Genomic DNA, 56,557 nt, shown 5'->3' on the forward strand with positions numbered 1-56,557 from the left:
CCGTCTGCTACCCGCCGGCCGAGCCGGACAAGGTGCTGGAGCCGCTGTATCCGGACCGGCTCGGCGAGGACTTCATCGCGCTACGGCTTCCCGGCCACGGGGTGGCCGGCTCCCCGACCGATCCATGGTCCAGTGGGGCGATCACCCGGCTGGTCACCGGCACCGACCCGGATGGCGCTGGTGAGCCACCCTGGTCGGCAGCGGCGTTGACGGTGCTGGTCGAGGCAGCGATCCGCTGGCCGCACGTCGCGTCCCGGGTTCTCTCCCCGCTGCTGCGTCAGCGCCCCGAGTTGGCGGTCGCCGCCGGCGGCACCGTCCTGGCCCGGGTCGCCGAAGTCGAGACGCTCGACCTCGCCGCGCTGGAAGCGATCGAGCCGCATCTGCCGCAACAACTGCATGTCGGCCTAGCCGTCGCTAAAGCAGCCATCACGATGCGACTTACGTCGCATCGGCTCGCTACCGCAGACGAGCTGACGCGGGCGCGGTTGCTCGTCACGCTCGGTAACCGGTTTTCGGAGGCAGGCCGGCGCGACGAGGCCCTGACCGCCACCGACGAAGCCGTCACGATCCGACGCCGGCTCGCCCAAGTGAACCCCGCCTCCTACGAACCCGACCTCGCCGCGTCGCTGAACAACCTCTCCGTGATGCTGTCGAGCCTGGGGCGGCGTGACGAAGCCCTGACCGCCACCGTCGAAGCCGCCGACATCTACCGCCGGCTCGCCACGGTCAACCCCGCCGCCTACGAACCCGACCTCGCCATGTCGCTGAACAACCTCGGCATGATGCTGTCGAGCCTGGGGCGGCGCGACGAAGCCCTGACCGCCACCACCGAAGCCGTCACGATCCGACGCCGGCTCGCCCAAGTGAACCCCGCCGCCTACGAACCCGACCTCGCCGCGTCGCTGAACAACCTCTCCGTCGATCTGTCGAACCTGGGGCGGCGCGACGAAGCCCTGACCGCCACCACCGAAGCAGCAGACATCTACCGCCGGCTCGCGCAGGTCAACCCCGCCGCCTACGAACCCGACCTCGCCATGTCGCTGAACAACCTCTCCGTGATGCTGTCGAACCTGGGGCGGCGCGACGAAGCCCTGACCGCCACCACCGAAGCCGTCACGATCCGCCGCCGGCTCGCCACGGTCAACCCCGCCGCCTACGAACCCGACCTCGCCATGTCGCTGAACAACCTCGGCATCCGACTGTCGAACCTCGGCCGGCGCGACGAAGCCCTGACCGCCACCACCGAAGCCGTCACGATCCGCCGCCGGCTCGCCACGGTCAACCCCGCCGCCTACGAACCCGACCTCGCCATGTCGCTGAACAACCTCTCCGTGATGCTGTCGAGCCTGGGGCGGCGTGACGAAGCCCTGACCGCCACCGTCGAAGCCGCCGACATCTACCGCCGGCTCGCCACGGTCAACCCCGCCGCCTACGAACCCGACCTCGCCGCGTCGCTGAACAACCTCGGCATCCGACTGTCGAACCTGGGCCGGCGCGACGAAGCCCTGACCGCCACCACCGAAGCCGTCACGATCCGCCGCCGGCTCGCCACGGTCAACCCCGCCGCCTACGAACCCGACCTCGCCGCGTCGCTGAACAACCTCGGCATCCGACTGTCGAACCTGGGCCGGCGCGACGAAGCCCTGACCGCCACCCTCGAAGCCGCCGACATCTACCGCCGGCTCGCCACGGTCAACCCCGCCGCCTACGAACCCGACCTCGCCATGTCGCTGAACAACCTCGGCATCCGACTGTCGAACCTCGGCCGGCGCGACGAAGCCCTGACCGCCACCACCGAAGCAGCAGACATCTACCGCCGGCTCGCGCAGGTCAACCCCGCCGCCTACGAACCCGACCTCGCCATGTCGCTGAACAACCTCTCCGTGATGCTGTCGAACCTCGGCCGGCGCGACGAAGCCCTGACCGCCACCCTCGAAGCAGCAGACATCTACCGCCGGCTCGCGCAGGTCAACCCCGCCGCCTACGAACCCGACCTCGCCATGTCGCTGAACAACCTCGGCATCCGACTGTCGAACCTGGGCCGGCGCGACGAAGCCCTGACCGCCACCCTCGAAGCCGCCGACATCTACCGCCGGCTCGCCACGGTCAACCCCGCCGCCTACGAACCCGACCTCGCCAAATCGCTCTGGACCGAAGCCTGGGTGCGGGCAGCCCACCAATACGAGCTGCCCGAGGCGCTGACCGCCGCGACCGAGTCAGTCGAGCGTTACGAGAAGCTGTTCCAGCAAATCCCGATGGCGTACGTACGTGATCTTGCCGGGGCGCTGGGAACCCTGGCGGACGTACTCGACGGGCTCGGTCACGGGGCCGAGGCAACAGCGGTCAGAGCTCGCCGGGACGCGCTGACAGACGGGCAATAGCTTCGGACTCGGCGATCTGGTCGGGCCAGCGGAGGAACCGGCGGTACAGGTCGGGCGGGCTGAGCTGCTCGGCGTCGCATTCCAGCAGGTCGTCGATCGCCTCGTACATCAGGGTGGCGAGGTAGACGCACATCCCGATCGGGTCGTTCGCCCAGTCGGCGGTGATCTCGATCTTCGCGGTGTCACATGGCCATTCCGTACCGCACTCGCCGCAATTCCAGTGGGGGCGGGACGCGATGTGCATCAGTGTGCCCCGTTCACTCGGGCGCGCTGTCCACGCGTCAACAGGCCGGCGACCCACACGTACTCGGTGGGGTGGTTCCATCGGGGGCCGCGATCCCACTGCGGCGACTGGTTCGATGGCCGATCGGTCGGTTTCGGTCGCGGCGCCGGCGCGTTGTGCAGGTACGGCGCGATGGTCGACGACAGGTACCTATCGGGGCATGGCCAGCGTATTCCGCAGCGGCAGTACCGGCCGAGCCGACGCCAGTTGCGGGCGTGTCGCGGCTCGAACCGCATCTGATCGTCGCGTGTGGACCTAAACCGCATTTGTCAACCCTTCTCGCAACACATTTTCCATGATCACTGAACTCTTCCTTCACATCATGCTTATTCGCCATCTGGCTCAGCGCAATCTCGCACCGGTAGGTTCGAGCCCAACATCCACCCACCATTACGCGACACGAGAGGACGGGGTTTCGTGGACGACGCCGGCAGTACTGTTCCGCGCAGGCAACTGGGTCGATATCTGAGAGAGCTTCGTGAAGACGCTCATGTCACGGTCGCCGCAGCGGCCAAGGCACTCGAATGGTCACCGCCGCGCATCTGGCGGTACGAGGGCGGCCAGGTGCCGATCCACCCCAACGACGCTGAGGCGATGTGCCGGCTCTACGGCGCACCCGCAGAAACGATCAAGACGATGCGCGAACTGGCCCGCGAGACCAAGTCACGCGGCTGGTACCACAGCTACGACCACGCGATCAAAGAATGGTTCAAGCTGTACGTCGGCCTCGAAGCCGCCGCTTCGACCATCCGTCAGTACGAACCGAACGTCATCCCCGGCCTGCTCCAATCCCTGGAGTACATGACCGAGATCATCACCACCGGAAACCCCGACCTCAAGCCGTCCGACCAACAGGCGAAGATCGAAGTACGTTCCAAGCGACAGAAGCTGCTTGCCCGCGTCGTCCCACAGGCACCCGACCTCGACGTGGTGATCGGCGAGGCGGCACTACGCCGCCCACTCAAAGACCGAGCCGCGATGGCGCGCCAACTGCGGCACCTCGCCGCCGTCGCCACCCAACGACACAACGTCACCGTCCGGGTCCTCACCTTCGCCGCCGGCCTCCCCAGCCGACCAGCAGTCGGGCCGTTTTCAATCCTGACCTTCCCCAAGGTCAGCGTCCGGCCACCCGAGCCGACCACCGTCTACTCCGACGGCCCGTGCGGTGCCGTTTACCTCGACAAACCCACCGAGATCGACACCTACGAGGGCATCTGGTCGTCGCTCAAGCAACACTGCCTGACCCCGCTAGAATCGACCGAATTCATCACCCGGATCGCCAAGGAGTACGACCATGAAGGCTGACGGCGTCTGGCGTAAGTCCACCCGGTCCGATGCTGACGGCAACTGTGTCGAGGTGGCCGGCCACCCGTACCGCGTCGCCGTGCGCGACAGCAAGGACCAGACCGGCCCGGTCCTCACCTTCGACACCGCCGCCTGGCAGCACTTCGTCGACACGGTGAAGACCCACCCCTGATCTGCCCCGATTCACTACCCCGTTCCACGCGCCACGGGAATCCTCGCCATACCGGGGATTCCCGTGGCGTCTTCGTGTCCCGGACGTTACGTCAGCAGGCCACCGTACTCGTCGCCAGATACGGCAACCACAGAGGATAGACGACAGAGAGTAGTGGCTCTTGACCGCTGCGTGATCGACGGGTGATGATCTATCGCGTTTGATCGTCATCCGTCGATAGGAATGGCCCAATGAGGACTGCTCTCCACCGGTTCGGGCGAATGCTCGCCGCTTGCGCCGTCATCGCCGCCACCGCCCTCGCGGGCGTCGTCGCAACAGGTAGTGCCGCCCAGGCAGATGGCTGCTACACCTGGGGACGCGCCCTGTCCCAGGGGGCGTCCGGCGAGGACGTCCGGCAGCTGCAGATCCGCGTCTCGGGCTACCCGGGCTACGGCGCGGTGCTCGCCCTCGACGGGTCGTACGGTCCAGCCACCCGGTCCGCGGTGATCCGCTTCCAGCAGGCCTATGGCCTGGCCGCCGACGGCGTCGCCGGCCCGCAGACCTTCGGCAAGATCTACGACCTCCAGGACAACGACTGCACTCCCGTCAACTTCAGCTACGCCGAGCTGAACAAGTGCAACAGCAACTGGTCCGGTGGCGCGGTGTCCGCCAGCACCGCCAAGTTCAACGCCCTCGTGTCGATGTGGAAGCTCCAGGCCATGCGGCGTGCGCTCGGCAACGTACCGATCCAGATCAGCAGCGGCTTCCGCAGTTATTCCTGCAACAGTGCGGTCGGCGGCGCCTCGAACAGCCGGCACCTGTACGGCGACGGCGTCGACCTGGTCGGATCGCCGTCGTTCTGTCGGCTCGCCCAGGAGGCCCGTTACCACGGCTTCAGTAACATCCTCGGCCCCGGCTACCCGGACCACAACGACCACACCCACGTGGGTGCCACCGCGAGCCGGTCCTGGTCCGCGCCGAACTGCGGCGTCTGAGGGTCGTCATCTCCTTTCCGACCGCGTACCACCGCAGCCTTGACCGCCGGTGACACGATCACCGGCGGTCAGGGCCGGCCGCCCGTCCGCCACGGGCAGAACACCACGGGCAGAGCACCGCTAACGCGGCCTTCGCCGACGCCCACAACCGCCCACCTGCCGCCGTGACCAGGAGACGGCCCCGGCGGGATTCGACGCAGCCGGAGACCCGATCGGGTGTCGCCGTTCTCTCCCTATCTCCGCTCAGGCCGATCGGCGGCGCACCCGATAGCGCAGGTGCAGGACCCGGTTGCCCACGACCGCCACGTCAGGGTCCGCCAGGAGGTGCTGCGCGTCGACCGACCCGAAGTAGCGCTTGCCGGACCCGAACACGACGGGTACGACGTCCATGCGCACCTCGTCGACCAGACCCGCGGCGAGCACCTGGCCACCGACGTCGCCGGCGGCGACCTCCACCAGGCGGTCGCCCGCGAGCTCCTGCGCCGTGGCCACCGCCGCCTCGACGCCGTCGACGAAGTGAAACGGCGCCTCTGGGTCCCAGCCCTCGGGCTCCGGTCGGTGCGTCACGACGACCACGTGCTCGACCCCGGCTGGCGGCGTGCCGTCCCAGCCGTCCGTCATGTCGAAGACGTGGCGGCCGACGATCGTCACCCCGATCTGGTCCCAGTACGGCCGAATGTAGTCGTAGGAGGTTTGCGACACCGTCAGCTCGCAGCTGTCGTCCAACGGGACGTCACCGCTGGACAGCCAGTCGAACAGCGGTCCGGGCTGGTCCTTCACGTCGGCGATGAAGCCGTCCACCGACACCGAGCCGTACATGACCACTGTGCCCACGGGGCTCTCCTCTGCTTCCGGATGCCCCAAGTTAGCGCGCCGTGAGCTGGTGTTCTTGTAGAAGTGCGCCTGGTCGAAGTAGGCCGCGCCGCTGGCGAGCTCGGCCCAGTCGACCGGTCCGGCCGGGTCGATCGCGAACACGGTGGCGGCGAAGCGGGAGGTGCGGGCCAGCCGCTTCGGCGTGACGCCGACGATCTCCTTGAACCGCCGCGCCAGCTGAGTGCCGCTGACACCGGCCGCCGTGCCCAGGTCGCCGATCGAGACCGCCCCACGGGTCGCCGTGATGACGCTGCTCGTGTGGCGGACCAGCCCCAGATCTGTTCTATCGTCACCGGCCGGTCACACAGCTCGGCGGCCGGCATCGGCAGGAACGGCGCCAGCCCCCACGGCTTGACGTGCACGCCGACGGACCGGGTCGGGACCGGGTAGCCGAAGTCGTACGCGCGGGTGGGCGTGGTGACCACGCAGCCGTCGGCGTACTCGGCCGTCTCGATGTCGGTGCCGGCGCGGATGCGCAACGGCGCCCCGAGGTTGACGATGGGCAACGCCGCGGGCGTGGGCGGCAGCGTCAACCGGGCGTACGGTGGCGCACCCGCCAGGTAGTAGAGGTCGTCGATCAGCCCGTCCAGCGGCGGTCGCGGCACTCTGGACGTGTACTTCATGCCCACAGCATCGCCGACGCCCCCTGATCACCACTCATCGTGTCCGAGTGATCGCCATGCGTAAATGACATCCTTCCCGAAGGAATCGACATCCACTAATATCCGATCGACTGGGTGTCGGGAGCGGCACTCATCCGGTCCGCCCACCGGATCGGGGCGACCAACCAAAGATGGGTGAGCACATGAGCGAATCGTACGGACATCGACCGGTGACCCGACGCGACGTGGTGCGAGGCGCGGCGGTTGGCGGGATCGCCGCCGCAGCGGCCGTGGGCGGCACCTTCATCCCGGAATCCCCGGCGGCGGCCACGCCGGCCGTGGAACCGATGCCCGCGCCCCCCGCGAAACCGGTGCCGGCGGCGTCGCCGGCACCAGAACTGCTCGGTCTCGGCAACTGGTTGGGCACGGTCATGAAGGTCGCGAACGTCGCCGCGAAGGTGCTGCCCGCGGTCCTCGACGGGCAGACGAGCAACGCGATTCCGCCGCCCTTCCAGGTCGGGGACCTCCAGTTCGAGTGGATCGGACTCGACGGCGGCACCATCGACCTGTACGCCAAGAACCCGACCGACTCGGACATCGGGTTGTCGTACTCGGTAACCCGCTCCGGACCGGACACCAACCTGGGCGTCTACCAGCCGATCCGAGCGCGTCACCAGTACAAGTGCCAGGCCGACATGAGCACCTTCGTCGACGGGCAGGTCTACGTGGCACCGACGCCGATGACCACCCTCGCCAACAGCGCGATCGGACGTGCCGTGTCGTTCGCCACCCGTGCGCTGTCCCTCGGGGCCGTCGCCACCGTGATGGGTGGCATCAGGGTGTCGGTCAACAAGGACCCGAACGGTGCCACCTACAGTGCCACCGTCGAAACGACCGGCTCGCCCAATCCGGTGAGCCTGGAGCTCTCGGCGAGCGACAAGGACGGAAACACGGTCCGCGCCAGATGGACGTCGGGCAACTCGACCCCCACTCCCAGCGCGAACATCACGGTCCCGCTCCCGACCGGGGTCAACCTCGACCCCGTGGTCGCGTCGCTGCAACTGCTGCTCGAATTCGAGGAGCTGGACTTCCAGCAGCTCAACGCCGAGCGGCTCGGTCGGCTGATCGCCATCTGACGTGACACGCCGTAGGCACCGCTGCGGCCGGGGTTGAGTCTCCACCGGCTGGAAGGTGCACGCTGGGGCCATGAACGACCGCACCGAGCTGATCACCATCGGTCAGCTCGCCCGCCGTACCGGCCTGTCGGTACGCACCATCCGGTTCTGGTCCGACCAGGACGTGATCACGCCGGCCGGCCGCACCTCCGCCGGCTACCGCCTCTACGACGTCGAGGCGGTCGCCCGGCTGGACCTGGTGCACACCCTGCGACAGCTGGGGCTGGACCTGGACACCGTACGGCGGGTGCTGCACCGGCAGACCAGCGTCGCCGACGTCGCCAAGGTGCACGCGGCGGCGCTGGACGCGGAGATCCACGCGCTGCAGCTGCGGCGCGCGGTGCTGCGGTCGATCGCCGAACGGGACAGCACGACAGAGGAGTTGAGACTCATGCACAAACTCGCCAACCTCACCGCCCAGCAGCGGCAGCGGCTGATCGACGACTTCGTCACCCAGACGTTCGACGGAGTCGATCCGCAGGCGCCGGGCGCACGGATCGCCACGATGATGCGGCAGCTGCCGGCCGAGTTGCCGGCCGAGCCCACCCGCGAGCAGATCGACGCCTGGGTGGAGCTGGCCGAGCTGCTCACCGACGAGCAGTTCCAGCAGCGGGTACGGCAGATGGCGGTGACCGGCGCGCGGCAGCCCACGGAGCAGCCGCCGTTCGACCCGGCCCGGGTCGCCGAGCAGGCCGGCGCGGCGCTGCGGGCCGGAATCGCACCGGAGTCCGCCGACGGGCGGCAGATCCTGGAACGCGTCATCGACGCCGACCTGCCCGGCCCGCAGCGGTTGCGGATCGCCGCGCAGACCGAGACGTTCACCGACCGCCGGGTGGAACGCTACTGGCAGCTGCTCGGCATCCTCAACGGCCGACCCGCCGCCGCCCCGCAGGTCCCGGCGATGGAATGGTTCATCGCCGCGCTGCGCGCCCACGCAGACTGAGCCGATGAGGCGGGAAGCCGAATCCGGGTAGCCTCGCCGGATGCCCGCCGACGTGCCGTCACCGCAGCACCGCCCGCCGCCGGTCCGCTACCGGTCGGACGAGGAGGACAGCGGCCGGTGGATCGGCTTCCCGCACCGGGCCGGTGACATCGTCATCAGCACCCGGTCCAAGAGCGGCACCACCTGGACGCAGATGATCTGCGCGCTACTGATCTTCCAGGAGCCCCGGCTGCCGGCACCGCTGGCGGACCTGTCCCCCTGGCTGGACTGGCTGGTCGTCCCGATCGACCAGATGTACGGTCGGCTCGCCGCCCAGCGGCACCGCCGGTTCGTCAAGACCCACACCCCGCTCGACGGGCTGCCACTGCACCGCGACGTCACCTACCTGGTGGTCGCCCGGCACCCGCTCGACATGGCGGTGTCGCTCTACCACCAGGGCGACAACCTCGACCGGCGCCGGATCCGCGAGCTCACCGACCGGGCGCGGGCCGGGGCCGCCGACCGGCCACAGCCGCAACCCGAACCCCGGCCACGGCCGCGACCGGACCTCGGGCACTGGCTGCGGCAGTGGATCGCCGGGGCCGCCGACCCGGCCGACGCCCTCGACTCGCTGCCCGGCGTCGTGCACCACCTCGCCGACGCCTGGACCCGCCAGGCGGCACAGCGGCCCACCGTCGTACTGCTGCACTATCAGGACCTGCTCGACGACCTGGCCGGGCAGATGCGCCGGCTGGCCGAGCGGCTGCGCATCGCCGTACCCGATGACCGCTGGCCCGACCTGGTCGAGGCCGCGACGTTCGCGACCATGCGCGAGCGGGCCGCGCGGCTCGCCCCGGACCCGGCCGGCATCATGATCGACCGCCGGGCGTTCTTTCGCTCCGGCCGCTCCGGTGGTGGACGGTCGCTGCTCACCGACGACGAGTACGCCCGCTACCTGCACCGGGTCGCGCAGCTGGCCGCTCGCCGGCTACCCGACCCGGCCGACGTCGACGACCTGCTCACCTGGCTGCACCGGCTCCGATGACGGGTCCACGTAGCTCGGTGGAAACCGGCCGCAGGTGGCCCGCCTCCAGGAAGGACGGAGGCAGAAACGTGGTGTTGACATCGATCCGACATCCCGGCAGGCTTTGCGAAACTGCCTGGGGGCAGGTGGTGAAACCGGTGGTCCCGAGGATGTTCCCGAGTAGCGTCGATCGATGTGTCCCTCAGTGATGGTGGGAAAGTGCGGCTCCTGAGTCGGCCTGGTCGTCTACTTTCGATGGATCGGAGATCTGATGCGCGTCGCCTTTCTCACCACGACTCAGCACGGTCACCTGAACCCCTACGTTCCGGTGGTCAACGCGCTGCAGTCCGCCGGCTGTGAGGTCACGCTGCTGCTGCTGTCCGCCGACGGCGGCTCGCTCGACGAGCAGCGCCACCAGGCGCTGGGCAAGGCGCAGGTCCACGAGATCGGGAAGGTCGAGATGGCGCCGTGGAGCGACGACCCGGCGAAGATCGGCCCGATGCTGCAGTCGTCGCCGGTGGCCGAGCAGACCGTCGACGCGCTGCGTGCGACGGCACCGGACTTCGTACTCGTCGACTCGCTGCCGGTCACGGCCTCGGCCATGGTCGGCGCCCGGGCGTCCGGCGTGCCGTACGGGATGACCTGGGCCAACCTGGGCGGGGTGTGCCCGGCCGAGCACCGGCGGGGTCGCTGGCTGTACGACGAGCAGGTCGGCGACTATCTGACCAGGCACGGGGTGCCGTGGTCGACCCGGACCCATTCGGCGCGTTCACCGATCCTCAACGTGATGCCGACGATTCCCGCGCTGGTCGGGGACGACGCGGTCACCGACGACGGGGTGCAGCTGATCGGGCTGCCGGGTGCGGCGGGCACCCGGGGCGACGAGGTCGCCTTCTCCGGTCTGGACCGGATCGACCCGGACCGCCCGCTGGTGTACGTCTCCTTCGGGACGATCTTCTACCGGCGGCCGGACCTGCTGCGCACGGTGATCACCGGGGCGGCGGCGACCGGCGCGCAGGTGATCGCGTCGGTGGGAGACCTCGCCGGGGAGCTGGCGCTGCCCGACGACGTGCTCACCGCCCCGTACCTGCCGCAACGTGAGGTGCTCGAACGCGCCGACGTGTTCGTCACCCACGGCGGGTACAACTCCGTCGCGGAGTCGATCCGGGCGGCGACCCCGATGCTGGTGGTCCCGCTGGCGGTGGATCAGCCCATCCAGGCGTACTTCGTGGGCAGCGCGGGCTTCGGCACGTCGCTGGATCCGGCCGGCGTCACCGGGCAGGCGGTCGCCGACGCGGTCACCGACCTGCTCGATCCCGCCCGCGACTACCGGGCCCGGCTGCGCGCCGCGCAGCCCCAGTGCGGCGACGCCGCCGCGCGCACGGCCGAGCTGGTCGTCGGCGCCGTCGAGACGCTACAGCGCGAGGGGGAGCAGTGACGATCGAACTGCAGCGGTCGGTGGGCGACCCGATCGTGATCGACGATCTCGAACGTCTCTCGTTCCGGGTGGACCGCCGCGCCTACACCGACGGCGACCTGGCCGCGCAGGAGATGACCAGGATCTTCGACCGCTGCTGGCTGTACGTCGGGCACGAGTCGGAGGTGCCCGCGCCGGATTCCTACGTGGCGCGCGACGTCGGCGGGCGCCCGGTGGTCATGGCGCGCGGGTCCGACGGGGTGATCCGGGTGTTCGCGAACAGCTGCACCCACCGCGGGGCGCTGGTCTGCTCGCAGCCGGCCGGGCAGGCCCGGTCGTTCCGGTGCCCGTACCACGACTGGACGTTCTCCAACCAGGGCGACCTGGTCGGGGTCCCGATCCCGGACGGGTACGGGCCGGGTTTCCGCAAGGCGGACTTCGGTCTGGCGCGCCACCGCAGCGACAGCTACCGCGGCTTCGTGTTCGTCACCTTCGACCCGCAGCAGCCGCGCACCCTCACCGAGTACCTGGCGGGTGCGACGGAGTACCTCGATCTGATCGACGACCAGTCCGAGGTCGGGATGGAGGTGATCCAGGGAGCGCAACTGCACGGCGCCCGGGCCAACTGGAAGCTGATGATGGAGAACAGCGTCGACATCTACCACTTCCGGGCCCTGCACAAGCGGTACGTCAGCTACATGGAGTCGCTGGGGTCGGTGCCGCCACGACGACGGGGCGGCTTCGGCCGTGCCCTCGGGCTGGGGCACGGCGCCAACGAGCTGCCGCCGGCGGCAGCCCGCCCGCTCGCCTACTGGACGCCGATGTTCGCCGCCGAGGTCCGGCCCCGGATCGAGGCGACGGCCGCGCGGTTCGTCGACCGGTTCGGTGCCGAACGCGCCGAGCGGATCACCGGCACCAACCGGGCGGTGCTGGTCTTCCCCAACCTGATGATCATCGACGCGATCGCGATCACGATCCGCAAGATCGACCCGGTCGGCGCCGACCAGATGGCCATCACCTCGGTCGCGCTGGCCCCCAAGGACGAGGATCCGGACATCCGGGAGCTGCGCAAGAGCCACTACCTGACGTTCCTCGGGCCCGCCGGCTTCGCCACCCCCGACGACATCGAGATCATCGAGTCGTGCCAGCGGGGCTATCTCAACCGTACGGTCCGCTACTCGGACCTGTCACGCGGCATGAACAAGGCGGTCCCGGAGACGACCGACGAGCTTCCCGCCCGCGAGTTCTGGCGGCAGTGGGACCGGCTGATGCAAGGGGCGTGACCACGATGACCATCGAGCTGACGGTCGACGAAGCGGCCCAGGTGCGGCTGTGGCACCGGGTGAACCAGTTCCTGTTCCGGGAGGCGCGGCTGCTCGACGAGTGGCGCCTGCGCGAGTGGTACGACGAGATGCTGACCGACGACATCCGCTACTCGGTGCCGGCCACCGACGTGCGCGGCGAGACGGCCGACGCGCTCGGGCTCATCGACGACGACGCCGCCCGGCTGCGCCAGCGCATCGAACAGATTCTCAACGGCGAGGTGTGGTGCGAGAACCCTCGGTCGCGGACGAACCGGATGGTCGGCAACGTGGAGATCCTGACCGACCGGGGAACGCACCTCGACGTGGCGGCGAACGTCGTCGTGCACCGGTTCGGGCACGGGCGCTCCGACGCCTACGTCGGCAAGTACCGGTTCGAACTCGTCGTCGAGGGCGCGTCGTTGCGGATCCGCAGGCGGGTGGTGGTGCTCGACCACGAGACGTTGTACGAGCACGGCAAGCTCAGCATCATCCTGTGACCGGACAGTGACGGCGACCGCCCCGGGCAGCGCCCCACCCGTCGCCGCCACCGGGCGGCCGGGTCTGCCCCGCGAGGTCTACGTCCTCAGTGTCGTCGGTGGCTGCGTCATGCTGGGCCTGGGACTGGTGCTCCCGGTGCTGCCGGTGTACGCGGCGACGTTCGGGGCCGGGCCCGCCCAGATCGGCGCGCTCGTCGCCCTGTTCGCGTTGCTGCGGCTGGTCACCAGTCCGTTCTGCGGCCGGCTCGCGGTCCGGTTCGGGGAACGGCGGGTCCTGGTCGCCGGGCTGCTGCTGTGCGCGGTCTCCTCGGCGCTGACGGCGTTCGCCGGATCGTACGGGCAGCTGCTCGTGTTCCGTGGCCTCGGCGGTGTCGGCTCGGTGCTGTTCTCGGTGTCCGCGCTGGCGACGCTGCTGGCGGTCGCGCCGGCCAACCAGCGGGGCCGGGCCAGCGCCGTGTTCGAGGCGGGCTTCCTGCTCGGCGGGATCTGCGGGCCGGCGCTGGGCGGGCTGCTGGCACTCATCGCGCTGTCCGCGCCGTTCCTGGCGTACGCCGTGCTGCTGCTGGCCGCCACGGCGGCGAGCCTGGCGGTGCTGCGGCCCGCTCGGGCCGCCGGCGCGGCGTCCGACCGTGACGTGGTCCGGCTGCCGGTGCTGCTGCGGGACCGCCGCTACCTGGTGGCCTGCTTCGCGGCGCTGGCACAGGGCTGGGTCCTGTTCGGGCTGCGCGGCGCACTGGTCCCCACGGTGGTCGTGGCGTGGGGACACGACGTGGCCTGGGTCGGCTGGGCGTTCACCATCTCCGCCGTCGTCCAGGCGCTGCTGATCCTGCCGGCCGGCCGGGTCGTCGACCGGGCCGGCCGACGATCCGCCATGATCACCGGCACCGGGCTGGCCGCGACGGCGATCACCGCCCTGGTGTTCGTGGACGGCTACGCCTGGCTCGTCGTCGGGCTCTGCGTCTACGCGGCGGGATCGGCGCTGCTCAACGCCGCGCCGGCCGCGCTGATCGGCGACGTCGTCGCCGGGCGGGCCGGCAGCGGTGTCGCCGTCTTCTCGATGTGCACCGATGTCGGCGCCGTCGTCGGACCGGTCGTCGTCGGGCTCGTCGCCGAGCGGGCCGATGTTCCGGCCGCCTTCGCCAGCGGCGCCGCGCTGCTGATCGCCGCCTTCGTGGCGGCGTGGACGTTGCCAACCGTTCGACCGACACCAAGGAGTTGATCGATGGACCAGCCGGCTGCCCGACGTGACCGGGGCGAGGCCATGTTCCAGCAGGTCTTCGGGCGCGAACCACGCCCCGGTTCCTACCCGGAGTTTCTGCAGATCACCGTGGACCACCTGTTCGGTGAGATCTGGACCCGTGGGCACCTGAGCGTCGAGGAGCGTGAGCTGGTCGCGCTGAGCGCGGTCACGTTGGCGCGCACCGACTGGGAACTGCGCGGCCACATCGGTGCCGCCCTGCACCTCGGGATGTCCCGGGAGAAGATCATCGAAGTCATCATCCAGCTCGCCTACTACGGCGGCTGGCCGGTCGCCAACAACGGGCTGCGTGTCGCCCAGGAGGTCTTCGCCGAGCTGGACGCCGCCGCCGGGAGGGACGACGCGGACGATGACCGGTGATCCGTCCGCACTCGACCCTGACGAGACGTCCGCACTTGACCCGGCGGAAAAGGTCGACCTGTGGCGTCAGCGGTTCTTCGAGGCCCAGGCCGCCGCGGAGGAGTTCATCCTGGGCGAGCACGGCGAGCAGGGGCTGGCCGCGTGGATCCAGGCGAACGCCCGCATCACCGCCGAGCTGCTGCGGGCGCAACGGCCCGCCGGGGTGTCCGCCACCGACCACTTCATGACCCGACTGCAGCGTCAACTGCTGCTGTACGACTCGGCGGTGACCATGCGGCCCCAGCCGTCGGGCACCGTTCTGCGCAACGCCGACTGCGGGATCCTCCGGTACCGCAAACGGGCCGAGCGCGACGGCGTCGTGCTGACCTTCTCGTCACCGTGCCCGTACTGCCAGCATCTGAACACCGCCATCGCCGCCCGCTACGTCGAACCGGAGGTCACGGTGTCGTGTGACCAGGCGGGTGACGGGTGCACCTGGCGTGCGGAGTCGGCTCACCCGCCCGCAGACGAGGACGCGGCCGGGTCACCGCACCGTGGCCGGACCGGCGACTGAACCACCGGCAGCGCCGTCCGCCCGTCGGCCGGCGACCGGCTGTTCGCGAGCGTCATGCCGAGTTGCCGGCCCACGGCCGCGCACAGGTCCGGCGCCGCGGTGCGGGTCAGGTCCTGATGCTCGTTCTGGGTGAAGCACGCCGACGCCACGTTCCTGTTGCGCAGCCGCAGGTACCACGGGAACAGCGAGCCCAGCGCGGGCTCGGTCAGCATCGTGCGCGCATGCACGATCGTCCCCACCAGCAGGTTGCCGAACGGGCGCTGCCCGGCGTTCATGAAGCTCTTCAACCGTTCCTGGAAGATCTTCAGCACGGCGGGGACGTTCCCCGCGTACACCGGCATGGCGAGCAGCATCGCGTGCGCGCCCTCGGCCAGGTCGACGACCTGTGCGAAGTCGTCGTCGAGTGTGCACCGGCCCACCTCGGGATCCAGACAGGTGTCCTCGCCCTCGCACATCGCGATGCGGTGGTCGATCAACCGGATCCGCTGGATCCGGGCGTCACCGACCTCCCGGACGACGCCGCTGATCGCCGCCTCCAACAGCGCGTCGGTCAGCGACGGGAGCCGCTTCTGCGTGCAGGACAACGCGACGATCTTCATCCGCAGGGCCTCCCCGGTCCGCTCAGCGCCTCCCAGGACCGGCCACCGGACGAAGCGTTCGCGGCCGCGCGCTGAGACAGTCCCAACCTAGTCGAGGTCCACACACCCGGTCGGCTACGGCCGGGCATCCAGGAACATCCGCAGCCGGGTCAGGGTCGGCTTGTCGTCGCCGGGCACGTGCCCGTTCACCGCGCGGCAGACCCAGCCCAGGCGCAACGCCACCCGGGTGGCGGCCACCAGGTCACCGGCGAACCGGTCGGCGTACGGTGCCAGGTAGGCGTCCCGGAACGGTGCCGTGTCGACCGAGTCCTGCACGTCGTCGAGCCCCCACGCCAGCCCGCCTTCGAGGGTGACCGACAGGGTGAGGAACGGGTGCGACACGCAGGCGTCGCCCCAGTCCATGATCAGGTGGCGGCCGTCGCGGACGAAGACCTGCGCGTCGTGCAGGTCGTCGTGCTGCAGCAGCTCCGGTAGCCCGTACCGGGCGAGCTCCGCGCACAGATCGGCCACCAACGGTGCCGCGTCGCGGAAGCGCCGCTGCGCGCCGACCTCGTCGACCATCCGTTCGTACGCCTGCGGCAGGGTGGCCAGCCGTCGGTCGGGCACGCCCAGGGCGAGCAGGTCGTCGACGTCGTCGGCCAGGTCGAGCTGGACCCCGGCGTAGAGCGCCAGGACGTCGAGCCAGCGGTCCAGGCTCTGCTCGCGCTGGCTCACCACCCGCAGCGTCTGCCCGGCGTCGGCCATCAGCATCCACCCGGCGGTGGTGTCGGCGGCCAGCAGCGGCGGCACCGCGTCCGGCCGGCGGGTGGCGATCCGCGCCACGACGCCGGCCTCGTGACGCAGCGACTCGGCGTTGGCCTTGAACCAGACGTCGCCGGCGTCGGTCGGTACGCGCAGCACCGTCGACCAGGGGTAGACGTGTGGCTGGACGACCGGACCGGTCCGTGTCGTCCCGAGCTCGCCGAGCCGGTCGTCGATCCAGTCCCGCACCCCGGCCAACCACCGCGGATCACGCCAGCGCCTGTCGTCCACAGCCCGCGATGCTAGCGAGCCGTCACGCCTGGCCGCACCGCATTTGCCGCAGGCACTGGCAGCGGAGGATCCCGCCGGCTCAGTCGTGTTCCGGGGCGCCGGTCAGCTGGTGATCGGCGGCGTACAGGACCTCGGTGACGAGGCGGCGCACGTGACCGCCGCGCGCCCGGTAGAGCACCCGCCGGCCGTCGCGGCGGGTGGCGACCAGGCCGGCGAGCAGGAGTTTCGCCAGGTGCTGCGACACGGCGGGACGGGCGGCGCCGACCGCCGCCGCCAGGGTGCCGACGTCGTGTTCGCCTTCGCGCAGCTGCCACAGCAGGCGCAGCCGGGTCGGGTCGGCGAGCATCTTCAACGCGGTCACCGCCGTGTCGACCTGCGCGCCGGTGGGTGGCTGCTGCCCAGCCGTGGCACCTGCAGCGTTGTCGCGTGCGTACATGAGCACGTATTCTGCCATCGCCATGGACCACGACCACCACCATCACGACCACCACCCGCACGGTCACCGGCATCCGGTGCGGCGGGCCTGGTGGCGGCGGGCGCTGCACCGGCTCACCCCGCACTCCCACGACACCGCCGGAAAGGTCGACGCCTGCCTCGAAGCGTCCCGCGACGGGCTGCGCGCCCTGTGGATCTCCCTGGCGATCCTCGCCGCGACCGCCGCCGCCCAGGCCGTCATCGTCGTCGTCTCCGGCTCCGTGGCGCTGCTCGGCGACACGCTGCACAACGTCGCCGACGCACTCACGGCCGTACCCCTGGCCATCGCGTTCCTGGTCGGCCGGCGCGCCGCCACCCGCGCCTACACCTACGGCTTCGGCCGCGCCGAGGACCTCGCCGGCATCGTCATCGTGGCGGTCATCGCCGGCTCGGCGCTCGCCGCGGGTTGGACGGCCGTCGACCGGTTGATCCACCCGGCGTCGGTGACCCACGTGCCGTGGGTGGCCGCCGCCGGGATCGTCGGGTTCGCCGGCAACGAGATCGTCGCCCGGTACCGGATCCGGGTCGGTCGGCGCATCGGCTCGGCCGCGCTGGTCGCCGACGGGCTGCACGCCCGTACCGACGGGTTCACCTCCCTGGCGGTGGTCGCCGCCGCCGGTGGCGCGGCGGTCGGCTGGCGGTGGGCCGACCCGCTGGTCGGCCTCGCCATCACCGTCGCGATTCTGTACGTGCTACGCGACGCCGCCCGCGAGGTGTACCGGCGGCTGATGGACGCCGTCGACCCGACCCTGGTCGACACCGCCGAGACGACCCTGCGTGCGGTGCCCGGGGTCCGCGACGTCACGGCGGTACGGCTGCGCTGGATCGGCCACCGGCTGCACGCCGAAGTCGACCTGGTCGTCGACGCCGAGCTGAGCCTGGTCGCCGCGCACACCGTCGCCGCCGACGCCGAGCACCAGCTCACCCACGCCGTACCCCGGCTGATGTCGGCGACCGTGCACACCGATCCGGTCGGGCAGGCCGGCGCGCACCACCACACGAGGTGAACGGACTCCGCATCGACGAGCACGGCGGGCCCTCCCGCCGATCGACCTGCACCCCGAGCACGCGGGCCTACGTTCTGTCGATCATGTGACGCAGCGCGCGGAGGTCGAACCGCGTCGCGTCCGATGGGTGCACCATGATCCGCAATTCCCGACAGATCGGTGTCTCACGGGACCGGGCCACGAACGAGAGCAGGATCAGCTGGGCGAGCGCCTGCGGGCCCAGCTGATCGATGCGCGCCAGGCCGGAGCCGACGACCGGCATCGCGACCGGTCGCCGCTGGCCGTGTTCGTATACCGCGTCCCAGAGCCGGGACAGGCACTGCCACAGGTCGCCGACCGACGACCGCGGCACCAGATCGTTGCCCATCCGGCTGTACGCGACCAGATAGAGCCGCTGGCCGGGGCTGCCGAGCACCGCGACCGTGCCCAGCGGATACCGGATGAGCTTGCCGAACCGCTTGGCGGAACGCTGCTCCACGGCGGTGTTCGGGATCGGGGCCAGCGCCCGGTCCAGATCCGCGTCGAGCCGGGCCTGGTCACCGCCGTACCGGCGGATCAGCAACTGGCCCTGCACGGAGCCGCCGGCGATGATCCGGTCGCCGGCGACCGACGTGTCGAAGGTGTCCGAGAACCCGACCACCAACTCGGCGTCCGTCTGCTCGAAGAGATCACCTACCACGATCCGGACGGTGAAGTCGGGGTAACTGGACCGCCAGGCCACCGCGCGTGGTGGCCACGCATGCCAGAGTCCGGCCGCCAGACAGAGCGGCAACGCGGCCAGCGGCACGAACCAGCCGGTCCGCAGACCACCGCCGACGAGCCAGGCGAGCACCGCGACCGTACCCGCGGCGGCTACCGCGGCGGTCCAGAACCGTGCCGCGCTGCGGCGCCACCGCTGCGGTAACGACGGCGGGTCGCGTGGTACCACCGGCGACGGCTCGGCGGACGGGACCGTCGGGACCGGCTCCTCCGCCACCGGCACCGTCGCCGGATGCGGGTAACCGGGCACGTGGATCCAGGCCGGCGTGTTCGTCTCCTTCTCGGTGACCAGCACCTGGCCGCAGGCGTCCGGGTCGAGGCCGTACCCCGGCCGCACCACCTGGTCGAACACGTCGCAGGAGAGGATGACCGCCAGATCGGCCCGGTGCGCGGCCTCCAGATGCCGGCGCAGCACCGACGAGTCGAGCAGCCGCGCGGAGTGCACCAGCGCGGCACCCGCCCACCCGCCGCCGTCGCGGTGCAGCAGGCCCATGTGCACCGCGACCCGCAGCCGCAGGCGGGCCGACACCGCCGCCGCCTTGCGGTGCCCACGTAGGACAGCGGCAAGATTGCCGATGAACGGATCCAGCAGCACGCTCGGCGGCACCTGCGCCGGCACCACCAACCGCAGCCCGTCCCCGAGGTCGGCGACGTCGACGGCACGCAGGTCGAGCGACTGCCGGCGGAGCGCCTCGGCGACCACCTCCCGCAGGTCGGCGCGCATCCGCAGGATCAGCTGGTCGTCGCGACCACCGGACTGCTCGACGTCGAACGCCACGATCGTGACGTGCAGCGGCCCGGTTCCCCACACGCCCACGCCCCGCCTCTCCACGACCTGTGTCCATCGAGAACTCTCATCCATCGAAGCACCCAAGTCGACGGATGCCAACGCGCGGGCCGTGATGCGGGTCGCCGGCCGGTCAGCCCAGCAGGTCGAACCGGCGGGCCCAGCCGGCCAGGTCGGCGACGGTGGCGTTGCCGCCGCAGATCACCAGGCCGAGCCGGACGTCCGGGCCGACCCGCTCGATCACCCGGCGGGCGGCCGGCAGCAGACACCCGGCTGCCGGCTCCGCCCACACCTTCGCGTGCTCGGCCAGGTCGATGCTGCCGCGCACCGCCTCGGCGTCCGACACCACCAGCACGTCGGTGACCAGCGCCCGCACGTGGTCGTAGGTCAGCTGCGACACCGTCGGCGCGCTCAACGTCGTCACGATCGACGACAGTTCCACCGGCACCGGGCCGCCGTGCCGGCGGGCCTGCGCCATCGCCTGCGCGCAGTCGGTCTCCACCCCCCAGATCCGCAACTCGGGCCGGCGGGCGCGCATCGCCGCCGCCACCCCGGAGATCAGCGCGCCACCGCCGATGCTGACCAGCACGTCGGTCGGTGCCATCCGGGCGTCGACCGACGTGTCGCCGGTGAAGACGTCGTCGGCGAACTCCAGCCCGACCGTGCCCTGCCCGGCCAGCACGACCGGATCGTCGAACGGATGCAGCAGCGTCAACCCGTCCGCCTGCAGCCGGTCCATCAGGTCGAACGCCTCCGCCATGGTGTCGACCACCCGTACCGTCGCCCCGGCCGCGGTGGCGATCTCCACCGCGCGCGCGGGCGCGGAGCGCGGCATCACCACCGTCGCCTTGACATCCACGGCACGCGACATCACCGCCACCGCGATGCCGTGGTTGCCGCCGCTGACCGCCACCACACCGGCCGCGCGCTGCGCCCCGTCGAGAGTCAACAGCTTCGCCGCCGCACCGCGCGCCTTGAACGACCCGGTACGCTGCAGCAGCTCCAGCTTCGCGGTCACCGGCACGCCGAGCAGCTCGGACAGGCCGGGGCTGGGCACCGTCGGGGTACGGACCACGTGCCCGGCGATCCGCCGGGCCGCCGACTCGATCTCCGTCAGCTCGATCATGGTGCGCCGCCCTTCGCCCCGTACGTGCCGGCCGGACCCTGCCACCGGACCCTGCCGAACGTACCCGCCCGCGCCACCGATCAGTAGACCCGCACCTGGTACGTCGCCAGCGCCTCGGTCACCGGCTGGTGGAAGGCCATGCACACGTCACGCACACTGCCCGAGTGCAGCCCCAGGGCCGTGTTCTGGGCGAACACCGCGCCGCCGCTGTCGCCCTGGGCGGTGCACAGATTGGTCTGGAACAGCCCGCTCACCGGCCCGGCCGTGTAGTTGACCGTCACGTTGACCGCGGTCACCGATCCGACGGTCAGCCCGGTGGTGTTGCCGCTCTTGCCCAACGCCTGTCCGACGTACGGGTCGGCGGCGGTGGTGATGTCACGCAGCCCACCGTTGTACATGTTGACCGCGCCCGGCCGGTCCGCGTTCGGGTTGTCCCACCGCACCAGACCGAAATCGTTGCCGGGCCAGCTGCTGGCCACCGTGGTGGCCGCGCCCGCGACCCCGTCGACGGTCCAGCTGAGCCGGCCGTCGGTGCAGTGCCCGGCGGTGAGGAACATCGGCCGGTCCGTGGCGTCGAGCACGTTGAACCCGAGCGAGCAGCGGCCGTTGGAGTAGATGGCGTCCCCGCCGGCGGCGCTCGTCTCCAGGGCCCCGGCGAGCCGCTGGACCCGGACCGCGTCGCCGAACCGGGCGACGACCGCTTCGACCAGTGCCAGCCGGGCACCGGTGACGGTCGGGTCGACGGCCACCACCACCTGGTTGGTCACCGGATCGGCGTACCAGCTGGTGCCGGCGACGGCGGCGGACCGGGACAACGCGGCGGTGACCCGCGCCAGATCGTCGGCACCCCGGCGTACGGTGCGGGCGGCTCCGCCGGCGGCCCGCACCGTCGCCGCGGCCCCGGCGTCGGTGACGGTGACCACCAGCGCGCCGCTACGGTGGTCCTGGTACATCCCGGCGGACCGGTCGCCGAGGCGGTCTACCAGGGCGATCGCCGCCGCACCGGTCAGCTCGGGAGCGGGACCGGGTGCCGCGAACGCCGGAGTGCCGATCAGTCCACCGGCGACCGTGGCGACGGCGGCGGCCACGGCGCCGAGCCGACGCGACGGCCGGGATATCAGTCTCACGCTGTCCTCCTGGGATCGTGTGCTGGCCGGGTCCGACCAGGACGACGATCATCATCACCACGGGTCAGCGCCGGGCACCATCCCCCTACCGACCGGCTACCGGCGCAGATCGGTACGACCGCACCGTCAGCCGGCCGGGGATCCACCGGCGACGGTCCCGGCGGTGCGATGATGGGGTCGGTGGTGACCCTGCGGCGGCACGCCGCCCTGAGCAGCTCTGGGACGGCACGATCGACGGCCTGTACGCGGTGCCGGCCGCGGACCCGGTCAGGCCAGACCGTCGACGCGGAACACCCGTACCTGGTGGTCCTCGGTGAGCACCGCGACGACGTCGCCGACCATACCGACCGCGGCGGCCCGACCACCGGCCGCGCTGAGGCCGGCCCGCGCGGTCCGCCCGCCGGTGGCCATGTCCCAGACGGCGATTTGCTGCACCGCCTGCTCGGTGGCCACGTCGTAGCCGTTGCTCAGGACGGCGGCGCGGCCCTGCCAGATCGCGGCGGCGCTGGTGAACGTCTCCGTGACCGCGACGACCTCACCGGCCGGGTCGAGCAGGGCGAACTCGTCGACGACGCCGAACAGGTCGTCGCCGACCAGCAGTTGCCCGCCGGGGGCGGCGAACCAGTCCTCGTCGTCGGACCACTCCACCGGGTGTTCCCACCGCTGCTCACCGGTCGCGGTGTCGAACGCGACCGTACGGTGCCGGTCGTTGGCGCTGTGTTCCACCGCCGCGCAGACCCGGTCCGGCCCGCACGGCTTGACCCGCTCGACGTCCTCGGCGGCGCTGAGCTTGTGCCGCCACACCTCGTCGAACGTGGCCAGGTCGATGGCGGCGAGCACGGTGGCGCCGGGTGCGGCGTCGGTGGAGAGCACCCCGATCGCCAGGCCGCCGACGGCGGTCCACCGGCTGTCGTCCAGCGGCAGCGTCCCGGAGGCGACCACCGTACGGTCAGCCGGGTCGAGGACGAACCCGCGCCCGCTGTCCTCGTTGAGCTCGACCAGGTGCTCGGCGGAGCCGTGCCGGCTGTCGTACAGGGCGTGGTGCGCCGGCGGCAGCAGGCCGGCGCCACCGGGCACCGTGTCCGGGCTGTCGGTGAATTCGCTGACCACCTGCACCCGGGCCTCGCCGGGAGTGAGCAGGTCGTCGTCGGGGGCGTCGCGGCGCCACTTGACCGTGCCGGTGGTCAGGTCGACCCGGGCGAGCCCGTTGTCGTAGATCCCGTCGATGATTTCGACGATCACGTCCCGGCCGTAGTAGACGACGTCGGCCCGGTCCTCCCACCGGCCCTTCCACAGCTGCTCGCCGTCGCTGGCGGCGAGCACCACCCGCATGTCGGCACCCGCGTCGGTGGCCGAGTCGAAGGCGTCGACGAGGATCAGCCCGTTGACGGCGGTCAACGCCACGGTGGCCGGCTCGACCGGGATCTCGGTGGTCCAGACCGGCTGCCCGCCGCCGGGCGCGAGGGCGCCGACGGTAGTGGCGCCGGCCTGCACCGCCGCGTAGACGGCCTGTTCGCCGGAGCCGTCGGTACCCGGTGCCACGATCAGGGCGGCGGTGTCGACGTCGTCGCCGAGTGGCAGGTCAGCGACCGGCCGCAGGTCGCCGGAGGTGTCGCCGCCTCCGCCGGTGAGCTGCCCGCCGGTGAGGCCGCGTACCCCGTCGCCGGCGGCGTCGGTCAGCTCGCGCCACGTGTCGGTGAGCCAACGGGTGCCGACGGTTCCGCCGATCGCCACCACGGCGACCAGCACGGCGACCGTGGCCAGAGCGGTGACCCGCCGCCGCGCCGGGCGAGGGCGTCGGGGTCTCCCGGCCGGTGTCAGTGGCACCTTCACCGGCTGGCCGGGATCGCGTGCCGGCGGCACAAACGCCGACGACGTCGGTGGCGGTGGTGAGGAGGGTGGCGGGACCGGCGGCGGGAACGGGGTCGCGGTCGAGCGGGTCGGCCCGCCCGCCGCCGGCTCGTGGTGCAGTGCCCCGTACGCCACCGGCAGCTCCGGTTGCTCCGGCACCGCCGGGGCGACCCCGAGCCGGGCGTGCAACCGGCTGGCCACCAGCGGCATCCGGCTGGCCCCGCCGACCAGCAGCAGCCCGGCCAACCGGGCCGGGTCGACGCCGGCGAGTTGCAGGACCCGGCGGGTCTCGTCGACGGCCCGGTCGACCAGCGGGCCGGCGACGCGGTCGAGTTCCTCCCGGGTCAGGTGCATCGGGTCGTCGCGGCCGGGCACCGTCACCGGCGCCACCGCCGTACGCGACAGCATCTCCTTGGCGGCGCGGACCTCGGTCCAGAAGGCGTGCCGGTCCCGGCGGTCGGCGGCGGTGACCGGTCGCGACAGCCGGGACCACAGCCGCGGATCCCGCATCGCGACCAGCTGCCCCAGGTGCGCCACCAGGGCGTTGTCGACGTCGAGGCCACCGAGATCGTCCAGGCCGCCGGTGGCCAGCACCCGCAGCCCGGCGGCCTCGTGGCGGACCACCGCGACGTCGAGGGTGCCGCCGCCGAAGTCGAACACCGCCAGCGAGCCGCCCGGCGGGATCTGCCGGCCCAGCACCCGCCGGCAGTACGCGGCGGCGGCGATCGGCTCGTCGAGTAGCCGCACCGGGCCGAGCCCGGCCTCGGCCGCGGCGGCGCGCAGCAGGTCACGGCGCGGGGTGCCCCAGTCGGCCGGGCAGGTCAGCACGGTCGCCCCGGACGGGTGCACGCCGGCCATGGCGGCTTCGGCGGTGACCCGGCGCAGCGCGGCGCCGAGCAGCCGGGCGACCGGCAGCTCGCGCTCACCGAGCAGTACCGAGCCGTCGTCGATGCGGCGTTTCGGGTGCGGCTCGAACCGGTGCGGCTCACCGGCGGCGAGCCGCTGCGCGTCCCGTCCGGTGTGGACACCGCCGGTGGCGTCGACGAAGACACCCGAGGCCAGCAGCGGTGTGCCGTCGAACAGCAGCGGTCGGGGCGGTTCGTCGCCGCGGCGGACCACGGCGACGGTGTGGGTGGTGCCCAGGTCGACGGCGAGCCGTACCGATGTGTTCACGTGTCGTGCGGTCCTTCCGCGATGGTGCCGGCGCGACGGGTCCTCGTCGGCGGGCATGCTATCGGCCGGCCGCCACACCCCTGCCGCCTGGCGGCGCCCCTATCGGCCGGCGGAAACGGCGGTCCCGGCACCGAGCTGGCGCAGCACCCGCTCACGCAGCGTCTCGTACTGCTCGCGGCAGCGCATCGGCGGACCGTCCGGGCGGGTGACCACCGCACCGGCGGTGATCTGCTCGTGCGGGCCGAACTGATCACGGGTCAGGTCGACCTCGACGACGCCGAGCCGGTTCCACCAGTGGTAGCCGGTCCGTCGGCTGTCGGCGTGCACCTCGCCGAGCAGCAGGTCACCGCCGAGCAGGTCGTGCACCACCAGGGCGGTGACCCCGCACTGGCCACGGGCGGGGTTGCCCGGATGCCAGTCGGACAGATCGGCCGGATCGCAGGTGTCGGCGGACCAGCCGGCGCGGATGACACGTTCGATGTGGGTGAGGGTCCAGGTGCGGGGGAACATGGCGGCAGATCCTGCCACAGTGGTCTGACACGAATCCGGCGACGCGGGCCGAAGGGGCGCCCGTGTGCCTGGCCGCCGGTGACGGGCGGCAGGGTCGGCCACCCTTGCCGGTAACGGCGAGTAAGCTGCCCGGTCGTGACCGACGACAGTGTGTGGAGGGTGTCCGGGCCGCCCACGGACGGACAGTCCGCGTTGGCGACCGCCTGCCTGGCCGCCGGTGACGGGCGACTGCGCCACGGCGCGACGTTGAAGTTCTTCTGGGGGCCGATGGACTGCGGCAAGTCGACCCTGGCGCTGCAGATGGACCACAACCATGCCCGGCAGGGCCGGCGCGGGCTGGTGCTGACCCGCAACGACCGGTCGATGGGACCGCAGGTCACCACCCGGATCGGGCTGGCGCACGCGGCGATCGAGGTCACCGACGACCTGGACCTGGTGGCGCTGGTCCGGGGCCGCTGGTCCGAAGGCACCCGGGTGGACTACCTGATCTGCGACGAAGCCTGCTTCTACACCGTCGACCAGGTCGAGCAGATGGCCGACCTGGTCGACGGCTACGACATCGACGTGTTCGCGTTCGGGCTGGCCAGCGACTTCCGGGCGGTGCTGTTCCCGGCCGCGCAACGCCTGTTCGAACTCGCCGACGAGGTGTGCCGCATCCAGGTCGAGGTGCTCTGCTGGTGCGGCCGGCAGGGGCTGCTCAACGCCCGGGTGCTCGACGGCAAGGTGGCCCGCCACGGCGAGCAGGTGGTCATCGGCGACATCCTCGACCACGCCGAGGTGCGCTACCAGGTGCTGTGCCGCCGGCATCACCGCACCGGCGACCTCGGCCCCGGCTGACCGCGACCGGAGCCTGTCCGAGGCCTATTCCTCGGCGGCCGCGAGCAGGGCCGCCTCCTGCTGCGGGTCGAGCCCGAGCCGGGGCAGGTCGGTGCGCAACGCCGGGCGATGGTCCACACTGGCCAGCCACGCCCAGGTGTCGGCCACCGTGTCGGCGACCGGCCGGCAGCGCAGCCCGGCCGCGAGCGCCCGGGACACGTCGGCGCGGTGCAACGCGTCGTGCAGCCCGCCCGGCGGCAGCCAGATCGGCAGCTCGGTCCAGGGGGCGACACCGGCGGCCGCGACCGCGGCCGGGTCCACCCAGCGCAGCCGGGCCGCTCCGCCGGTCACCCGTACGCAGTGCGCGAGCAGGTCGCCCATGGTGGTGTGGCCGGGTGGGCTGACCACGTTGAACGCCCCACCGAGACCGGCGGCGGCCGCCTGCAGCAGCCAGGCGGCCAGGTCCCGGGCGTCGACGTACTGCAGCGGCAGGTCGCGCGGTCCTGGGGCGGGCACCTCGTCACCACGGGCGATCCGGTGCAGCCACCACGGCAGCCGGCCGACGTCCTCGTACGGGCCGAGGATCAACCCGGCGCGGGCCAGCAGCGCACGCTCGCCGAACACTGCGGTGGCGGCGAGTTCGGCGCCGCGTTTGGCGCGGGCGTAGTCGACGTCGCCGCCGTCGTCGGCGGACCCGTCGACCAGCGGGCCGGTCTCGTCGAGGCCGGCCGGCAGCGGGTACGCGTACACCGACCGGCTGGACACGTACGTGTAGTGGCCGACCCGTCCGTACAGCGCGGCGGCGGCGTCGCGGACCGCCGACGGCGCCCCCGCCCAGGTGTCCACGGCCAGATCCCACCGGCCGTCGGCCAGCGCGGCCAGTCCGGCGGCGGTGGTGCGGTCGCCGACGATCACCCGCGCGCCGGGCGGCGGCCGGCGCCGCCCCCGGTGCAGCACGGTCACCGTCCAGCCACGGGCCAGGGCGTCGGCGACGACGCAGCGGCCGACGAATCCGCTGCCGCCGAGCATCAGCAGTCGCATGCGGGTCACTGTGCCGGGCGGCGGCCCGGCGGCGGAAGGGGATCCTGCTCTGAGCGGAATCCCGTCGCGGGTTACTGTCGGGTAGTAACGACCGTGCGTGCCGAGGAGGATCGACGTGGACCGGTACGTCCAACCGGTGCCCGCCCCGGGTGACCCGTACCGCACCGACTGGCTGCTCGACGCCTGGCTGCGCCGCCATCTCGACCCGGCCGCGCGCACCGCCGCGCGGCCACGGCTGGCCGACCTCGCCGCCGAGGTCGACGGGCCGCTGCGGGCCGCCCACGCCGACGCCGAGCGGCACCCGCCCCAACTGGTCCGCTACGACCCGTGGGGTGCCCGGATCGACCGGATCGACACCGCCGCCGGCTGGCAGCGGCTACGCGCCGCCGCCGCCCACCACGGCCTGGTGGCGCTGCCGTACCGGGCGGACACCCGGGCGGTGTTCGGGCCGGGGGCGCGGATCGTGCAGCACGCCCTGCTGCACCTGTACGCGCCGGAGTCGGCGACGTTCTCCTGCCCGGTGGCGATGGCCGACGGCGCCGCCGCGCTGCTGAGCCGTCCCGACGTCGACCCGGCGGTGCGCGACGCCTGGCTGCCCCGGCTGACCAGCACCGACCCCGACGTCGCGGTCACCAGCGGGCAGTGGATGACCGAGGCGCAGGGCGGCTCCGACCTGGCCGGATCGACCACCGTCGCGCAGCCGGCCGGCGACGGTGGATGGCGGCTCACCGGGCAGAAGTGGTTCTGCTCGGCGGTCGACTCGGCGCTGGCCGTGGCGCTGGCCCGGCCCGCCGGCGCCGGGGCCGGCAGCCGGGTGCTCGCGCCGTTCCTGGTGCCCCGCTACGCCGCCGACTCGCCGCTGGCCGCCGCCGGCGCCGACCCGGCCGGGCCCGCCCCCGGGGTGCGGGTGCACCGGCTCAAGGACAAGCTCGGCACCCGGGCGTTGCCGACCGCCGAGGTCGGGCTCGACTCGGCGTACGCGCTGGCGCTGGGCGACCCCGACCGGCCCGGCCTGGCCCGGGCGATGACCCTGGTGGTGGTGACCCGGCTGCACAACGCCTCGGCGGCGGCCAGCGGGATGCGCCGCGGGCTGGCGTACGCGCACGCCTACGCCACCGCCCGGCGGGTCGCCGGCGGCCGGCTGGTCGACTCCCCGGCGCACCGCGGCGTGCTCGGCACCCTCGCCGTCGACACCGCCGGCGCCTTCGTCCTCGCTGGACACGTGTTCGCCCTGCTCGGCCGGGTCGAAGCCGGCGCCGCCGGCCCAGGGTCGCCGGCCGGTCCAGAGCCGGTCGGCGGTGCCCGGGACGCCGCCGCCGAGCTGCGCCTGGCCGCCCCGTTGGCCAAGCTGGCCACCGGCCGGCTCGCCGTCGCGGCCGCCAGCGAGTACGTCGAGTGCTTCGGCGGCGCCGGCTACGTCGAGGACACCGGGGTGCCACGGCTGCTGCGCGACGCCCAGGTGCTGCCGATCTGGGAGGGCACCACCACGGTGCTGGCGCTGGACGCGCTGCGGGCGGTGACCCGCGAACACGCCGCCGGGCCGCTGCTGGCCCGTGTCGACCGGGCGGCCACCGCCGCGTCCGACCCCGAGGTGGCCGCCACCCTCGCCGACACCGCCGGACGGCTGCGCGAGGACCTGAAACGGGTCGCCGCCGACCCCGGCGGGGCCGCGACCGTGGCCGGCGCCCGTCCGCTGGCGCTGCGCATGGCGTACGCGCTCGCCGCCGCGCTGCTCGTCGACCTGGCCGACGGGGAGGCCACGCGCGTGGCCGCCGGGCTGTGGACCCGGCGGTGGCTCGCCGGCGGCGACATCGCCGTCGACGCCCACCGGCACCTGGACCTGCTCAGCCGGCGGTGAGGCGCACCTGGGACGATTCGTCGGGCCGACCCGCGGACATGTCGGTGCCGCCTCGTACCGTGGGCCGATGACCGGTGGATGTGGTGGGTCACCTGCTGGGCATGCAGGCGCAGTACTTCCCCGGCACACGCCTACGCCAGGCTGCCGTGACCAACGACCACGACGACATGTCAGCAGCCGACCACTTACCGTAGCGTAACGTCGCGGCCGGTCCGTCAATGCCGTGTGTCGGCGCGCGCGACGCCGCTCGCCGGTGCACGATCTCTCCCATGGGTTCGTTGGAGATCGGCCTGGGTGTCTGGGTCGTCACGATCGTCGTCATCGCCGCGTTGCTGGCCCTGGACCTGGCGGTCGCGGCGATCCGACCGCACACCATCGGGTTCGGGGAGGCGATCGCCTGGTCGGTGTTCTACGTGGCGGCGGCGATCGTGTTCGGTCTGGTGTTCATGGCCTGGGCCGGCGGCGACTACGGCACCGAGTACTTCGCCGGCTACCTGGTGGAGAAGAGCCTGTCGGTCGACAACCTGTTCGTCTTCGTCATCATCATCAACACGTTCGCCGTACCCGAGCAGCACCAGCACAAGGTCCTCACGTTCGGCATCATCGCCGCGTTGATCATGCGGGCGATCTTCATCGCCGCCGGCGCCACCCTGCTGAACCTGTTCTCGTTCATGTTCCTCGTCTTCGGCCTGCTGCTGATCTTCACCGCCGTGCAGCTGTTCCGGCACCGCGACGAGGACCCGCAGGTCGACGACAACGTACTGGTCCGCGCCACCCGCCGGGTGCTGCCCGTCACCCCGGACTACGTCGACGGGCGGCTGCTGACCCGCGTCGACGGCCGCCGGATGGTCACGCCGCTGTTCATCGTGCTGATCGCCATCGGCAGCACCGATCTGCTGTTCGCCCTCGACTCCATTCCGGCGGTGTTCGGCGTCACCCAGGAGCCGTACATCGTCTTTGTCGCCAACGCGTTCGCGCTCATCGGCCTGCGTGCGCTGTTCTTCCTGGTCAAGGGTCTGCTCGACCGGCTGGTCTACCTGTCGACCGGGTTGGCGCTGGTGCTGGCGCTGATCGGCGTCAAGCTGGCTCTGCACTGGGCGCACGTCGACATCGACGAGCGGGTGCCGCAGGTGGCGACCCCGGTGTCACTCGGCCTGATCGTGGTCATCCTGACGATCACCATCGTGGCCAGCCTGATCAAGGTGCACCGCGATCCGACCGCCCGCGCCCACGCCGGTTCGCTGCGCGCCCACGACGAGCAGCACCGCCGCTCCAGCTGACCCGGCGCGGCCGACGGCTCAGCCCGAGCCGGCCCGCGCGGCCCGCGCGGCGGCGATCCGGTACGTGGGGTCACGGTCCAGGTTGTGCCGGTCCCGGTCGTAGCGGCGGGTGGTACGCGGATCCGCGTGCCCCATCGCGTCCTGGACGTCCTCCAGCGGCACGCCCTCGGCGCGGGCGGTGGTGGCGAAGGCGTGCCGCAGCGAGTGCGGTGACAGCCGGTCCGCCGCCGGCAGACCGGCCTCGTCGGCCAACCGGCGGACCAGCCGGAACACCGCGTGCCGGTCGAGGCGGGCGCCGGTCGCGGTGACCAGCAGCGGCCCGTCGAGCCGCTCGACCGGCACCCCGGCGAGGCACGCCCGGGCGGCCAGATAGGTGTCGACGGCGGCGGCGGTGTCCGGGGCGAGAGCCCGGCGGCGGGCCCGGCCGCCCTTGCCGACGAACCGGATGCTGCGATGCCCGCGCTCGTGGCCCAGGTCGGCCACGTCGAGGCTGACCAGTTCCCCGACCCGCAGACCGAGGTCGGCCAGGATCGCCAGGGCGGCCAGGTTGCGGGCGGCGCTGGGACGCCGGTCGGCGCGGGCGGCGGCGAACAGCGCGTCGACCTGTTCCGGGGTGAGCCCGACGGTGGACGAATGGTCGCGGCTGATCCGGGGCCGGTCGGCGTCGGTGACCGGGTTGGCCGGCACCGCCCGCAGCCGCACCAGGAACGCGTACCAGCTCGACAGCGCCGACAGTTTGCGGGCCACCGTGGCCGGGGTCAGCAGCCGACCGCTGCGCGGGTCGATGGTGGCCTCCAACTGCCGGGCATAGCCGTTGACGTCGAGGAAGCTGGCCTGCAGCGGTCCCACTTCGGCGTCGGAGCACCAGACCAGCCAGGCGGCGACGTCGCGGCGGTAGGCGGCGCGGGTGTGTTCGGACAGCCGCCGGTTACGCAGCCAGGCTTCGGTGAAATCGACCGGGGTGGCGGTGGCCAGGCTGCGGTCGGTCTGCCGGGGTGCGATGCCGGACGGGGGGAGGAGGCGGCGCATCGCAGCAGGATGCCAAAGCCGTGGCCGCAAACCCTCGCCGAAACGCCGCATGATGATCACAATCGCCGCATGGACATCTGAGCCGGATCCCGGCGAACCACCGTGAGCCCGATTCCGGCCGGCACGCCCGGCGGCGGTCACGACATGCGTACCACCTGTCCGGTGAGGTAGCGGGCCTGGTGCGACGCGAGCAGGGTGACCACCTCGGCGACGTCCTCGGGACGGGCGATACGGCGCAGCGGGCTGCCGCCGGTGACTTCCTTCTCCACCTCAGGGGTCACCCAACCGGTGTCGGTGACCGGCGGATACACCATGTTGGCGGTCACCCCGTACTCGCCGAGCTCCGCGGCGGCGGACATCGTGTAGTTCTCCTGGGCGGCCTTGGCCGCACCGTAGGAGACCTCCTCGGGGAACCCGTGCGGGCCACCGGAGGTCAGCCCGACGATCCGCCCCCAGGTGGCGTCGCGGGCCAGGTGCCGGCGGGCGAACTCGGCGATCATCAGCGCGGGCGCGCGGGCGTCAACGGCGAACTGCCGGTCGAAGGTGGCCGCGTCGACCGGGGCCAGCGGCCGGCCGAACCGGTCACTGGAGTCCGGGCGGAACGTGTCGCTGAGCCAGCCGCTGGCGTTGTTGACCAGGATGTCCACCGGGCCGAAGGAGGCGGCGGCCTCGTCGAACAGCCGGGCCGGGGTGCCCGGGTCGGCCAGGTCCGCCTCGACGGCGAGAGCCTTGCCGCCGGCGGCGACGATCCGCTCGACGACACTTTCGGCCCCCTGCGCCCGGGCCCTGCCGTACTGCGGCGGGAACGCCGGGTCACCCGCGTAGGGCGCCGGATCCAACCGCAGGTAGGTGGCGAGCACCGCCGCGCCCTGGGTGGCCAGCGCGACCGCGATGGCCGCGCCGATGCCCTGGTTGGCGCCGGTGACGATGGCGACGTGGCCACCCAGCCGGGGATCGATCATGCCCGCTCCTTCCATGGATGTGCAGGTCAGTAGCGCACACTGCTGCTGAATCCTGCGGGTCACATGGGAGGTCCGGCCCTGCGGTCGGGGACACCTGCCGCTCCAGGATGCCCTCTGCGGCACGCTCGTGCGACACGTTTTGGCGGCTCTCCCCCGGACCGCCCTACGGCACCTGTGGCCCGTACAACGCCCGACCGGCGCGAACGACGCGCGCCGGTGGCGGATGCCACCGGCGCGCGTCGAGGAGGAGGCTGTGGTCGGTTTGCGAGGTCAGTTCTGCAACTGCTTGCGGCCGTTGTCGCTGAGGCTGATCGACACCCGGCGCGGCTTGGCCCGTTCCGCCACCGGGATGCGCAGCGTCAGCACCCCGGCCTCGTAGCCGGCTTCCAGCTTGTCGGTGTCGAGCGTGTCGCCGAGGAACAACTGCCGGGTGAAGGTGCCCATCGGGCGCTCGGCGGCGACCAGTTCGACCTTGTCGCCGGTGGGGCGCTGGCGGTGGGCGCGCACCGTGAGCACGTTGCGCTCCACGGTGCACTCGATGCTGTCCGGGTCGACACCGGGCAGGTCGAAGGCCGCGTAGAACCAGTCGCCGTCGCGGTAGGCGTCCATGTGCATGACGGCCGGTCGCGCGGCGGTGCCGAAGAACTGCTCCGCGATCCGGTCGATCTCGCGGAACGGGTCGGTGCGCATCAACATCGTCGAACCTCCTGACGGTGATCCAACCGTGGATCTGTCTGTTCCGGTGGTCCCTGTTCCGGTGGCCCCCGGGGTTGAGCCCCTCAGACTCAACTTACTTATAGCTATAGCGCGCAACTCCGCCGCCGTCAAGTCGACCGGATCCGACTCACCCATCTGCACACGGTCGGGTTCCGCCACGCACCCCGACCACTCGGCCTCGACGAACAGGGCCGCGAGGTGCTGACCTATCAGCCCGGTACGGTCCCTTGGCCCGAGCGCTTCGACCTGTTCGTCAGCAGCGACGCCGCGCTGCGGCGGGTGGGCCGGCTCATCCGTGACCTGCACGACGCCGCCGCCGGTTTCGTGCCGCCCCGACGCCACCTGGCAACGGCTGATCCCGCCCGACGGCACCGACCTGATCGTCCACCACGACCTGGCACCGTGGAACCTGGTGGTCGGTGGCGAGTGGGCGGTCATCGACTGGACTCGGCCGCGGGTTCTCGTCGACGGGTACGGCCTCGACGAGACACAACGGCGCGACCTGGTGCCGATGCTGGCCCGGCGGGCCCGCTCGATGCACGACTTCCTCGCCGCGCAGGCGGCCATCGGCACCGAGCCCTGGACCCGACTGTGGCGAACCGGGCACGGTGACGTCTGGCGCCGCGACGCCGACCACATCCGGGCCCGGGAAACGGTCTGGGCGCGGGCGATGCTGGACTGACCGGACCCGCCCCGGCGGCTCAGCCGTGCGCGCCGGGCGGGTCGAACCGCGCCTCCAGCCGGTCCAGCCGCTGGGTGATCGGCGCCAGCTCGCGGCGGATGAGCGCGGTGACAGCCGCGATCGGGTCCCCGGTCGATGCCGGCGGGTCGGCACCGGCGTCGGCGGGCACCGCCGGCGTCTGTGCCCGCAGATGCACGTAGCCGGCCAGCGCCGCCGCGACCGCCCGACGGGTCACCCGCAGCTCGGCGCCGAGGCCGCGCAGCACCTGCCCGGCGGTGCCGCCAGGTTCGGCGATCAGGCCGAGCAGCAGGTGCTCACAGCCCACGTAGTTGTGCCCGAGCCCGGTGGCCTCGGTGACGGCCAGTTCCAGGGCGGCCGCGCAGCTGCCGCCGAACCGTAGCGCGACGGCGGCTGTCACCCCGGCCGCCGCCGGCCGGGGGGTGGCCCCACCGGTCGCGTCGGACAGGGCCCGGGCCAGGCGGGCGGGTTCCACCTCGATCGCCCGCAGCACCCGTACGCCGAGGTTGTCCCCTTCGTCGAGCAGCGCGGCCAGCAGGTGTGCCGTGCCGACCTGCTCGACACCGGCGACCTGGGCCTGGGCGCGGGAGCGCGACAGGACGTCGCGGGCGCGGGCGGTCAGCGCCGGCAGGCGGGCGGCGAGCTGGTCGGCGTCGAGATCTGTCAGAGCCGTCTCGCGGATCGCGGTGATCCGCCGAACCGCCTGCTCCAGCGCTCGCTGACAGACCGCGGACACCGGCACGCCGGCGTCGCGGACCGCGTCGGCGAGGTCGTCCGGCAGGTAGACGTTGATCTTCGGCATCACGGGTCACGCTCCTCGCGGCGGCTACCGCACCACCATACCATCTATAACCCCTCTAGGGTTAGATGGGGTTATAGATGGCCGATCCACTCCGTTCGGCGGGTGCGGACCACGGCTCACGATCAATCGATTCCCGGCCGACCCGCCGGCACCCCGCCTGTCGTATGAGGGACAGCCACGAAGTGCATCAGTGCTCCACTCGGGTTCCTCTCTTGGAAGACGGCGAGGGATGCCCCGCCGACGTTCGACCATACGACGAGAAAGGAACTTCCATGCCGTACGACTGGAAAAGCAACGACGAAGACCAGTTCAACGATGCCTACCAACAGATGAGCGCAGCGATGGAGATCCTGGGCTGGAATCTCGGCGACAACACGCTCGTGTACGAGCTCACCGCGAAATACGACCGGATCGGTCTCCTTCGCAATGTAGGAGCCCACGTGACCATCACCGACAACGCCTTCCGGGGCGCTCTGTCCGCCGCGATGGCCAGCGCGGACATCCACACGGCAGCCAAGAGCTCCAAGAACCCGTCTGAGACGGGGATCGGGCTGGCGCGCAAACACTACATCGCCTGTTGTCACTACCACATCACGTTCGACACGGGCGACAGTCTGTACGCGGCCGATAATCCCCGCTGGTACTCCAACGGAAATAACTTCGTCAATTGGCCGAACGACCATGCGGGAGACTGGAACGCCGTTTACAACGAGGCGTTGAAAGTGATGACGGCGATCGGCGACTGACGCCGCCGCCGCTTCGCTCCAGTCGAACCACCGTTGTGGAGCCCGGGCAGGCTTCCTGCTGCACGGCTACCGGGCTCGACATGGCAGGAGACGGTGATGAGGTGATCGGCATTCGCCCGCGCGTCGTCACATTGCGTGGCCCGGTGGATGTCGTGACTCAGGCCTCAGCGGCACTTGACGCCGGCTGGCCGGCTGGCCGGCTGAACGTCCCGCTGTCGCCCAGGAGAACCAGCCGGCCCGATGGAGCGAGCACCCCCGTCGTTATTGCACCATAACGGTCATTATGGTGTTGGCCCTGCGGGGCGTCGTCGGATCAAAGCCGACACCTTCTCTGATTATCGGATTACCGTTTATTCTAATCCGATAATCAGACCGGACCGTGGCCCGGTGGGACGGCCGGGGTCGGTATGGCGGGTTCCGCGGCCATCCCGGACTCCGCCCTCCGCGAGCCGCCGAGCGGCAGCACGCTGCCCTGCCCGAAAATCGACCCGTGACGACGACTTCCTGTGCGCGGTGGACGACGAACTTCCTCCCGCACTGCACTACTACGTGGTCTACGACGGTGCGGGGAATCCGGAAGGGCTGCTGGCCGAGGAGTTCCTGCTCGCGGCGGACCACTCCTGCGCCGGGCTGGTGAGTTGCGGCTGGAACCGGTCGGAGCGTCGCTGGCACGACGCGTCGGCCACCAGCCGGCGCTTACGCATCGACGCTGCCCTGCGGGCCCGAGTGACGCCCGTCGGCCGGCCAGCGGCAGCGGCACTCTATCGGGACCTTCGCGGCACCGACCTGCCGGACGAGGCCGCGCTGCGGGCGTGCTTCGGCGCCCCGGCGGCTCGACCACCGTCCCCCCTGCGGTTGACCGGGTCCGAAGCCACGCCCGGCTTCCACGAGACGCGCCTCTACCGGATCCTGTTCGCCGACGAATTGAGCCCCGACGGCCTCGCGGCGCTCAGCCAGGCGTGGCAGATGCCCGTCACCGGCGACCTCACGGATCCCGAGGTACACGTCCTGGGCACGGTGCGCCGCCAGGTCCGCGGCGACGCCTTCCGCTGGGATCTGCGCCGGATCGCCGCCGCCGCATGGGGGTTGGACGTGACCTGCGACCTCCTCGGAGATCATGACGAAGCGGTTGGCGTGTTGCTGCGCGGGCTGACGACGCAGATGCGCCAGCAGGGGATGATCCCCGTCACCATCGACCGGTTCCGCTGAGCGCTCCGCCGCTGCGTCGTCCTGGCCGGACAGCTGCGACCCGGCCCCGCGAACGCGGACCACGACCGCGCGCTCAACCCCTGAAGGTGTCCGTGCCCCCTGCGTGCCGCCGCCGCAGCGGACGGGTCAGGCTTCGCCACCAGCCACCGCCGGCGGCGACGCGGGTTGGCGGCGACGGATCCTCTACCGCCGGCTTGGCCATCTCGGTCTGCCGATGGCTGCGCCACTGGCGTACGACCTCGTCGGCGTCAACCGGACCGACGGCGAACCATGGCCCCGACGGCGCGGACAGCCACTGGGCGATCCGTTCGTTGAGCGCTTTGGTGACGTCGCGGACCATCCGCTCCGACGGCAGCTCCCGTACCTCGTCGGGCAACCGTTCCACCTGCCGGCGCAACTGCAGCGAGGCGGGCAGCGTCAACTCGGCCGACAACGTCTCCCGCCGCAGGTACCCCTTCACCCACCACAGGTCCTCGACCGGTTCACCGACGCCCGGCAACGGCTTGCCGGCATCGGGCAGGTCATCGAATTCGCCTCGTTGCTGCGCGGCCCGGATCTGCACCTCGACCCATGTGTCGGAGTCCAGATGCGCGGGCTTGCGTTCGGTCATCGGCGACACTCCCCGGACGTGACGGCGCAGGCGCTACGGCAACGGTCCCGGTCACAAGCGTAGCCACCGACGCTGCCACCGGCACCCATGCGCCGTCCGGGCCGTACCCGGCACACGCACTACACTTCGGCGGCGATGGACACCCCGCCGGACACCGAGACGATCACCCGACCGTGCGCGCACTGCGGCGCGCCGGTGCCGCAACGCGCCGCCGCCGGCCGGCCGTTCCGGTACTGCCGTGACAACGACGGCGCCTGCCAGCAGGCCTCCCGCGCCGACCGGATGCGGCGACGCGGCGCCCCCGGACTGGCCGGGCAGATCGCCCGCAGTTGGGAACTGGTCGACCGACTGGACCAGATGGTCGCCACCCTCACCGAGACACTGCACGCCGAACTCTCACCAGCCGGGGTGGACCGCCGGATCGCCGAGGTCCGCGCCGAGGCCGCCACGGTTCTCGCCGCGGCGCAGGCCGAACGCGACGAGGCCCGGCTGGGCGCCGAAACCGCGGCCGCCGCCGCCGCGCGGGCTCAGCAGTCGGCCACGGCGGCCGAACGAACCGTCGAGGCCGCCGAGGCGCGGGCGGCCGCCGCCGAAACCGACGCGGCGGCCGCCCGCGCGCAGACGGTGCAAGCGCGAACGGGACTCGACGCCGCGCAGCGCCGCGCAACTGCCGCCGACGCGCTGCGGCAGCAGGCCGAAACCGACCGTGACACCGCCCGCGCCGAGTCGCGTGAGCTGCGCGGCCAACTCGAACGGCAGGTACGCCGCGCCGACGATCTGACCCGCGAACTCGCCGCCGCCCGGGCAGCGACCACCGACGCCGAACGGCTGACCGAGCAGGCCCGTTCGGCCGCTGCCACGGCGACTGAGCAGGCCCGTTCGGCCGCCGTGGCAGCGGCTGAACAGGTCGAACGGGCGCGGGCCGACGCCGACGCCGCCCGAGCGGCCGCCACCGCACACGCCGACACGATCCGGCAGGTCCGGGCCGAGTCCGACCAGTGGCAGCGACAGGCGCAGGCCGCGCGCCGCGACGCCGACGCCGCGAACGCCGCCGTCGCGGCAACCCGGGTCGAGATCGCGCAGACCCGCCGCGCCGCGACCGAGGGAGAGCGGCGGCTGGCCAGCGCCGAAACCCGCGTCACCGACCTGACGGCGGCCGTGACGGCGGCACAGGCGGACCGCGACGCCACAGCACAACGTGTCACGCAGTTGTCAGCCCAGGTCAGCGACCTGGCGGCGGCGTTGGCCGCCCTCGGGGCGGCCAACCGCCCAGGTGGTGACGACCACACCGGGGAGCCCGCGACCCGGCAGTGACCTGGATCGCACCCGAGTCGTCCCCTGTGTGCCAGACTTCGTTAACACCACGTTTCCAACCGGCGGCGGGAGTTCCAACCAGCAGGCAGCAGGCTACGGCGGGCGGCGGCCGGCTACGCTCGCACAGGTCTGGTGCGGGTGCCTCGGCCGGCGCGGCAGCAAGCCGGCGGGAATCGCCCGCCCCGCACACATCGTTACACCAGAAGACCAGCACCACGACCGAGGGGATAGCCGATCATGGGCGAGCGCATGCTGCGCGGAAGCCGTCTGGGAGCAGTCAGCTACGAGTCCGACCGCAACACGGAGCTCGCGCCGCGCCAGACCCGCGAGTACCTCTGCGCCAAGGGGCATCAGTTCGAGGTCCCGTTCGCCGTCGACGCCGAGGTCCCGGTGACCTGGGAATGCAAGTTCGACGGCAGCGTCGCCCGGCTGGTCGACGGCAGCGAGCCGGAGCAGAAAAAGATCAAGCCGCCGCGCACCCACTGGGACATGCTGCTGGAGCGACGTTCGATCGCCGAACTCGAGGACATCCTCGCAGAACGGCTGCAGGAGGTCCGCAACCGCCGCGGCGGCATCTGACCCGACGGCCCTACCGCATCATCGCCGGCCCCCGACGCGCACCGCGTCGGGGGCCGGCGCACAAACACCGGTTGGCCGCCCTGTCACCGCTGGTCGTCGACGATTTCGCCGTCGATGGTCGGGCCCGTGGTGGTCGGGCCGGCTCCAGAACTCGCCGGCGGCGGATACACCCGCACCCGCCGCGGCCCGAACATCTCACCCGCCGTGGCCGAGGACATCCGCCGCTCCGCGACGACCTGGAGCCGCCGCCGCGCCGCCCGGCGCACCGGCGGCACCGCCAGTACCGCCCCGAACACGCCGCTGACCAGGCCGGGCGCGGCCAGCAGCAGCCCCGCCAGCAGGCCGAGCAGGCCGTCACTGACCTGCTCACCGGGTGGCTGGCCAGCCTGGGCCGCCGCCCGGAAGCTGCGCCACGCCCGCATGCCCTCACGCCGCAGCAGCAACATCCCCGCCGCGGACGCCACGAGCACCGCCAGCACCGCCCATCCATAGCCGATCTGCCGCGCCAGCGCCACGAAGACGACGAACTCCAGCACCAGGCCGCCAGCCAGCGCCAGCGGGACGAGCCGCAACCCTCGACGCATGGTCACCTCCCGCGAACGTGGCCGTGCCGTCACGTCTCCAGCATGACACGCCGTACGGTCAGGGCCAGCGCGCCGCAGACGTGTCGCGTTGCCGGTCGGCGCTCAGGCCGGCGCGGCGGGCCCGCAGTCCCCACACCGTCACCCGCCAGAGCGCCTCGCGGACCACGGACGCGCTCATCTTGCTCGCCCCTTGCTCACGCTCGGCGAAGGTGATCGGCACCTCGACGATGCGGAAGCCCTCCCGGTACGCCCGCCAGGTGAGCTCGACCTGGAACGAGTAGCCCTGTGACGACACACCCGCGTAGTCGATCTTGTCGAGTACCGGAATCCGGTACACCCGATAACCGCCGGTCGCATCACGGACCGGCATCCCCAACGCCAACCGTGTGTACAGGTTCGCGCCCTGGGAGAGCACCCAACGCCGCCGCGGCCAGTTCAGCACCTCCCCACCAGGCACCCAGCGCGAGCCGATCACCACATCAGCGCGGCGCGCGGCGTCCAGCAGCAGTGGCAACTGCTCAGGGGCGTGCGAGCCGTCGGCGTCCATCTCCACCACCGCGTCGTAGCCGCGCTCACGGGCCCAACCGAAGCCTGCCACGTACGCCGCGCCCAGGCCCTGCTTGCCCGGCCGGTGCAACACATGCACCTGCTCGTCGGCACTGGCCAGATCATCGGCCAGCGCACCCGTACCGTCCGGTGAGTTGTCGTCGGCGATCAACACGTCGACCTGCGGCGCCGCCTCGCGCACCCGTCCGGTGATAGACCGCACGTTGTCCGCCTCGTTGTAGGTCGGGATCACCACCAGCACCCGACCGACACCCGGGTAGCCGTCCGGGCCGCCGCCCACCGCCGCCTCGCTCACCGTGCCTCCGCATCTTGGCCTACCGCCCGCCGCCGCCGCAGCCACAGCGCGACAGCCACGACAGCACCGGCGAAACCCACCAGCACCATCTCGGGCCAGATACCCAACTGAGTCGCAAGGGTACGCGTCGTCTCAGCGTCCATCTCACGCACCACGACCGCAGCGGTATTGAACTGCGTAGGCTGCGACACCCGCCCATTCTGATCGACGAAAGCCGATATGCCAACGGTTGAGGCCATCAACGCGTCCCGGCCGTGTTCCACCGCCCGGACCCGCACCATTGCCAACTGCTGCCCCGCCTCAGCGGAGTTGAACGTCGCATTGTTCGTCTGCACCGCCAACACCTGCGCACCGCCCGTGACGGTGTCACGCACCAAGCCGTCGTACGCCACCTCGAAACAGATCACACCGCTCACCAGCACCGGACCCACCCGCAGCACACCTGGACCGGAACCAGCCACGAAATCGGCCCGCACCCGGTCGACCTCCCTGCTCACCAGCCGCGCCACCCGCCGCAACGGCACGTACTCGGCGAACGGCACCGGATGCCGCTTGACGTACACCTGATCCGTGTCCGGGCCCGTGCCCGGACGCCACACCAGGCTCACATTCCGTACCTCGCCCGGCTGCGGCCCATGCAGCAACGCTCCCACCAGGATCGGTACCCCGACCGCCGCCGCCGCCTCGTCGATCCGCGCCCGCGCCTGCCCGTCACGCAACGGATCGACATCACTGGCGTTCTCCGGCCACACCACCAGATCCGGCGCGGCCACCTCGCCCGCCGCCACCTGCCGCGCCAACCGCAACGTACCCGCCACATGGTTGTCCAGCACAGCCCGCCGCTGCGCGTTGAAGTCCAACCCCATCCGCGGCACATTGCCCTGCACGATCGCCACCGTCACCCGCCGCGACGCCGCCGAGTCGCCCCCCGTCGGCACCACCACCCCCACGGCCAACAGCCCGGCCGCCGCCACCAACGACCGCCCCCACCGCCACCGCCGCCACACCGCCGCCGCCACCGCCCCACCGACAGCCGCCACCACGAACGTCACCAACGGCGCCCCACCGACAGCCGCCACCGCCAACGCCGGAGAATCCCCCTGACTGAACGCCAACCGCCCCCACGGAAACCCGCCGAACGGGGTCCGCCCCCGCAGCGCCTCCTGCCCCACCCACAACAACCCGGCCACCACCGGCCATACCACCGGCCGCGACCGGTCCACCACCGGCGACACAAACGCCGCCAACGCTCCCAGCAATGCCACATAGGCAGCCTGCAAACCGGACAGCAACACCCACGGCACATTGCCCGTATGCAGATTCGTCCAACTCAACAACGGGGCGAAGAACACCACACCGGCCACGAAACCCAACCCCGCCCCGGCCCGCATCCGACGCCGGTGCACCGCCACCGCCAACGCCGCCACCCCCACCGGCGCCAACCACCACCGGCCGTACGGCGGAAACGAACCCAACAACGCCAACCCGGCGAGCGCCGCGCTCACCAACGCCCACCCCAACGGCAGGGCACCCCCACCGCCGGCCGCCACTGGCCCCGACCGCACCGGCGCAACGGCCGCATCCACCATCGCCACGTCGAGTCCCACCCGCCGAGCCGCCACCGGGGCAGCCACCAATCTGTCCGACGAAGGCTACCGGCAACCTCCCACCGACAGCGAAAACCGGAGACAGCGGGCCCCGGGCCGACCCGCCGCCGGGGTGGCCCGGAAAGCGAAATCGGGGCGCGGCCGATCGGCCGCGCCCCGCGCTCCCAGGCCCCTCCCCCGCCGATGCGGCGAGACAACCCGCGCGATGACCTTCGGACCGACCAACCGGGAGCTGGCTGCCCCCGGCAGGCCGTTGTCTACTGGCCCCACACGACCGCCCACCCACATCGGAAGACGCGGCCGGTCCGCGCCGCCTCGCCGACCTTCGCCCACTGGACCTGGCCGAAGCGGACCACCCGTGGCGAACACGTGGCAACCGCACTGGCGACACATCCGTCGCTCGGCCAGCGGACAAAGAAACGAAGCGAACAACAGCCGCTTCAGCGTGGAAGGACTCAAAGACGGTACGCGGCCGACCCCCACCGCTGTCAACCCCGGCCGGGACCATCGAACCCGCCGACCGGCGTGTCCGCCGGCGTGTCCGCCGGCGTGTCCGAATCCCTCACCGCAGAACCAGCCCAACCCCCGCTCAGTCCGCACCTACCGCGGCGTCCAGCCCGGCCGCCACGAAAATCTCCCGCCCCCGCAACACCGTACGCAGACACCGCGGCAACGGCGTCGGATCCGCCGGACCACGCACCTGCGGATCGTCGGCCACCAGAACCGGCAAACCATCCCCCGACACCCCGGCCGGACACGCCCACACCGCGAACGTCGCAGACGCACCCGGCGCCAACACCCCCTCCTGTGACGTCCGCGCCACACCCGGCGCCAACGCCCGCCAACCACCCCGGGTATGCGCCGCGAAGGCCGACCGCACCCCCAACCGCGACGCAGGGTTGAAATGCGACACCGCCGCCCGCACCGCACCCCACGGATCCAGCGGCGTCACCGGCGAATCCGACCCGAACGCCAACGGCACCCCCACCCCGTGCAACGCCGCGAACGGATTCGACGCCAACGCTCGCGCCACCCCCAACCGGGCCGCGTACATCTGCCGCCGCCCACCCCACAACCGGTCGAACGCCGGCTGCACGCTCGCCACCACCCCGTACTCCACGAACGCACCGATCACCCGCCGGTCGACCAACTCCACGTGCTCCACCCGATGCCGACCCGCCCGCAGCCGATCCACCCCCACCCGCCGCGCCGCCACCGCGAACCCCTCCGCCACCGCCGCCACCGCCGCATCCCCGATCGCGTGGAACCCGCCCTGCATCCCTCGCTGCGCGCAATCCACCAGATGCGCCGCCACCTGCTCCGCGTCCAGAAACCGGCTCCCGCAGCCGGTGCCGTCGGCGTACGGCTGCGACACGAACGCCGTACGCGAACCCAACGCCCCGTCCGCGTACAGATCACCCCCAGCGGCAACCGCACCCAGCTCCCGCGCCCGCGCCGCCCCCATCAACTCACCCCAGTAACCGAACACCAGCGGCAATCCGTCCCCCGACAACCCCAGCACCCCGGTGAAATCCTCCTCCGACGACGTCTGCGGTCCCCCGCACTCATGCACCGCCGCGATGCCCAACCGGGCCGCCGCCGACAACGCCACCCGCTGCGCCGAACGTCGCTGCGCCGCGCCCAACGAGCCGAACGCCACCGCCCGTACCGCGTGGTGCCCCTCCTCGCACACCCAGCCAAGCACCCCGGCCGAGGCCCGCAGCGTCGGCGGTGCCGACGCCAGCAACGGCGCCGACACCAACGCCGAATGGATCGACGCCTGCGACAGGTACACCCGACGCCCCCCGGCGGCGGCTGCCAACTGGCCGGCGTCCGGCGGTACCGGCTGCGGCCACGTCGACTCGTCCCAGCCGTGCCCCAACACGACCGCGTCCGCCGGCAGACCAGCGGCGAACCCGGCGACCCGGTCCAGCAGTTCCCCGGCCGAACGTACCCCGGACAGTTCCAGACCGGACAGCGCCAGCCCCGTGTCCGTCGCATGCACGTGAGCGTCCACGAACGCCGGGGTCACCAACGCACCAGCCAGGTCAACCGACACATCCGCCACCGGCGCGTCGGCATCCGTCCCCACCCAGGCGATCTCGCCTGCGCGTACCAGCAACGCCGTCGCCGACGGCTCCGCCGGACAGTACAACCGGCCACCCCGGTACAACACCGACGGCAACCCGGCCATGGACTCCACACCAGTCGTCATGGCGTTCAGTCTGCCGTCAGTCACGAGGCGGACAACCCCCGTACCCCGGGCTCGGCGCCGGACAACTCCAGCGCCATCCCCGCACGCCCTGGTATGAATCCGTCGCCTGCACGAAAACACCCTCCACCATCTGACATGACAGGAAAACTTGCGGCAGAATGGTGGTTCTACAAGAAATTATCCAGTACGCAGTGCTCAGCAACCCTGGTCGCCGGTCACCGGTGACCGGCCCCGGAGGACCCCCGATGCCGCAACCCATCCCGGCGGACACCAACCCGGCCGTCGACGCACCCACACAGCCCTACGAATACCGCCGCCGGCCCCTCAGCGAGCCCGACTGGACCCGGTTCCCCGGCTGGCGGGACGTCACCCGGGCCCAATGGGAGTCCGCCCAGTGGCAACGGGCCCACTGCGTCAAGTCCGCCACGCAGCTGCGCACCGTACTCGGAGACCTGGCCGACGACGGCTTCTACACCGACCTGACCACCGACCAGGCCCGGCACGCCACGATGTCGATGCTGGTCACTCCCCAGATGATCAACACTATGGTGCCGGACGCGACACCCGACACCGACGGCCTGCGCGCCGACCCGATCCGGCGGTACATGCTGCCGCTTGCCTCCGACCGGCACCACGCCTGGCCGTCACACCCGTACGCCGTCCGCGACTCGCTCCACGAACACGACATGTGGGTCGCCGAAGGACTCACCCACCGGTACCCCACCAAAGTGCTGGCCGAGCTGCTCGCCACCTGCCCCCAGTACTGCGGCCACTGCACCCGGATGGACCTGGTCGGCAACTCGACACCCACCGTCGACAAGCTGCGGCTCGCCGGTCGGCCGACCGACCGCTTCGACGCCCACCTCGACTACCTGCGTGCCCACCCCGGCGTACGCGACGTCGTCGTCTCCGGCGGCGACGTGGCCAACCTGCCCTGGCGGCACCTGGAGAACTACCTCGAACGGCTGCTGGAGATCGACTCCGTCCGCGACGTCCGGCTCGCCACCAAGGCACTCATGGGCCTGCCCCAGCACTGGCTGCAACCCGACGTCGTCGCCGGCCTCGAACGAGTGGCCCGTACCGCCGCCCGCCGCGGCGTCAACCTGGCCATCCACACCCACGTCAACCACGCCCAGTCAGTCACCCCACTGGTCGCCCGGGCGGCCCAGACAGCCCTCGACGCAGGTGTACGCGACGTACGCAACCAAGGGGTACTCATGCGCGGCGTCAACACCGACGCCAACGCCCTACTGGATCTCTGCTTCGCCCTGCAGGGCGAAGCCGGCATCCTGCCCTACTACTTCTACCTGTGCGACATGATCCCCAACGCCGAGCACTGGCGGGTGCCGGTGTGGGCCGCGCAGCAGCTCCAGCACGACATCATGGGCTACCTGCCCGGATACGCCACCCCCCGCATCGTCTGCGACGTGCCCTTCGTCGGGAAACGCTGGGTGCACATGCCCACCGAGTACGACCGAGAACACGGCATCTCCTACTGGACGAAAAACTACCGCACCTCGCTGGACGGCAGCGAGGACACCGCGCTCGACCGCAGGTACGCCTACTACGACCCGATCGACACCCTGCCCGACAGCGGGCAGAAGTGGTGGCGCAAGCAACGGGGCGCCGCCGCCGTCGACTGAACCGCCACTGCGTCAGCCACCGACTGACGCAGCCGGTCGCAGACTGCCGCACTGTCGTCGGGGCCCCACCGCACGGTGGGGCCCCGACGACAGTTGGTTCGTCAGCTGTTGAACGCATCCTTCATGTTGCGTCCGGTGTCCTTGGCGTGCTCGCCGGCCTGCTTGGTACGGGCGCGGCCAGCCTCCTGCGCGCCCTCGGCGCGGAGCTGGTCGTTGTCGGTCGCCGCGCCGTACCGCTCCTTGGCCTGGCCCTTGATCTCCTCGGCCTTGTTGCGCGCCTTCTCGCTCATACCCATGGCGATCACTCCTTCTGGCTCGTTGCCGGGCGGGCGCTGTCAACCCCTGCGGGTTGGATGCCCGGTCGTCGAGACGGCAAACCATGGTGTCTTCGGGTGGGGTCGGATACTTCCGGTAATGCGTCCTAGGATGCTGGGATGTGTGGTTGAAGATCAGACCGGATATCGCCGATTCAGGACAGTTTCGGCTGCCGTGACTCGTACGGGGTGGACAGCACCACCGTCGTCCGGGTGGTGACGTTGGCCGCCGTACGGATGCTCTGCAGCAGACGCTCCAGATCGGCCGGGCTGGCCACGCGGACCAGCAGGAGGTAGAAATCCTCCCCCGCGACCGAATAGCAGGAGTCGATCTCGGCCAGGTGGGCCAGCCGGTCCGGGGCGTCGTCGGGCTGGGACGGATCCAGCGGCCGGATCGCCACGAACGCGCTCAGCGGCAGGCCGACCGCCTCGAACGAGACCCGGGCCGTGTAACCCTTCACGACGCCACGTTGCTCCAGTCGGCGCACCCGCTGGTGCACGGCGGACACCGACAACCCGACCCGCTCGGCCAAGTCGGTGTACGACACCCGGCCGTCACTGGTCAACGCCGCGACGATAGCCCGATCGGTCTCTTCCACGGCGAGAAACCTACCGCCGGGGACACGGTCGCCGCGACCGAGTGGTCACACCGACCGGTCACGAGCCCGGTCACCGGCATGGTCACGGGCCAGCGCGCGGGAGATCACCACCCGCTGGATCTGGTTCGTCCCCTCCACGATCTGCAGGACCTTGGCCTCCCGCAGGTACCGCTCCACCGGGTGGTCGGTCACGTACCCGTACCCGCCGAGCACCTGGACCGCGTCGACGGTGACCCGCATCGCCACATCGGTGGCGAACAACTTGGCCTTGGCCGCCTCCGTGGTGTATCGCCGGCCGGCGTCGCGCAGCCGGGCGGCGGCCAGCGTCATCGCCCGCGCCGCGGACACCTGGGTGGCCATGTCCGCCAGCAGGAAGCCCACTCCCTGCAGGTCGATGATCCGCTGGCCGAACTGGGTACGCTCCCGGGCGTAGCCGACCGCGTGGTCGAGCGCCGCCTGGGCCAGCCCGACCGCGCAGGCGGCGATCCCCAACCGCCCCGCCGACAGCGCAGACATGGCGATGCCGAACCCGGCACCGGCCGTGCCGACCAGCTGATCGGCGCTCACCCGGGCCGCGTCGAACACCACCTCGGCGACCGGTGACGAGCGTAGCCCCATGGTCCGCTCCGGTGGCTGCGGGTGGACGCCAGCGGTGCCCGCCGCGACCAGCAGACAGGAGATGCCCTTCGGGCCCGGTCCGCCGGTACGGCAGAACACGTTGTAGAAGTCCGCGACCGCGGCGTGGGTGATCCAGGCCTTGGTCCCGGACACCACGAACTCGTCGCCGTCGGCGACCGCCCGGGTGGTCAACGCGGCCGCGTCCGATCCGCCCGCCGGCTCGCTCAGGCAGTACGCGCCCAGCATCTCACCGCCGAGCATCTCCGGCAGCATCTTGCGCTGGCGGTCGCTGCCGTACTCGGCCACCGGGTAGCAGGACAGCGTGTGGACGCTGACCGCCTCGGCCACCGCCAACCACCGGCTGGCCAACACCTCCAGGACCTGCAGATACACCTCGTACGGCTGGCCACCACCGCCGTCGGCCTCGGCGAACGGCAGGCCCAGCAGCCCGGCGCGGCCGACCGTGCGCAGCACCTGCCGTGGGAACTCCCCACGGGCCTCGAACTGCGCCGCCCGGTCGGCAAGCTCACGGTCGGCGAGTTCGGTGGTCAGTTCGATCAGGTCGTATGCCTCGGGCGTGGGCAGGATTCGCTCGACGGTCATGGCTGGCGCGCTCCGTGGGTGGTGAGCGGACTGGGCGCCGGCGACGGTGGCCGCCAGCGGTGTCACCCGGACACAGCGCAAGCTTAACGTTCGTTTGGTACCGCTGGCGTCGGCGATATCGCCAACGCGGCGGCCACCGCCGCGCGGGTACGGACCACGTCGGTGAGCAGACCGGTGTGGTCGAACACCTGATCCACCGCACCGACCGGCGGCAGGCGGCCGATGGCCGGATCGGTGATCGCGCCGCGCAGCACGGCGGCGAACCGGCCCGCGTCGAGCACCAGGAACGGCCGGTCGAAGAACGGCCGAACCGACGGTTCGGCCGGTTCCGCCAGGCCGGTCCGGTTCGTCTGCGCCGCCAGCGACTCGTACGCCTGGCACAACTGGTGCTGGCGCTGCCGCCAGCCGGTCGCGGTGGCCGCCGCCGCCAACGCCGCGCGCAGCGGGGCGACCTGCGGCAGCCGCCCGAACGCCGTACCCAGCCACTTGCCGTACGGCGGATAGCGCCGGTGCAGCAGCAACGCCAACCGCATCAGGTCCCGCACCAGCCGGGCGGTGACGACCGCGCCGCCGATCTCGTCGCCGACCTCCCCGCAGCGGCCCACCAGCGGCTCCTCTCCACCGATCCGCGACCACTGCGCGGCCAGCACGTACCGCCAGACGTCGTCGGGGTACCAGGCCAGCCGGTCGCGCACCATCCGCAACACGCCGCCGGCGGTGGCCGCCGGTCGCGGCAGATCGTCGTGGAAGACGTCGCCACCGGTGAACTCGGCGAGACGCTGCGTAGGGGTCGCCAGCCAGTCCAGCCGGCCCACCCCGTGACGGGGATCGAACCCGAGCCGCTGACGGCACCAGGTTCCCAACTCGGCGACGGTCACGCCGTGCCGGGCACCGTCCGGGGCGGGCACGCCCAGGCTGCGGTACGCGTCCGGGGCGAACCGTGTCGGACAGCCCAGGAAGGTCGGCGGCAACGCCCGGTCCACGCACTCCAGCACCCGTACGGCCATCGCCCGGTCCGCGGTGTCCAGGAAGATCTGCACCCGGGGACCCCAGTCGTGGTCCCGGGAGCGTGGCGTGTCGAACCCGAACAGCTCCGAGCCGGTGTCCATCCGGGCCGCCGCGTACCGCAGCCGGGGAAACCCCGCGGCCAGCGCCGGTGCCACCACCTCACGGTGAAACCGTCGGCTCAGCTCCAGACCGGGCAGGAAGCTCATGACGGCAGACTGCCGCACCGCCTGATCACCCGGTGCGTCCCGACCCGATGTCACCGGCTTGTGCGAGGCTCAAGCACGTGACCCGACGACACCCCCTGCTGGCGATCGACGCTCCCAGCCTGTACTTCCGCGCCTACTTCGGGGTGCCCGAGTCGGCCGCGCGCACCCGCGACGGCGAGCCGGTCAACGCCGTACGCGGCTTCCTCGACATGCTCGCCACGCTGATCAGCCGACGCCGGCCCGACCGGGTGATCTGCGCGTTCGACCACGACTGGCGGCCGGCCTGGCGGGTCGCGCTGCTGCCGTCGTACAAGGCGCACCGGGTGGCACCCGCCGGCGGTGAGGTGGTGCCGGACACCCTCGCGCCGCAGGTGCCGGTGATCTGCCAGGTGCTGGCCGCGCTCGGCGTCCCGGCGGTCGGGGCCGACGGCTACGAGGCCGACGACGTGCTGGGCACCCTGGCCACCCACGAACCGGCGCCCGTCGAGGTGGTCTCCGGTGACCGGGATCTGTTCCAGTTGGTCGACGATGCCCGGGGCGTTCGGCTGCTCTATGTCGGCCAGGGCGTGGCCAAGCTGCAGGACTGCGACGAGGCGGCGGTCAGGGAGAAGTTCGGCGTGCCGGCGGCCGCGTACGCCGACTTCGCGGCGCTGCGTGGCGATCCCAGCGACGGGCTGCCCGGGGTGCCCGGGGTCGGGGCCAAGACCGCGGCGCGCCTGTTGGACCGCCACGGCGACCTCGCCGCGGTGGTCGCCGCGCTCGACGATCCGCAGGCCGGATTCGCTCCCGGGCTGCGCGCCAAGCTCGCCGCCGCCCGCGACTACCTGGCGGTCGCGCCGACCGTGGTCCGCGTGGCCCGCGACGTCACGCTGACCGCGCGGCCCGCCGGGTTGCCGGCGGCACCGGCCGACCCCCACCAGCTGATGGCACTCGCCGAGCGGTGGAACCTGGCCGGGCCGTGCCGTCGGGTGGTGGACGCGATGGCCGGGTCCGGTGGCGGTACCGCCACCGGTACCGGCTCAGGCGTTGAATCCGTTGAACCCGCCTGAGCCGCCCGACGACGTACCGCGGTCGCCACCGCCACCCGGTGTCGATCCGCTGCGCAGCGGGGTGAACCCGGTGGACCGCGCCGGTGCCGGCGCGGGCGCGGCGAGTCGCTCGGCGATCCGCGCGTCGAGGTAGGCCGCCGCCGCCCGGTCCTCCTCGGTGGGTGCCGACAGCACGGCATATACCAGGCCGATCACCACCAGCAGCACCGCGACACCGATCGGCACCAGCAGGGTCGCCGCGCTCGCCCCGCTCAGCGACCCGGTCGGCTCGTGCAGGTGGACCGACATCGCGGTCATTCCGGTGAAGTGCATGCCGTTGACCGCTACCCCCATCAGCAGCGCCGCTCCGGTCATCACCAGCGGCCGGCGCACGGTGACCGCCAGCCACAACGCCACCGTCGCCGCGACCACCGCGATGATCACCGACAGGGTCACCGGAACCGGGTCGTAGTCGATGTCCCCGTTGAGCCGCATCGCGGCCATGCCGGTGTAGTGCATCGCCGCGACGCCCAGGCCGGTGATCATCCCGCCGGTCAGGATCTTCACCAGTGACGGCCGGCCGATGCCGACGAGGAACAGGCCGATGCCGACCGAGACGATGGCGATCAACGCGCTGGCGGTGGTGACGGCGGTGTCATAGCGGATCTGCGTACCGACCACCCCGAAGCCGAGCATCGCCATGAAGTGCATGGTCCAGATCGCGGTGCCGCCGATGGCGAAGGCGGCGAGCACCAGCCACCACGTCCGCCGGCCCGGCGTGGGCGACTCCCGGACCCGTACCGCACAGATCAGTCCGAGGAAGGAACCCAGCACTGACAGTGCATAACTCAATGTCGGCGTGATGAATCCGTACTCGAAATGATGGATCTCTGCCATGTCCGCCCTTTCCGGCCCAACCTAGGTCGGTACGTCCCCGCCAACGATCGTGAGCAGGGAAAAGGGCGTTCGCAAGCGAACGAACGGTTGTTTCGACGAGCCGTGTCTACATCGTGATGTGGCGTCCGCTACACCGGTCGCCCACCATCACCTGACGTGATACCGCATCTACCGGACGGTCACCCCGCGACCTGATAGGCCAGCACGCCACGCTGCATCGCGGTCACCGCCTGCGCCGCCGCACGGGCCAGCTGCGGTGCGGCGCCCCGCGCCTGGGCGAGCTGGCCCAGCATGTCCGCCACCTGCCGGGCCCACCGGACGAAGTCGCCGGCCGGCATCTCGCCGTCCAACGCGTCGCCGCTGGCCAGCACCTTCGCCAGCGGCTCACCCCGGACCCAGCGGTAGATCGGCCACACGAAGCCCAGGTCCGGCTCCCGGGTCGATTCCAGGCCGGCCGCCGCCTCGTCGGCCTCCAGTTGCGCCCAGATCGCGACGGTCGCGTCGACCGCATCGGCGACCGGCCCGCGCGGTGTCGCGGCCCGCTCGTCGACGTCGCGGCGCGCCTCGTACACCACCACCGAGACCGCGGCGGCCAACTCCGCCGGCTCCAATCCGTCCCAGACCCCTCGCCGCAGGCACTCGGCGACCAGCAGGTCGGCCTCGGTCCAGATGCGGGACAGCAGCCGGCCCGCGTCGGTGACCGTACCGTCCCCGGTCAGGTAGCCGCGCGCGGTGAGCAGCGCGCAGACCCGGTCGAAGGTACGGGTCAGCGAGCCGGTACGGCCGGCGACCCGGGAGCGCAACTCGTCGGTGTCGCGGCTCAACCGTCGCCGCCGCTCCGCCCATCTGGCGTGCTCCTCGCGGTCCGGACAGCCGTGGCAGGGATGCCGACGCAGCTCGGCCCGCAACTGCCCGATCCGGTCGTCCTCGCCGTGGCCGCGCACCCGGGAGCGTTTGCGGCTGCCGTGCCGGTCCAGCCCGGTGCCGGCCACGGCAGCGGCCAGGTCACGACGCGCCGCCGGCGACCGGTGATTGAAGTGCTTCGGCACCCGGATCCTGGTGAGCACCTCGGCCGGCTGGGTGAAGTCCCCGGCCGCCACCCGGCCGGCCCACCGGTCCTGGGTGAGCACCAGTGGACGTGGCTCACCGAACCCTGCCGAACCGGGGTCCAGCACCACGGCGAGCCCGGCCCGGCGGCCTGAGGGCACCCGGATGACGTCACCGACCCGCAGACGTTCCAGCGAGTCCACCGCGGCGGCCCGACGCTGGTGCTGCCCCTGGCGGGCGACCTCCCGCTCCCGGTCGGCGATCGCCACCCGCAGGCCGAAGTACTCGTCGAAGTCGCCCAGATGGCAGCGCACCTCGACGGCGTACGCCTGCATGGTCTCGGTGTTGCGCTGCACCTGCCGGGCCAGGCCGACCACCGAACGGTCGGCCTGGAACTGAGCGAACGACGACTCCAGCAACTCGCGGGCGGCGGCCGATCCCACCGTGCCGACCAGGTTGACCGCCATGTTGTACGACGGGCGGAAGCTGGACCGCAGCGGATAGGTGCGGGTGGACGCCAACCCGGCCACGTGCCGTGGGTCGACATCCGGCGACCACACCACCACCGCGTGGCCCTCGACGTCGATACCGCGCCGCCCGGCCCGGCCGGTCAGCTGGGTGTACTCCCCCGGGGTCAGGTCGACGTGGGCTTCGCCGTTGAACTTGACCAGCCGTTCCAGCACCACGCAGCGGGCCGGCATGTTGATCCCCAGCGCGAGGGTCTCGGTGGCGAACACCGCCTTGATCAGCCCACGGACGAACAGGTCCTCCACGACCTCCTTGAACGCCGGCAGCATCCCCGCGTGGTGTGCCGCCAGCCCTCGTTCCAGTCCGTCGAGCCACCCCCAGTAGCCGAGCACCGACAGGTCCTCACCGGGCAGGCTGGCCAGCCGTGACTCCACCACCCGGCGGATCTCGGCCCGCTCCTCGGGGGTGGTCAGCCGCAACCCGGCGGCCAGGCACTGGGCGACCGCCGCGTCGCAACCGGCCCGGCTGAACACGAACACGATCGCCGGCAGCAGGCCTTCCCGGTCGAGCCGCTCGACGACGTCGGCCCGGGCCGGCGGACGCCAGCGCGGGCCGCGACCGCCGGAGCGGCCCCAGCCCGGTCCGTGGGTACGGCCGTCGCCCAGCTCCAGCCGGCGCAGCATCTCGCGGTTGTAGCGCAGCAGTTCCGGGTGCACGTCATGCTTGCGGGCCGCGTCCGCGTCGTGGAACAGGTCGAACATCCGCCGCCCGAGAAGCATGTGCTGCCACAGCGGCACCGGGCGGTGCTCGCTGACCACCACCTCGGTCCGGCCACGTACGGTGACCAGCCAGTCGGCGAACTCTTCGGCGTTGGACACGGTCGCGGACAGCGACACCAGGGTGACCGACGGAGGTAGATGGATGATCACCTCCTCCCAGACCGCGCCGCGGAACCGGTCGGCCAGGTAGTGCACCTCGTCCATCACCACATAGGCGAGCCCGTTCAGGGTCGCCGAGCCGGCGTAGAGCATGTTGCGCAGCACCTCGGTGGTCATCACCACCACCGGCGCGTCCCCGTTGATCGCGTTGTCACCGGTCAACAGCCCCACCCGGCCGGCACCGTAGCGCTGCACCAGATCGTGGTACTTCTGGTTGGACAGTGCCTTGATCGGCGTGGTGTAGAAACACTTGCGTACCGGGCCGGCGTCGGCGGCCAGGGCACCACCGTCGGCAGGGACACCCGGGCCACGCAGCGCCAGATGCACCGCGAACTCGCCGACCACCGTCTTGCCCGCCCCGGTCGGCGCGCAGACCAGCACCCCACTGCCGCGCTCCAACGCCTGGCAGGCGTCGCGCTGGAACTCGTCAAGGTCGAAATTGAGATCGAGGGTGAACTCCCCGAGCGCGGGATAGGCGGCGGCGTACGCGGCCCGGCGGCGCGCTGCGGCGTACCGCTCGGCGGGGCTCGACATACCCGCAAGATTAATCCCCGACGGCTGCCACCGTCCCGGCCAGGGCACACGCCGGACCGCCACGGAGGGCTCGATAGGGTGCATGCGTGCCGGAGCATCCCGAACCACCCCTGCCCGACGTGCCTTCCGGACCTGCGCACGCCGGCTCCGACCGGTCGCGCCGCCGGCCCGTGGAGGCCGTCCTGTTCGACTTTCACGGCACTCTCGCCCAGGTGGAGGACCCGATCCGGTGGGTCGTCCAGGGTGCCGCAGCCTGCGGCGTCGCCCTGGACCGGGGGCGGGCGACCATCCTCGCCGACCGACTGCTGACCGCCGGTCGCGCGGGCGGCCCACTGCCCACGCGGGTGCCGCCGCACCTGGCCGAGGTCTGGGCCGACCGTGACCTGTACCCACCGGCGCACCGGGCGGCGTACACCGGGTTGGCGGCCACCGTCGACAGCGGGGTGGACGGGCTGGCCGAAGCGCTCTACGAACGGCTGCTCGACCCGGACGGCTGGCTGCCGTACGCCGACACCGCCGCCACGCTGCGCCGGCTGCGCTCGGCCGGGGTACCGGTCGCCGTGGTCAGCAACATCGGTTTCGACATCCGGCCGCACTTCGCCGCCTGGGGCTTCACCGATCTGGTCGACGCCTGGGCGTTGTCGTACGAAGTCGGCCGCTGCAAGCCGGACCCGGCGATCTTCCTGCGTGCCTGCGGCATGTTGCGGGTCGACCCGCAACGGGTGTTGATGGTCGGCGACACCCCGGCCGACGCGGGAGCGGTCCGGGCCGGTTGCGCCACGCTGGTGCTGCCGGCGGCGGATCCCGGGCGGGCCAACGGTCTCGCCGCCGTGCTCGACCTGGCCGCCGGACAACCGCCCGGCTGAGACACCCGGGCACCGCCCGGCGTCAACGCAGCAGGCGCAGCGCCCCCGGTACGGCGGTCACCGTCAGCGGCAGCGGACCGAGCCGCTCACCGTCGGCGTACCCGATGATCCCGGTCCTTCGGCCGGGTGCGGCGACGGTGTCGATGACGACCTCGCGGGCCCGGTAGGTACGCACCATCGGATGGTGTACGTGACTGCCCCGGTACACCCGCGGTTTCATCCGGATCAGGGTGCCGCGCCCGATTGGGCCGACCACCACCACGTCCAGCAGGCCGTCGGTGGGATCGGCGGCCGGACAGATCCGCATCCCGCCGCCGTAACTGGCGCAGTTGCCGACGGCGACCAGTACGGCGTCGACGTCGTAGCGGTCGCCGTCGAGCCCGATGTGGTAACGGTGGGGACGTAACCGGGCCAGCTCGATCAGGATGGCCAGGTCGTAGCGGCGTGGCCCGGACGGCCACCGCAGCCGGTTCGCCCGCTCGTTGACGATCGCGTCGAATCCGGCGGCCAGCACCGCGCCGAACCACCGGTGGGCACCGGTCGGTGTACGCACCCGGGCCAGGTCGACCGGCCGGCTGCGGTGATCCCGCAGGGCCTGCGCGATCACCCGGGTTGCAGCGATCGGATCGGCCGGCAAGCCGGTCCCGGCGGCGAAGTCGTTGCCGGTACCCGCAGGAATCGGTCCCAGCGGGATACCGGTGCCGGCCAGTGCCTGCAGCGCCAGCTGGACGGTGCCGTCACCGCCGACGGTGACCAGGGCGGCGGCACCGGCCGCGGCTGCGCGGCGGCAGGCGGCCAGCGCCTCGTCGGCACTGGCCGCGGTGAGCAGACGCACCGGTAGCCCGGTCGTCGCCAGCAGGTCCCGGACCGTGGGCAGCACACCGATACGCCGGCCGTGCCCGGCGGTAGGGTTGGCCAGCACCGCCACGGCGCCGGCCAGATCGGCGCCCGGACCGGCGGAGCCGGTCACGTCATGTCGTCGTAGCGACGCTCGATCGGCAGCGGCTGCGGCACCGGCTGGGCGGGCACGATCGGGTCGACCGCGTCCACCTGCTCGACCGCCCCGACCGGCTGCGGGTCGTCGTCCAGCGGCGACGCCTCGTCGTCGTCGAGCCCCGCGTAGACCTCCTTGCCCCGGCCGCGGCGCCGGTCGTTGAGGTAGGCCACCCCGACCGCGGCGAAGTACAGCGCGGACAGGCACAACGCGAGGGCGCTCATCCCGAACGGATCCGGGGTCGGGGTGACCAGGGCGGCGAACGCGAAGAAGATGAACACCGCCACCCGCCACCAGCTGAGCAGCCGTTTCGCGCTG

54 protein-coding genes (2 of these 54 cut by a window edge) are annotated in these 56,557 nt (G+C 71.9%); 26 read left to right on the forward strand and 28 right to left on the reverse strand.

Annotated elements, in window-relative coordinates; translation table 11 throughout:
• Window positions 1–2,381: the 3' portion of a tetratricopeptide repeat protein gene (locus tag ACN27F_RS01220; RefSeq protein ID WP_421430691.1), read on the forward strand. 1,054 nt of this gene lie to the left of the window's left edge; the window shows 2,381 of its 3,435 coding nt (coding positions 1,055–3,435); its start codon lies off the left edge, out of view; its stop codon occupies window positions 2,379–2,381.
• On the opposite strand, the gene ACN27F_RS01225 is transcribed toward ACN27F_RS01220, so the two are convergent.
• A complete protein-coding gene (locus ACN27F_RS01225; RefSeq protein WP_421430692.1) occupies window positions 2,344–2,625 on the reverse strand; it encodes a hypothetical protein in 282 nt (93 codons plus the stop codon). The genes ACN27F_RS01220 and ACN27F_RS01225 overlap by 38 nt on opposite strands.
• Before the next feature lie 456 nt (window positions 2,626–3,081).
• On the opposite strand from ACN27F_RS01225, the gene ACN27F_RS01230 reads away from it, so the two are divergent.
• From ACN27F_RS01230 to ACN27F_RS01240, 3 genes are all read left to right on the forward strand, one after another.
• A complete protein-coding gene (locus tag ACN27F_RS01230; protein ID WP_421430693.1) occupies window positions 3,082–3,969 on the forward strand; it encodes a helix-turn-helix domain-containing protein in 888 nt (295 codons plus the stop codon).
• Entirely contained in the window at window positions 3,959–4,141 is a 183-nt protein-coding gene (locus ACN27F_RS01235; RefSeq protein ID WP_421430694.1) for a DUF397 domain-containing protein, read from the forward strand. The genes ACN27F_RS01230 and ACN27F_RS01235 overlap by 11 nt, the downstream gene beginning before the upstream one ends.
• 230 nt (window positions 4,142–4,371) lie before the next feature.
• A complete protein-coding gene (locus ACN27F_RS01240; protein WP_421430695.1) occupies window positions 4,372–5,115 on the forward strand; it encodes a D-Ala-D-Ala carboxypeptidase family metallohydrolase in 744 nt (247 codons plus the stop codon).
• Window positions 5,116–5,358: 243 nt separating this feature from the next.
• Here the strand turns inward: ACN27F_RS01240 and ACN27F_RS01245 are convergent, their stop codons facing one another.
• Window positions 5,359–5,949 (reverse strand): dihydrofolate reductase family protein, encoded by a 591-nt coding sequence (locus ACN27F_RS01245; protein ID WP_421439888.1) that lies wholly within the window; start codon window positions 5,947–5,949, stop codon window positions 5,359–5,361.
• Window positions 5,950–6,405: 456 nt separating this feature from the next.
• Here ACN27F_RS01245 and ACN27F_RS01250 point away from each other — a divergent pair, with 456 nt between their 5' ends.
• From ACN27F_RS01250 to ACN27F_RS01295, 10 genes are all read left to right on the forward strand, one after another.
• Window positions 6,406–6,552: a hypothetical protein gene (locus ACN27F_RS01250; protein WP_421430696.1), complete on the forward strand. Its 147-nt coding sequence runs from the start codon at window positions 6,406–6,408 to the stop codon at window positions 6,550–6,552.
• Between the two features lie 241 nt (window positions 6,553–6,793).
• Complete coding sequence (locus ACN27F_RS01255; RefSeq protein ID WP_421430697.1) at window positions 6,794–7,726, forward strand: hypothetical protein; 933 nt, start codon at window positions 6,794–6,796, stop codon at window positions 7,724–7,726.
• 70 nt (window positions 7,727–7,796) lie between these two features.
• Window positions 7,797–8,708, forward strand: a complete 912-nt coding sequence (locus ACN27F_RS01260) for a MerR family transcriptional regulator (protein WP_421430698.1) — start codon at window positions 7,797–7,799, stop codon at window positions 8,706–8,708.
• A 40-nt stretch (window positions 8,709–8,748) separates the two neighbouring features.
• Window positions 8,749–9,732, forward strand: coding sequence for a sulfotransferase domain-containing protein (locus ACN27F_RS01265; RefSeq protein ID WP_421430699.1), 984 nt, complete (start codon window positions 8,749–8,751; stop codon window positions 9,730–9,732).
• A 250-nt stretch (window positions 9,733–9,982) separates the two neighbouring features.
• Window positions 9,983–11,149, forward strand: coding sequence for a glycosyltransferase (locus tag ACN27F_RS01270; protein ID WP_421430700.1), 1,167 nt, complete (start codon window positions 9,983–9,985; stop codon window positions 11,147–11,149).
• A complete protein-coding gene (locus ACN27F_RS01275) occupies window positions 11,146–12,411 on the forward strand; it encodes an aromatic ring-hydroxylating oxygenase subunit alpha (protein ID WP_421430701.1) in 1,266 nt (421 codons plus the stop codon). The genes ACN27F_RS01270 and ACN27F_RS01275 overlap by 4 nt, the downstream gene beginning before the upstream one ends.
• A gap of 5 nt (window positions 12,412–12,416) precedes the next feature.
• Window positions 12,417–12,929 (forward strand): aromatic-ring-hydroxylating dioxygenase subunit beta, encoded by a 513-nt coding sequence (locus tag ACN27F_RS01280; protein WP_421430702.1) that lies wholly within the window; start codon window positions 12,417–12,419, stop codon window positions 12,927–12,929.
• Window positions 12,930–12,936: 7 nt separating this feature from the next.
• Window positions 12,937–14,148 (forward strand): MFS transporter, encoded by a 1,212-nt coding sequence (locus tag ACN27F_RS01285; RefSeq protein WP_421430703.1) that lies wholly within the window; start codon window positions 12,937–12,939, stop codon window positions 14,146–14,148.
• 3 nt (window positions 14,149–14,151) lie between these two features.
• Complete coding sequence (locus ACN27F_RS01290; RefSeq protein WP_421430704.1) at window positions 14,152–14,547, forward strand: carboxymuconolactone decarboxylase family protein; 396 nt, start codon at window positions 14,152–14,154, stop codon at window positions 14,545–14,547.
• Window positions 14,537–15,100 (forward strand): hypothetical protein, encoded by a 564-nt coding sequence (locus ACN27F_RS01295; protein ID WP_421430705.1) that lies wholly within the window; start codon window positions 14,537–14,539, stop codon window positions 15,098–15,100. Before ACN27F_RS01290 ends, ACN27F_RS01295 begins: the two co-directional genes overlap by 11 nt.
• On the opposite strand, the gene ACN27F_RS01300 is transcribed toward ACN27F_RS01295, so the two are convergent.
• The 3 genes from ACN27F_RS01300 to ACN27F_RS01310 all read right to left on the reverse strand — a co-directional run bounded on the left by ACN27F_RS01300 (window position 15,040) and on the right by ACN27F_RS01310 (window position 17,167).
• Window positions 15,040–15,699 carry a flavodoxin family protein gene (locus ACN27F_RS01300; RefSeq protein ID WP_421430706.1) on the reverse strand — a complete coding sequence of 220 codons (660 nt, stop codon included), beginning with the start codon at window positions 15,697–15,699 and terminating at the stop codon, window positions 15,040–15,042. The genes ACN27F_RS01295 and ACN27F_RS01300 overlap by 61 nt on opposite strands.
• Before the next feature lie 114 nt (window positions 15,700–15,813).
• Window positions 15,814–16,731 carry a hypothetical protein gene (locus ACN27F_RS01305; RefSeq protein ID WP_421430707.1) on the reverse strand — a complete coding sequence of 306 codons (918 nt, stop codon included), beginning with the start codon at window positions 16,729–16,731 and terminating at the stop codon, window positions 15,814–15,816.
• A gap of 79 nt (window positions 16,732–16,810) precedes the next feature.
• Window positions 16,811–17,167, reverse strand: coding sequence for an ArsR/SmtB family transcription factor (locus tag ACN27F_RS01310; RefSeq protein ID WP_421430708.1), 357 nt, complete (start codon window positions 17,165–17,167; stop codon window positions 16,811–16,813).
• Here ACN27F_RS01310 and ACN27F_RS01315 point away from each other — a divergent pair.
• Window positions 17,166–18,212 carry a cation diffusion facilitator family transporter gene (locus tag ACN27F_RS01315; RefSeq protein ID WP_421430709.1) on the forward strand — a complete coding sequence of 349 codons (1,047 nt, stop codon included), beginning with the start codon at window positions 17,166–17,168 and terminating at the stop codon, window positions 18,210–18,212. The genes ACN27F_RS01310 and ACN27F_RS01315 overlap by 2 nt on opposite strands.
• A 67-nt stretch (window positions 18,213–18,279) precedes the next feature.
• Here the strand turns inward: ACN27F_RS01315 and ACN27F_RS01320 are convergent, their stop codons facing one another.
• The 5 genes from ACN27F_RS01320 to ACN27F_RS01340 all read right to left on the reverse strand — a co-directional run bounded on the left by ACN27F_RS01320 (window position 18,280) and on the right by ACN27F_RS01340 (window position 25,545).
• A complete protein-coding gene (locus ACN27F_RS01320; protein WP_421430710.1) occupies window positions 18,280–19,803 on the reverse strand; it encodes a macro domain-containing protein in 1,524 nt (507 codons plus the stop codon).
• 88 nt (window positions 19,804–19,891) lie between these two features.
• Window positions 19,892–20,884: a threonine/serine dehydratase gene (locus ACN27F_RS01325; protein WP_421430711.1), complete on the reverse strand. Its 993-nt coding sequence runs from the start codon at window positions 20,882–20,884 to the stop codon at window positions 19,892–19,894.
• Between the two features lie 80 nt (window positions 20,885–20,964).
• Window positions 20,965–22,011 (reverse strand): S1 family peptidase, encoded by a 1,047-nt coding sequence (locus tag ACN27F_RS01330; protein WP_421430712.1) that lies wholly within the window; start codon window positions 22,009–22,011, stop codon window positions 20,965–20,967.
• A gap of 267 nt (window positions 22,012–22,278) precedes the next feature.
• On the reverse strand, window positions 22,279–25,035 hold the full coding sequence (locus tag ACN27F_RS01335) for an Hsp70 family protein (protein ID WP_421430713.1): 2,757 nt from the start codon (window positions 25,033–25,035) through the stop codon (window positions 22,279–22,281).
• A gap of 99 nt (window positions 25,036–25,134) precedes the next feature.
• Window positions 25,135–25,545, reverse strand: coding sequence for a YunG family protein (locus tag ACN27F_RS01340; protein ID WP_421430714.1), 411 nt, complete (start codon window positions 25,543–25,545; stop codon window positions 25,135–25,137).
• Window positions 25,546–25,704: 159 nt separating this feature from the next.
• On the opposite strand from ACN27F_RS01340, the gene ACN27F_RS01345 reads away from it, so the two are divergent.
• Window positions 25,705–26,382: a thymidine kinase gene (locus tag ACN27F_RS01345; RefSeq protein WP_421439890.1), complete on the forward strand. Its 678-nt coding sequence runs from the start codon at window positions 25,705–25,707 to the stop codon at window positions 26,380–26,382.
• A gap of 24 nt (window positions 26,383–26,406) precedes the next feature.
• On the opposite strand, the gene ACN27F_RS01350 is transcribed toward ACN27F_RS01345, so the two are convergent.
• The gene (locus ACN27F_RS01350) at window positions 26,407–27,402 is read right to left on the reverse strand and encodes a reductase (RefSeq protein ID WP_421430715.1); all 996 of its coding nucleotides are present in this window, start codon (window positions 27,400–27,402) and stop codon (window positions 26,407–26,409) included.
• A 115-nt stretch (window positions 27,403–27,517) separates the two neighbouring features.
• Between ACN27F_RS01350 and ACN27F_RS01355 the strand changes: the two genes are divergently transcribed.
• Both ACN27F_RS01355 and ACN27F_RS01360 read left to right on the forward strand, forming a co-directional pair.
• Window positions 27,518–29,260 (forward strand): acyl-CoA dehydrogenase family protein, encoded by a 1,743-nt coding sequence (locus ACN27F_RS01355; RefSeq protein WP_421430716.1) that lies wholly within the window; start codon window positions 27,518–27,520, stop codon window positions 29,258–29,260.
• 269 nt (window positions 29,261–29,529) lie between these two features.
• The gene (locus ACN27F_RS01360) at window positions 29,530–30,540 is read left to right on the forward strand and encodes a TerC/Alx family metal homeostasis membrane protein (protein WP_421430717.1); all 1,011 of its coding nucleotides are present in this window, start codon (window positions 29,530–29,532) and stop codon (window positions 30,538–30,540) included.
• An 18-nt stretch (window positions 30,541–30,558) separates the two neighbouring features.
• Here ACN27F_RS01360 and ACN27F_RS01365 read toward each other — a convergent pair whose 3' ends face one another.
• The 3 genes from ACN27F_RS01365 to ACN27F_RS01375 all read right to left on the reverse strand — a co-directional run bounded on the left by ACN27F_RS01365 (window position 30,559) and on the right by ACN27F_RS01375 (window position 33,227).
• A complete protein-coding gene (locus tag ACN27F_RS01365; RefSeq protein WP_421430718.1) occupies window positions 30,559–31,569 on the reverse strand; it encodes a tyrosine-type recombinase/integrase in 1,011 nt (336 codons plus the stop codon).
• Window positions 31,570–31,706: 137 nt separating this feature from the next.
• Window positions 31,707–32,531 (reverse strand): SDR family NAD(P)-dependent oxidoreductase, encoded by an 825-nt coding sequence (locus ACN27F_RS01370; protein ID WP_421430719.1) that lies wholly within the window; start codon window positions 32,529–32,531, stop codon window positions 31,707–31,709.
• Window positions 32,532–32,801: 270 nt separating this feature from the next.
• Window positions 32,802–33,227: an Hsp20/alpha crystallin family protein gene (locus ACN27F_RS01375; RefSeq protein WP_421430720.1), complete on the reverse strand. Its 426-nt coding sequence runs from the start codon at window positions 33,225–33,227 to the stop codon at window positions 32,802–32,804.
• Between the two features lie 156 nt (window positions 33,228–33,383).
• On the opposite strand from ACN27F_RS01375, the gene ACN27F_RS01380 reads away from it, so the two are divergent.
• A complete protein-coding gene (locus tag ACN27F_RS01380) occupies window positions 33,384–33,860 on the forward strand; it encodes a hypothetical protein (RefSeq protein ID WP_421439891.1) in 477 nt (158 codons plus the stop codon).
• Between the two features lie 89 nt (window positions 33,861–33,949).
• On the opposite strand, the gene ACN27F_RS01385 is transcribed toward ACN27F_RS01380, so the two are convergent.
• The gene (locus ACN27F_RS01385) at window positions 33,950–34,750 is read right to left on the reverse strand and encodes a Clp protease N-terminal domain-containing protein (protein ID WP_421430721.1); all 801 of its coding nucleotides are present in this window, start codon (window positions 34,748–34,750) and stop codon (window positions 33,950–33,952) included.
• 272 nt (window positions 34,751–35,022) lie between these two features.
• Here ACN27F_RS01385 and ACN27F_RS01390 point away from each other — a divergent pair, with 272 nt between their 5' ends.
• Both ACN27F_RS01390 and ACN27F_RS01395 read left to right on the forward strand, forming a co-directional pair.
• Window positions 35,023–35,496 (forward strand): hypothetical protein, encoded by a 474-nt coding sequence (locus tag ACN27F_RS01390; protein WP_421430722.1) that lies wholly within the window; start codon window positions 35,023–35,025, stop codon window positions 35,494–35,496.
• 513 nt (window positions 35,497–36,009) lie between these two features.
• Entirely contained in the window at window positions 36,010–36,705 is a 696-nt protein-coding gene (locus ACN27F_RS01395; RefSeq protein ID WP_421430723.1) for a hypothetical protein, read from the forward strand.
• 73 nt (window positions 36,706–36,778) lie between these two features.
• Here ACN27F_RS01395 and ACN27F_RS01400 read toward each other — a convergent pair whose 3' ends face one another.
• Entirely contained in the window at window positions 36,779–37,315 is a 537-nt protein-coding gene (locus ACN27F_RS01400; RefSeq protein WP_421430724.1) for a DUF1992 domain-containing protein, read from the reverse strand.
• 135 nt (window positions 37,316–37,450) lie between these two features.
• On the opposite strand from ACN27F_RS01400, the gene ACN27F_RS01405 reads away from it, so the two are divergent.
• Both ACN27F_RS01405 and ACN27F_RS01410 read left to right on the forward strand, forming a co-directional pair.
• Window positions 37,451–38,629 (forward strand): serine/threonine protein kinase, encoded by a 1,179-nt coding sequence (locus ACN27F_RS01405; protein ID WP_421439892.1) that lies wholly within the window; start codon window positions 37,451–37,453, stop codon window positions 38,627–38,629.
• Between the two features lie 237 nt (window positions 38,630–38,866).
• Complete coding sequence (locus tag ACN27F_RS01410; RefSeq protein WP_421430725.1) at window positions 38,867–39,208, forward strand: RNA polymerase-binding protein RbpA; 342 nt, start codon at window positions 38,867–38,869, stop codon at window positions 39,206–39,208.
• Between the two features lie 83 nt (window positions 39,209–39,291).
• Here the strand turns inward: ACN27F_RS01410 and ACN27F_RS01415 are convergent, their stop codons facing one another.
• The 4 genes from ACN27F_RS01415 to ACN27F_RS01430 all read right to left on the reverse strand — a co-directional run bounded on the left by ACN27F_RS01415 (window position 39,292) and on the right by ACN27F_RS01430 (window position 44,476).
• Window positions 39,292–39,792, reverse strand: coding sequence for an FxsA family protein (locus ACN27F_RS01415; protein WP_421439894.1), 501 nt, complete (start codon window positions 39,790–39,792; stop codon window positions 39,292–39,294).
• A 58-nt stretch (window positions 39,793–39,850) separates the two neighbouring features.
• On the reverse strand, window positions 39,851–40,654 hold the full coding sequence (locus tag ACN27F_RS01420; RefSeq protein ID WP_421430726.1) for a polyprenol monophosphomannose synthase: 804 nt from the start codon (window positions 40,652–40,654) through the stop codon (window positions 39,851–39,853).
• Window positions 40,651–42,243 (reverse strand): apolipoprotein N-acyltransferase, encoded by a 1,593-nt coding sequence (lnt, locus tag ACN27F_RS01425; RefSeq protein WP_421439896.1) that lies wholly within the window; start codon window positions 42,241–42,243, stop codon window positions 40,651–40,653. The genes ACN27F_RS01420 and lnt overlap by 4 nt, the downstream gene beginning before the upstream one ends.
• Window positions 42,244–42,850: 607 nt before the next feature.
• On the reverse strand, window positions 42,851–44,476 hold the full coding sequence (locus ACN27F_RS01430; RefSeq protein ID WP_421430727.1) for an amidohydrolase: 1,626 nt from the start codon (window positions 44,474–44,476) through the stop codon (window positions 42,851–42,853).
• A 245-nt stretch (window positions 44,477–44,721) separates the two neighbouring features.
• On the opposite strand from ACN27F_RS01430, the gene ACN27F_RS01435 reads away from it, so the two are divergent.
• Window positions 44,722–46,119: a KamA family radical SAM protein gene (locus ACN27F_RS01435; RefSeq protein ID WP_421430728.1), complete on the forward strand. Its 1,398-nt coding sequence runs from the start codon at window positions 44,722–44,724 to the stop codon at window positions 46,117–46,119.
• A 101-nt stretch (window positions 46,120–46,220) separates the two neighbouring features.
• On the opposite strand, the gene ACN27F_RS01440 is transcribed toward ACN27F_RS01435, so the two are convergent.
• From ACN27F_RS01440 to ACN27F_RS01455, 4 genes are all read right to left on the reverse strand, one after another.
• Window positions 46,221–46,415 carry a CsbD family protein gene (locus ACN27F_RS01440; RefSeq protein WP_421430729.1) on the reverse strand — a complete coding sequence of 65 codons (195 nt, stop codon included), beginning with the start codon at window positions 46,413–46,415 and terminating at the stop codon, window positions 46,221–46,223.
• Between the two features lie 173 nt (window positions 46,416–46,588).
• Window positions 46,589–47,032 (reverse strand): Lrp/AsnC family transcriptional regulator, encoded by a 444-nt coding sequence (locus tag ACN27F_RS01445; protein WP_421430730.1) that lies wholly within the window; start codon window positions 47,030–47,032, stop codon window positions 46,589–46,591.
• Window positions 47,033–47,077: 45 nt separating this feature from the next.
• Window positions 47,078–48,253, reverse strand: a complete 1,176-nt coding sequence (locus ACN27F_RS01450; RefSeq protein WP_421430731.1) for an acyl-CoA dehydrogenase family protein — start codon at window positions 48,251–48,253, stop codon at window positions 47,078–47,080.
• Window positions 48,254–48,336: 83 nt separating this feature from the next.
• Entirely contained in the window at window positions 48,337–49,467 is a 1,131-nt protein-coding gene (locus tag ACN27F_RS01455) for a DUF4037 domain-containing protein (RefSeq protein ID WP_421430732.1), read from the reverse strand.
• Window positions 49,468–49,514: 47 nt separating this feature from the next.
• Between ACN27F_RS01455 and ACN27F_RS01460 the strand changes: the two genes are divergently transcribed.
• Window positions 49,515–50,516, forward strand: coding sequence for a 5'-3' exonuclease (locus ACN27F_RS01460; RefSeq protein WP_421439898.1), 1,002 nt, complete (start codon window positions 49,515–49,517; stop codon window positions 50,514–50,516).
• Here the strand turns inward: ACN27F_RS01460 and ACN27F_RS01465 are convergent.
• Window positions 50,487–51,392 (reverse strand): MHYT domain-containing protein, encoded by a 906-nt coding sequence (locus ACN27F_RS01465; protein WP_421430733.1) that lies wholly within the window; start codon window positions 51,390–51,392, stop codon window positions 50,487–50,489. The genes ACN27F_RS01460 and ACN27F_RS01465 overlap by 30 nt on opposite strands.
• Window positions 51,393–51,571: 179 nt before the next feature.
• Window positions 51,572–54,379, reverse strand: coding sequence for a DEAD/DEAH box helicase (locus tag ACN27F_RS01470; RefSeq protein ID WP_421430734.1), 2,808 nt, complete (start codon window positions 54,377–54,379; stop codon window positions 51,572–51,574).
• 110 nt (window positions 54,380–54,489) lie between these two features.
• Between ACN27F_RS01470 and ACN27F_RS01475 the strand changes: the two genes are divergently transcribed.
• Window positions 54,490–55,245 (forward strand): HAD family hydrolase, encoded by a 756-nt coding sequence (locus ACN27F_RS01475; RefSeq protein WP_421439900.1) that lies wholly within the window; start codon window positions 54,490–54,492, stop codon window positions 55,243–55,245.
• A 22-nt stretch (window positions 55,246–55,267) separates the two neighbouring features.
• Here the strand turns inward: ACN27F_RS01475 and ACN27F_RS01480 are convergent, their stop codons facing one another.
• Both ACN27F_RS01480 and tatC read right to left on the reverse strand, forming a co-directional pair.
• A complete protein-coding gene (locus tag ACN27F_RS01480; RefSeq protein WP_421430735.1) occupies window positions 55,268–56,215 on the reverse strand; it encodes a diacylglycerol kinase family protein in 948 nt (315 codons plus the stop codon).
• Window positions 56,212–56,557, reverse strand: partial view of a twin-arginine translocase subunit TatC gene (tatC, locus tag ACN27F_RS01485; RefSeq protein WP_421430736.1) — the end only. Its footprint extends 605 nt past the window's final position; 346 of the gene's 951 nt are visible here — the last part of the coding sequence; the start codon falls outside the window, past its right edge; the stop codon is at window positions 56,212–56,214. Before tatC ends, ACN27F_RS01480 begins: the two co-directional genes overlap by 4 nt.

Origin of the sequence: Solwaraspora sp. WMMB335, from assembly GCF_049179075.1 — a bacterium.
Classification (GTDB): domain Bacteria; phylum Actinomycetota; class Actinomycetes; order Mycobacteriales; family Micromonosporaceae; genus Micromonospora_E.

What these genes read in the sequence shown, in the direction of transcription:
- ACN27F_RS01310 (WP_421430708.1), bottom strand. Translation starts at nt 17,167, where the DNA reads ATGTACGCACGCGACAACGCTGCAGGTGCCACGGCTGGGCAGCAGCCA.
- ACN27F_RS01435 (WP_421430728.1), top strand. Translation starts at nt 44,722, where the DNA reads ATGCCGCAACCCATCCCGGCGGACACCAACCCGGCCGTCGACGCACCC.
- ACN27F_RS01385 (WP_421430721.1), bottom strand. Translation starts at nt 34,750, where the DNA reads ATGCCGAAGATCAACGTCTACCTGCCGGACGACCTCGCCGACGCGGTC.
- ACN27F_RS01350 (WP_421430715.1), bottom strand. Translation starts at nt 27,402, where the DNA reads ATGCGACTGCTGATGCTCGGCGGCAGCGGATTCGTCGGCCGCTGCGTC.
- ACN27F_RS01325 (WP_421430711.1), bottom strand. Translation starts at nt 20,884, where the DNA reads ATGATCGAGCTGACGGAGATCGAGTCGGCGGCCCGGCGGATCGCCGGG.
- ACN27F_RS01260 (WP_421430698.1), top strand. Translation starts at nt 7,797, where the DNA reads ATGAACGACCGCACCGAGCTGATCACCATCGGTCAGCTCGCCCGCCGT.
- ACN27F_RS01465 (WP_421430733.1), bottom strand. Translation starts at nt 51,392, where the DNA reads ATGGCAGAGATCCATCATTTCGAGTACGGATTCATCACGCCGACATTG.
- ACN27F_RS01430 (WP_421430727.1), bottom strand. Translation starts at nt 44,476, where the DNA reads ATGACGACTGGTGTGGAGTCCATGGCCGGGTTGCCGTCGGTGTTGTAC.
- ACN27F_RS01460 (WP_421439898.1), top strand. Translation starts at nt 49,515, where the DNA reads ATGTCACCGGCTTGTGCGAGGCTCAAGCACGTGACCCGACGACACCCC.
- ACN27F_RS01225 (WP_421430692.1), bottom strand. Translation starts at nt 2,625, where the DNA reads ATGCACATCGCGTCCCGCCCCCACTGGAATTGCGGCGAGTGCGGTACG.
- ACN27F_RS01280 (WP_421430702.1), top strand. Translation starts at nt 12,417, where the DNA reads ATGACCATCGAGCTGACGGTCGACGAAGCGGCCCAGGTGCGGCTGTGG.
- ACN27F_RS01405 (WP_421439892.1), top strand. Translation starts at nt 37,451, where the DNA reads ATGGACACCCCGCCGGACACCGAGACGATCACCCGACCGTGCGCGCAC.
- lnt (WP_421439896.1), bottom strand. Translation starts at nt 42,243, where the DNA reads ATGGTGGATGCGGCCGTTGCGCCGGTGCGGTCGGGGCCAGTGGCGGCC.
- ACN27F_RS01235 (WP_421430694.1), top strand. Translation starts at nt 3,959, where the DNA reads ATGAAGGCTGACGGCGTCTGGCGTAAGTCCACCCGGTCCGATGCTGAC.
- ACN27F_RS01400 (WP_421430724.1), bottom strand. Translation starts at nt 37,315, where the DNA reads ATGACCGAACGCAAGCCCGCGCATCTGGACTCCGACACATGGGTCGAG.
- ACN27F_RS01360 (WP_421430717.1), top strand. Translation starts at nt 29,530, where the DNA reads ATGGGTTCGTTGGAGATCGGCCTGGGTGTCTGGGTCGTCACGATCGTC.
- ACN27F_RS01455 (WP_421430732.1), bottom strand. Translation starts at nt 49,467, where the DNA reads ATGAGCTTCCTGCCCGGTCTGGAGCTGAGCCGACGGTTTCACCGTGAG.
- ACN27F_RS01265 (WP_421430699.1), top strand. Translation starts at nt 8,749, where the DNA reads ATGCCCGCCGACGTGCCGTCACCGCAGCACCGCCCGCCGCCGGTCCGC.
- ACN27F_RS01255 (WP_421430697.1), top strand. Translation starts at nt 6,794, where the DNA reads ATGAGCGAATCGTACGGACATCGACCGGTGACCCGACGCGACGTGGTG.
- ACN27F_RS01365 (WP_421430718.1), bottom strand. Translation starts at nt 31,569, where the DNA reads ATGCGCCGCCTCCTCCCCCCGTCCGGCATCGCACCCCGGCAGACCGAC.
- ACN27F_RS01240 (WP_421430695.1), top strand. Translation starts at nt 4,372, where the DNA reads ATGAGGACTGCTCTCCACCGGTTCGGGCGAATGCTCGCCGCTTGCGCC.
- ACN27F_RS01370 (WP_421430719.1), bottom strand. Translation starts at nt 32,531, where the DNA reads ATGATCGATCCCCGGCTGGGTGGCCACGTCGCCATCGTCACCGGCGCC.
- ACN27F_RS01315 (WP_421430709.1), top strand. Translation starts at nt 17,166, where the DNA reads ATGAGCACGTATTCTGCCATCGCCATGGACCACGACCACCACCATCAC.
- ACN27F_RS01375 (WP_421430720.1), bottom strand. Translation starts at nt 33,227, where the DNA reads ATGTTGATGCGCACCGACCCGTTCCGCGAGATCGACCGGATCGCGGAG.
- ACN27F_RS01440 (WP_421430729.1), bottom strand. Translation starts at nt 46,415, where the DNA reads ATGGGTATGAGCGAGAAGGCGCGCAACAAGGCCGAGGAGATCAAGGGC.
- ACN27F_RS01415 (WP_421439894.1), bottom strand. Translation starts at nt 39,792, where the DNA reads ATGCGTCGAGGGTTGCGGCTCGTCCCGCTGGCGCTGGCTGGCGGCCTG.
- ACN27F_RS01300 (WP_421430706.1), bottom strand. Translation starts at nt 15,699, where the DNA reads ATGAAGATCGTCGCGTTGTCCTGCACGCAGAAGCGGCTCCCGTCGCTG.
- ACN27F_RS01290 (WP_421430704.1), top strand. Translation starts at nt 14,152, where the DNA reads ATGGACCAGCCGGCTGCCCGACGTGACCGGGGCGAGGCCATGTTCCAG.
- ACN27F_RS01295 (WP_421430705.1), top strand. Translation starts at nt 14,537, where the DNA reads ATGACCGGTGATCCGTCCGCACTCGACCCTGACGAGACGTCCGCACTT.
- ACN27F_RS01450 (WP_421430731.1), bottom strand. Translation starts at nt 48,253, where the DNA reads ATGACCGTCGAGCGAATCCTGCCCACGCCCGAGGCATACGACCTGATC.
- ACN27F_RS01390 (WP_421430722.1), top strand. Translation starts at nt 35,023, where the DNA reads ATGCCGTACGACTGGAAAAGCAACGACGAAGACCAGTTCAACGATGCC.
- ACN27F_RS01340 (WP_421430714.1), bottom strand. Translation starts at nt 25,545, where the DNA reads ATGTTCCCCCGCACCTGGACCCTCACCCACATCGAACGTGTCATCCGC.
- ACN27F_RS01410 (WP_421430725.1), top strand. Translation starts at nt 38,867, where the DNA reads ATGGGCGAGCGCATGCTGCGCGGAAGCCGTCTGGGAGCAGTCAGCTAC.
- ACN27F_RS01470 (WP_421430734.1), bottom strand. Translation starts at nt 54,379, where the DNA reads ATGTCGAGCCCCGCCGAGCGGTACGCCGCAGCGCGCCGCCGGGCCGCG.
- ACN27F_RS01270 (WP_421430700.1), top strand. Translation starts at nt 9,983, where the DNA reads ATGCGCGTCGCCTTTCTCACCACGACTCAGCACGGTCACCTGAACCCC.